The sequence below is a fragment of the Brenneria alni genome (assembly GCF_003666245.1).
Lineage (GTDB): Bacteria > Pseudomonadota > Gammaproteobacteria > Enterobacterales > Enterobacteriaceae > Brenneria > Brenneria alni.
The window spans coordinates 1-48,840 of record NZ_MJLZ01000035.1 but is presented as its reverse complement, the minus strand read 5'-3'; the positions used below and the strand labels follow the sequence as shown (position 1 = coordinate 48,840).

Sequence of the window (48,840 nt, the reverse complement as noted above, 5' to 3'; positions counted from 1 at the left end):
TCAATCCCCAGCGTATTCTTGGTTACAGTAATAAAGCGGGTGTACCAAACCGGTTCGGTCTGACGAACAAGAGCGGCCAAGGCCTGGATATGCTGGTGTGGGTACCGCCGCCGCCGTCGCTGACCGTGCGGTCGCCTACGTCGAAGAGTATGCAGCATTCAATGGATGGGGCAAATGGCACTCCCGCCCCGACCCAGACGCTAAACTTCACGGAAGACACGCTGCTGGTGATTGAAACCAAGGCCACATTGGGTGGGGCTAAGACACCGGGATTTAATAAAACTCAGGGGACAGGAGCAGGTAAAGTTGCTGATATTATGGGGAAAATACGTAGAGGTCGTAATGGATGGACCATGGAGAAAATGAGTGAAGTTGATCCTGACGTTCTAAGAAAGATAGATGCTATCCGTGATGCTTCTAAAGATAACAAGGTCGCTTATATTCATGCGCAAGTTTTTTTTGATTCAAAGGGCGCGCTCAGTCAATTGGCTGGCAATGGCACGGGTATTCAGTTAAATACGTGGTAGTAAGGACAAAATATGGCGAAAATTAAAAGTCGATTAGATAAAATATTGCCCCAAGTGCCAAACTGGGCTAGCGACGCGTGGCCAATAAACGGGAATCGCTTACAGCGGTATGTTTCTGGGGAAGGTAGCGTGGGTCATGCATGTACAGATCTGTTTGATTATGGGATGCAGGCAATTAGATTCAGTTTGCTTGCCGCCCGTGAATACAATTCAAAAGATGCTATTAAGCAAATGACTTTTGGGTTTGCGCGGAATTTGTTTTCAGAAGTCGTCGATCTAAGAATTTTAACATCCCCCGACCAACTGTTTATCGGTACGTTGGATGATTGTACACATACTATGCTGGGAGTATTGGCTCTTGGACAGTCTGAACTGGTTCCCCCTTATTATCAGACCGTGTTTGATTGTATTGATAAAGGTTATGGTTTAGGTGACGGTCATAACCCCCCCCTCGGTACTACACTACGCTACGCCGCCTTCGGTCTGACTATCATCGGCGACTGGCTGGGAAAACCGCTTGATTTGGACAAACATGCGCTGCCACGCGATCCGGCATGGGGGCAACTAGTGGCACACTGGCGCGAACCCGACCCGGACAAGCTTTTACCTGTTCTGCTCGCTGCCTGCGATACTCACGTCGAGCGTATTGCTGTGACCGAGCGCGAAGCCAACCAGCAAGCTAAACAATTCGAGTTCAACTCTGTATTCCTTGCGGTGCATCCCACGGAAATCCTGGCCGTATTGCGGCTGCGTGAAATCGTAGGGCTATCTAATCCAGCCCACATCGACCATCCACTGATGCAAACACCTTATGCCGCTATTACCTGCCAGCCCGGTGAAGTGACCGAACGTGATGAGTTGCTTGACCGTTTCCTTGAAGTGGTACGTCAGCGTGATCCGCAGGTGCTGCCGCCAAGAATATAAAAACAAGGAGAAAGAAGATGTCGGGACGTGGAGCGATTCGTCTGGGAGACGCTCATTCTGGGGGCGGGAAAATGATCGAAGCCAGCGGTTTTCCGGTTAACGGCATTCCGCAATGTCTGCTTGGCGATAACGCGGAATGTCCTGCTCACAAAGGAACGTTTCCGCTGGTTTCCGGCGGCGAGGGTTCAGCAATTCATAATGGGCGCCCCATGGTATTCGAACCAGCGCAGCTTGCCTGTGGTTGCAGTGTTGCGTCCTCGTGTGGAGGGAATTACGACAAGGCGTAACTCCTGTTTCAGATAGGATGAACAAGGCGGTGCAATTGTTGTATAACGCGCTGACTTCCGGCGGAATGTTGCCGACCGTGGCGCTGATGTGGTATCGCATCTCTATCGAAGACAAGCAAGAGCACTTTTTCTTCACCGCGCTGACCGATGCCACCATCGTGGACATCGATTGCCGGAACATAAAACCAAGATGGTTGTTCGTTCTGATTCTCACTGTGGTTAGGGCTATAACGAGCTTTTTTTTGACCAAAGCCAGAGGGCTGCTGTTTTTTATTCCCCACCAATGACCATTGCTTATCCAGTTCACACATCAGGGTGAGATAGTCATAGACAATGGGTTTGCTTGTTACTTGCCTCGGAACGAGCTTTTTAATGTGCTCATCACGGCGTTCATACTGATTTTCAAGACTCGTCTTGTATCTCTGACCCCAGAGTCATTCATCGTCATATCGACAATTTTTTCTTTTGTTCCGGGCTTATGAGCGTTGTAATAGTAGTTAATCTCAAAAGTACGGCGATTCTGCCTGCGGTGGTTTGATTATGATTGCTGTCGGGTTACGAATTGCACAGATTAAATTGTTCGCTGTCGTAAACTTCTTGCCCGCGCTGTTTCTGGTCATTCCCATATCGTTGTATTGGCATCGACTCTTTGGTTAGTGCGTCGTCAAATCTGGTTTTATCTTTTTTTAAGTCGAATAAACAAGCTATCGGTTCTTACGCAAAAATAGCGCGACTTCATGCTTTTTTTTCGCTATTTTGTTTAGGATATAAAACATTATGATCTGAATTGTGTTTTTTCGCTGTTTCAGATCTCTGAGTTGTCATCATGGGAATCCATAATGAGCATCCTTTTTGATAGCAATGACACGATTTATCCTTTTCCTGCCAAGCCTAAGTCGTTATCGGCTGAAGCAAAGCAACATTACCGTAGCAGGATAAAAGCATTATTGCAGCAGCGAAATGCGGTGATAGTGGCGCACTACTATACCGATCCGGAAATTCAATCCCTGGCAGAAGAAACAGGCGGGTGTGTCGCCGACTCACTGGAAATGGCGCGGTTTGGCAGTACGCACCCCGCATCAACGCTGTTGGTTGCGGGTGTTCGTTTTATGGGGGAGACAGCAAAGATCCTCAATCCGGAAAAAACCGTGCTGATGCCAACGTTGGAAGCTGAATGTTCGCTCGATCTTGGTTGCCCAATCGACGCGTTTAACCGTTTTTGTGACAGCCATCCTGACCGCACCGTGGTGGTGTATGCCAACACGTCAGCCGCGGTAAAAGCGCGTGCTGATTGGGTCGTAACCTCCAGCATCGCGGTGGAGTTGATTGAACATCTGGATAGCCTGGGTGAGAAGATTATCTGGGCGCCCGATCGTCACCTGGGAAGTTATGTGCAAAAGCAAACTGGCGCCGATGTGTTGTGCTGGCAGGGGGCCTGCATTGTGCACGATGAATTTAAAACCCAGTCTTTAAAACGCATGAAAGCCCTGTACCCTGATGCGGCTATTCTGGTGCACCCGGAATCGCCGCAGAGCGTGGTTGAGATGGCTGATGCCGTCGGTTCAACCAGTCAGCTTATTCAGGCAGCCAAAAGCTTGCCGCAACGGGAGCTGATTGTGGCGACCGATCGCGGTATTTTCTACAAAATGCAGCAGGCATGTCCGGGTAAAACTTTACTGGAAGCGCCGACTGCGGGTGAGGGTGCGACCTGTCGCAGTTGCGCGCACTGCCCCTGGATGGCGATGAATGGTTTAGAAGCGATCGCCAACGGTCTGGAACAGCATGGCGAGGCGCATGAAATTCATGTCGATGCCGCACTAAGGGAAGGGGCGTTGATTCCTTTGAACCGGATGCTCGATTTCGCTGCTACACTGAAATTACGTGTACGCGGAAATGCCTGATATATCTTCATTTTCATTTATACGTAAAATAAGAATTCACGCAATGATCATTAAGACAGGATAGCGAGATGGACTTTTTCAGTACCGGTAATATTTTGGTTCATATCCCTTTGGGAGCAGGGGGATACGATCTTTCCTGGATAGAGGCGATCGGTACGTTATTTGGGCTACTTTGTATCTGGTTGGCGAGTCTGGAAAAAACCATTAACTACCTGTTTGGTTTGATTAACGTCACGCTGTTTGCGGTGATTTTTTTCCAGATTCAGCTCTATGCCAGCCTGCTGTTGCAGATTTTCTTTTTTGCCGCCAATATTTATGGCTGGTATGCCTGGACGCGCAAAACAGATTCGCACGAAGTGGAACTCAAAATTCGCTGGCTTCCGTTGCCGAAACTGATCGGCTGGTTCGCCGTGTGTGTGGTCGCTATCGGGCTGATGACGCTTTATATTGACGCAGTTTTCGCTGTGTTGACGCGGATTGCGGTTTCCGGTATGCAAGCTCTGGGATTAGGTACGCAGATGCCAGCGTTACAGCCGGATGCCTTCCCGTTCTGGGATTCGACGATGATGGTATTGTCGATCGTTGCAATGGTTCTGATGACGCGTAAGTATGTTGAAAACTGGCTACTGTGGGTGGTCATTGACGTTATCAGCGTAGTGATTTTCGCCTATCAGGGGGTTTACGCTATGGCAGTGGAATACGCCATTCTGACGTTGATTGCATTGAATGGTTCCAGGCTATGGCTTAAAAGCGCTCGGGAAAACCACTCCAGACCTTTGTCTACCGAAGCATAAGAGCCTGAATCGTTGTTACCAACCACAGGCTCCCGGTCAGGAGCCTGTTTTGCCCCGACGCTTAAATTAATGATGGTGATGATGACTCTGCTCATGATGGATATCGCAGTGGTCATCATCACAGTGCTGGTACTCCATTTGAATAGTGGCGTGACCGATCTGATAATTTTCCAGCAGATATTCCTGAATGCGTTTCAGCAACGCATCATGATCGTGAGGGGGAATGACTTGCGCATGTAGCGTCATGAGAGGTTTTTCGCCAACCTGCCATAGATGTACATGATGGATATTCCTGACTTCTGGTATGTTGATGCGCAGATCTTTCTTTAGCGCATCAATGCTTATCTGGTTTGGCGTGCCTTCCAGTAATTCATGAATACTCTCTTTCATCAGCGCCCATGCACTGCGTAACACCAGGCAGGACACCAATACTGATAGAATCGGGTCAATGGGTGTCCAGTTGGTGAACATAATAATCAATGCGGCGATAATGGCGCCAACTGAACCCAGTAAATCGCCAAGTACATGCAGCGCCGCCGCCCGGACATTAATATTTTTTTCTCCACTGCCGTGATGCAGTAGCCAGAACGCAGCAATATTCGCCAGCAAACCCGCAACGGCAATAATCAGCATAGGAACACTGGCCACTGGCTGGGGCGCATAGAAGCGCTGAATGGCTTCCCAGAATATAAACGCGGTAATCGCCACCAGTGTCAGCGCATTAACAAAAGCAGCGAGCGTGGTCAGGCGCAAGTAGCCAAACGTATGATGTACAGTGGGCTTTCGCTGCGCAAAACGAACAGCCAGTAAAGCGACGAATAAGGCCGCAGCATCGGTCAGCATGTGACCGGCATCGGCGATCAGAGCCAGTGAACCCGAAAGTAGCCCCCCAATAACCTCTGCCACCATGAAAGTCGTAGTAATAATAAATGCAGCTAACAAACGTTTACTGTTGCCCGATTCTGCGTGGGTGTGTGCCATAGTCTATCCTGAGTTGTGTATAAGCTGATTGCATCTTCACTGTGCTCCAGTCGACAGAGAGGAAGTGTACTGCTGATTACCACGTTGTGTTATCAATAAGTTCGGTAAAACTTATCCTGCCTGTATGGCAGAAATAAAGTTTTTTTTACATATGAAATCATTTTGTTATATAAACACCGCTCTATTTCAGAGCCATTAAATCGCCAGTTTGATATATAATAGTCTTTGTAAAATATGGACAGTTTTTTCTCAATCTATCAGCTATCTTGGATATAGATGGCGTGCGTTGGATGTGGGTTTTAAATATACCGATCTGGAATAATGGAATTATTATGAATTACCAAAATGATGATTTAAGAATTAAAGAAATTAAGGAACTTTTACCGCCCGTCGCCTTGTTGGAGAAGTTCCCGGCCACCGACCATGCCGCAGAAACTGTATCGTTCGCACGTAATGCCATTCACAAAATCCTTAACAGTAATGATGACCGCCTGCTGGTTGTTATTGGCCCTTGCTCTATTCACGATCCTAAAGCCGCCAGGGAATATGCTGCCCGCTTGCTCAAGTTACGTCATGAACTGAACGACGATCTGGAAGTGGTAATGCGGGTTTATTTTGAAAAACCCCGCACGACGGTGGGGTGGAAAGGACTCATTAACGATCCCTATATGGATCATAGTTTTCAGATCAATAATGGTCTGCGCATGGCTCGTCAACTGTTGCTGGATATTAATGATTCCGGTATGCCTGCCGCCGGGGAGTTTTTGGATATGATCACACCGCAATACCTGGCGGATTTGATGAGTTGGGGGGCGATCGGCGCACGAACCACTGAATCTCAGGTGCATCGTGAATTAGCCTCTGGCCTGTCCTGCCCGGTCGGGTTTAAGAATGGTACAGACGGCACTATCAAGGTTGCCATCGATGCGATTAATGCCGCCAGCCAGCCACACTGTTTCCTGTCTGTAACCAAATGGGGACATTCGGCTATCGTTAATACCAGTGGTAACCGCGACTGTCACATCATTCTGCGCGGTGGTAAGTCGCCGAACTACAGTGCGGAACATGTTAAAGAGGTCAAGGCGGGTCTGGAAAAAGCCGGACTGTCGCCACAGGTGATGATTGACTTCAGCCATGCCAATAGCTGCAAACAGTTCAAAAAGCAGATGGAGGTATGTGAAGACGTCAGCCGCCAGATTGCGCAGGGCGAAAAAGCGATAATGGGCGTGATGGTCGAAAGTGCGCTGGTGGAAGGTAACCAAAATCTGGAGAGCGGTGAGCAGTTGATCTATGGTAAGAGCGTGACGGATGCCTGCATCGGTTGGGAAGATACGGAAGTACTGTTGCGTCAGTTGGCATCGGCAGTGCGTGACCGCCGCCGCCAGTAATTACCGGATAGTGTTTCAATAAAAAAACCGGCTAAACAGCCGGTTTTTATCAGAGCAGCCTGATTACTTGGCTTTACCCTGATTCGCTACCGCAGCGGCTTTGGCGGCGATTTCATCAGCATTACCCAGATAGTAATGTTTGATCGGCTTAAAGTTTTCATCAAACTCATAAACCAATGGCACGCCAGTTGGGATATTCAGTTCAAGAATTTCATCTTCGCCCATGTTGTCCAGGTATTTAACCAGCGCACGCAGGGAGTTGCCGTGAGCCGCGATAATGACGCGCTCACCGCTTTTGATGCGTGGCAGTATGGTTTCATTCCAGTAAGGAACAACACGTTCAATAGTCAGTGCCAGGCTTTCAGTCAGCGGCAGTTCTTTGTCGCTCAGAGAAGCGTAACGCGGATCGTGCCCTGGAAAACGCTCGTCGTCGCGAGTCAGTTCCGGTGGCGTGACAGCAAAGCCGCGACGCCACTGTTTCACTTGATCGTCACCGTATTTCTCTGCGGTTTCCGCTTTGTTCAGACCTTGCAGCGCACCGTAATGACGCTCATTCAGTTTCCAGCATTTTTCCACTGGCAGCCAGGCCTGATCCAGCTCGTCCAGTATATTCCACAGTGTATGAATGGCGCGTTTCAGCACGGAGGTGTAAGCAAAGTCAAAAGCAAAACCTTCGTCTTTAAGCAACTTACCAGCGGCTTTTGCTTCTGTGCGACCTTTGTCGGACAGATCAACATCGTACCAGCCTGTGAAGCGGTTTTCGTTGTTCCACTGACTTTCACCGTGTCTTACCAGTACCAGCTTAGTTACAGCCATAGCCAAACTCCTTCCTATTCTAAGATTTCTGTGATAACTGGTCTCATTATAGGGGCGCGGAGCGGCTATCGGCAATCGATAGTCGCTGGCGGCATCATTTATCAGCACGATATTTGCTCAAAATCACGCTCTGGCTTTATCGTTTCAGCTAATTCGGATCATCCTTATGCAATAACAGATAAACTGCCGGGATCACCAGCATGGAAAGCAGCGGCGCGCTGACCATACCGCCAATCATTGGGGCGGCGATCCGTTGCATAATTTCCGAACCGCTGCCCCCTCCCCACATGATGGGCAGCAGACCGGCCATGATCGTTGCGACGGTCATCATTTTAGGCCGCACACGCAATACCGCCCCTTCATGAATGGCATCCATAAGCTGCCAGCGTGATAATGGCTGCCCCGGCACGCGGTGTTTTTCCACTGCATGATTGAGATACAGCAACATAATGACGCCAAATTCGGCTGAAACACCGGCCAATGCGATGAATCCCACCGCCCCGGCCACAGACAGATTATAGCCAAGTATATAGAGCAGCCAGACCCCGCCAATCAGCGCAAAGGGCAGGGTAGCCATAATCAGTAGCGCATCCCTGACCCGATTAAAAGTGACATACAGCAGCACGAAAATAATCAGCAGCGTGAAGGGGACGACAATTTTCATTTTCTCCGTTGCGCGCTCCAGATACTCAAACTGCCCCGACCAACTGAGTGAAACCCCTTCAGGCAGCGTCACCTGCCGGGCAACGATTTGCTGCATCTCCTCTACGGCAGATTTCAGATCCCGGCCTCGCAGGTCAACATAAATCCAGTCAGACAGTCGGCCATTTTCACTTTTCAACATCGGCGGGCCTTCGCTGACGCGGATATCGGCCAGTTCGGCCAGCGTAACGCGGGCACCGCTCACGGTCACCACCGGTAAATCCCGTAGTTTTTCCAATGAGTCACGCAATTCCCGTGGATAACGGATATTGATGGGATAACGCTGGCGGCCCTCGATGGTTTCACCTATATTCAGCCCACCAATCAACGTGGATACCAGAGACTGTAATTCGTCTACCGAAACGCCGTAACGGGCCGCCCGCTGCCGGTCGATATCAATATCGATATAGCGGCCTCCGGCCAGGCGTTCAGCCAGCGCGGATGTCACCCCCGGTACGTTTTTCACCACCCGTTCGATTTGCGCCGCAATACGTTCGATATCCTGCAAGTTATTGCCATTCACCTTGATTCCTACCGGGCTTTTGATGCCGGTTGCCAGCATATCCAGACGGTTACGGATCGGCGGCACCCAAACGTTGGCAATCCCTGGCAGGTTGACGGTGCTGTCCAGTTCGGCAATCAGCTTATCCATCGTCATTCCCGGTCGCCACTGTGAACGGGGTTTCAGGCGAATGGTGCTTTCCAACATGGTTAACGGCGCGGGGTCGGTGGCGGTTTCAGCCCGGCCCGCTTTGCCAAAAACCGACTCAACCTCAGGAACGGTTTTGATCAACCGGTCGGTCTGCTGCAACAATCGCGCCGCTTCCCGTGCAGAGATACCGGGCAGAGTCGACGGCATATACAGCAGATCGCCTTCATCCAGCGGCGGCATAAATTCACTGCCGAGGCGGTTGAGTGGGAAAAGTGTCAGCAGCAGCAATACGCCGGAAATCAGCAAGGTAATTTTGGGATAACTCAGCACTTTTTGCAGCACCGGATGATATAAAGCAATCAGCCAGCGGTTCAGTGGATTAGCCTGCTCATCGGGAATTTTTCCCCGGACAAAATAGCCCATCAGCACCGGAACCAGGGTGATCCCTAATCCGGCGGCAACCGCCATCGCATAGGTTTTGGTGAAAGCCAGCGGTGAGAACATGCGGCCTTCCTGCGCTTCCAGCGAGAAAACCGGCACAAAGGAGAGCGTGATAATCAACAGGCTGCAAAACAGCGCCGGGCCAACTTCAGTCGCGGCACGTTCAGCCAGTTGCCACCACTCCCTGTCCTGCGGATTTTTCCCCGGATTGTTATGCTTCCACTGTTCAACCACTTTGTGCATGTTTTCTATCATCACGATAGCTGCATCCACCATAGCGCCAATCGCAATCGCAATCCCGCCCAACGACATGATGTTGGCATTAACCCCCTGATAGCGCATGATAATAAACGCGCCGAGGATCCCCAGCGGCAGGCTGATAATCGCCACCAGCGCGGAGCGGAAATGAAACAGGAACAGGGCGCATATCACCGCAACCACCGCAAACTCTTCCAGTAATTTTTGACTCAGTGTTTCGATAGCCTGTTCAATCAAGTGGGAGCGATCATAGGTTGGAACGATTTCTACGCCGGCTGGCAGGCTTTTCTGAATTTCTTTGAGCCGGGCCTTAACCGCATGTATCGTCTCCAGCGCATTTTTGCCATAGCGCAGCACAATGATGCCGCCCGCCACTTCTCCTTCGCCATTCAGTTCGGCAATGCCCCGACGCAATTCCGGGCCTTCCCGCAGGGTGGCGACATCTTGCAGTAAGACGGGAATGCCGTCACGCGTGGTAATGACTACATGATTGAAATCCTGCACATTTTTCAGATAGCCGGATGTGCGAACCATGTATTCCGCCTCACCCAACTCCAGTACCGAGCCGCCGCTTTCCTGATTCGCTGCCTGAATGGCGCTGATAATTTGCTGATGGGTAATATTCTGTGCACGCATCCGCTGTGGATCGACGACTAGCTGATACTGCTTCACCATGCCGCCGACGCTGGCAACCTCCGCGACATCAGTAATGGTTTTCAATTCGAACCTGAGCAGCCAGTCCTGCAATCCGCGCAGGTCAGCCAGGCTATGCTTACCGCTGCGGTCGATGAGGGCATATTCATAGATCCAGCCGACGCCGGAGGCATCAGGCCCCAGGGAGGTTTTCGCATCAGCGGGCAGACTGGACTGCACCTGACTGAGATATTCCAGTACACGGGAGCGTGCCCAGTAAGGATCGGTGTCGTCCTCGAACAGAATATAGACGTAGGCATCACCGAACATGGAGAAACCGCGAACCGTTTTCGCCCCCGGAACGGACAGCATGGTGGTCGTCAGTGGGTAAGTGACCTGGTTTTCCACCACCTGGGGCGCTTTGCCCGGATAGCTCACCCGGATAATCACCTGGACATCTGAAAGGTCCGGTAAGGCATCCAGTGGCGTTTTCTGTAAGGAAATAACCCCCCAGACTGCCATAAGTAACGCAGCCAGCAGTACCAGCAGCCGGTTTTTCAGTGACCAGCGGATAACATAAGCAATCATGAGTGGCCTCCATGCCCGGCATGGGGATCGCTGACCGGGGATTTTTCCGGTTGTTCATTGCCAAATTGAGAGAGTGAGCTGCGCAGGCTGGCTTCGGAATCAATCAGGAACTGGCCTGATGTTACGACGGTATCCCCTTCGCTAAGTCCATCCGCAATTTCAGCCCAATCGTCCTGGGTTATCCCGACGGTGACTTTACGTGGCACAAAGTGGCCGTCGCCTTCACTCAGCAATACCCGGTTTTGGCTGCCGCTAATCAGCAATGCCTGTTGAGGGATCATCAATCGCTGCTGTGGTTTTGGGCTGGCAAGCTGTACTGACAGGTACATGCCCCGTTTTAACAGTTGCTGACTATTCTCCAATACGACACGGGCTTTCAGCGTTCGGGTGCTGCTATCCAGCACGGGGAGCAACTCGCTGACTGTGCCGTGGAATGTTTTTCCCGGCCAGGCATGACTGCTGGCCGTTATCACGCTGCCAACGGTCAACTGTTCCGCCTGTGCTTCCGGGTAATCGACTTCTACCCAGACAAGATCCTGACTTGCCAGCTCGAATAACGGTTGAGCAGGGGTTAACTGCATCCCGGCGCGGACTTCAAGCTTGTTCACGTAGCCAGCTTCTGGTGCGGTAATGGCCATTCTCGGCTGTGGTTTGCCGCTATGCTCCACCTGACGGATTACGGATTCCGGCATAAACAGCAGCGACAGCTTTTGGCGCGCCGCCTGTGTCAGCGAACGGTCATCCAACTGTTGTACCGCCAGATACTCCTGCTGCGCCGCTGCCCAGGCAGGGTTCCACAATATCGCCAGCGTTTCCCCTTTTTTAACCTGCTGTTGCAACGCATTCACATTGAGCTGTTCAACAATGCCGCCGCTGGGCGCGACCAGTGTGCGCAGGCCACGTTCATTAAGCGCTACGGCGCCATAGCCTGGCGTTTGTGTATGGATGGTGCGCATTTCCGCCTGTGCGGTGCGCACCCCCAGATTCTGCTGCTGGCGGGCGCTGATGATCACGCCGCCGTCATCCTGCGCTTCATCGGCATAACGGGGAATTAACTGCATATCCATAAACGGTGATTTACCCGGTTTATCAAAGCGCTTATCGGGCACCATCGGATCGTACCAATACAGCACGCGGTGTTCGTCCGGCAGCGGAGACGCGATCGCGGTCGTCCGGTGTTGCTGACTGCCCCAGAAATAACCGATACCGATAGCGCTGGCGATCGCCAGCGTAAGCAGACTGATTGCGAGTGGTTTATTCATTGCAATGGGGCTCCCTGTGGGGTCAGATAGCGAATGGCTGCCCAAAGTTGAGCCATTTCCCGCGTGGCGTTCAGCGTGGCGATCTGACTTTCGAGCATTGAGCGACGGGCTTCCAGAACAGCGGCAAGGTCGCTGCTGCCGGATTGATACTGGGCTTGAACCAGCCGGATGCGCTGTTGCTGGAGCGGGAGTACGTCATTTTTCTGACGCTGCCAGCGTGACTGGGCCGCCTGATATTGCGCTACTAGCGTGTCAAGCTGTGCCTGATGCTCCCGGCCAGTCAACAGTACTCTGTCACGGGCTTCCTGGCTGCGGGCCACATCGGCGGCATAATCTTTATCCTGCCGTTTGGATTTAAACAGCGGCAGATCGACCGTTACCATCATGCCGGCCATGTCGTCGTAGTTATCCCCGCGCCTGGCATAATAAATCTCGACGCCCACATCGGGGATGGCTGCAACCGCAGATTGGGCCGATCGCGCCTGCGCAAGTTCGGCCTCGCGCTGTGCCAACTGCATTTCCGGGTGCAGATGAATCGTTGTGCTCAGTTCGTCAGGTGAAGCGGGTAAACGTTCAACGCGGGGGAGATCGCCACGAACGTTGATATTCGGCACACCGGTAAGTTGTACCATCCTGGTCTTTGCTACCTGAACATCCCGCTCGGCATCGGCTAATTTATCCTGCATTGTCGCCAGCGTCAGGCGAGCATCCAGCACACTGCTGGCTTCGCTGCCTGCCGCTACGCTGGCTTTTTGCAATGAAATCTGCCGCTGGCTTTCGTTAACCAGTAACTGCACTTGTTTTAACGACTGTTGTGACAGCGCCAGTTCCAGCCAGGCCTGTGCGGTTTCCCGTTGCAGACGGGCACGAATGGCCTCGCTATTGCTGCGCAGGCTATCGGCTTCCACACGGAAGGTCTGCGCCTTGTTTTCGCGTTTGGTGCTGCTGACATAGGTTTGCATGACGCCAATACGTTGCATCGTCATGCCTTCACGCGTCAGTCGGCTACCGTTATTCCCGCCTAATGGCAGGTTCTCAGCGCCAAACCGGAGTTGTGGATCGGGAAGTTGTGTGGCGGAGTCAGCCATGTTTTGCAGCGCGCTAATCTGGTGCTGATTGGCAGACAGGTCAGCAGAATAGCGTTCCGCCGCCTGTAAAGCCTGCTCAAGATCCAGATCTGCCGCAAAGGATACGGCAGGCAACCACAGCAACATCGCCAGCCACGCTCTTACTGAGAGGTGTTTGGGCATATTCATGTTTTTTTTCCGGCTATTTTTGCTGTGGCGTAATAGTGGTCAGGGTATAGCTGCCATCGCTTTGGATAAAACTGAAAGCAACCGGCGTATTCGTCGGTAATGGCTTAAATTCGCCGGAGGCGCCTGGCAGCCTGAACGCCATTGTCATGGCCGGCCACTGCAAATCAGCAATAGGGCGGTGGGAAAGGGTGACGCTATCGGCATTCCATTGTTTAATCGTGCCGGTGGCCTGGTAAATCCTGGCGGTGGTATCCACAGGCGTCATGACGTGGTGCTGGTGTTCATTCGCCCACCGGGGGGAGGAAAAAAGCAGACTGGCGATAATCGCCACGTAAGTGATATGCATAATAATAGCTCCATAAAAACGATAAATAACAATTAATTACGCCAATCGGCGCAGGTTTGTTATCTGTTGTTGAGCTATTCTCTGAAGCGGCAGAAGCGGATTTCAGCCGGGGGACCGGCAACAGGGGGGGAGAACCAGGCATGAGTGGCGCAGTTCACTTCACGCGGTTGATCAACCAGAGCCAGTTCATTACTGACCGGGATTGCCAGTAACGCCAGAGAGGCATTGTCTTGCTTGATGGTATCTGGCACACAGTGTTTTTCACACAGCGGCGTTTGCTGGTCAGCCGGGGGTTTTGGCATCACATCATGGTGAGACGAAGGAGATGTCGTTTGTTGCAGATGCGCCTGATGCTGCATGGATGGGGAAATATGACTGACTGCCAAATCGCATTGGTGCCCGGCGATAGCCAGTTGAGCATTCAGAAATAGCCAGCATAACGCCAATAGCCATCCCCATCTGCCTTTGTTACGCAGATGATGAATGAACGATGGCGATAAACAGGATGCTGACATAACGTATCCTTACAGAAAGTAATAGCAGTGTAATAGCCGGGATTTGCGCGGAGCAAGCAGGGAATTGAAGAGATTTGTAAATTGGCAGAGAGCATCTCCGCCAATGTTATCAATAAGTTAAATGTTAATCATCTAACCGTTACTGAGAAAAAAACTGGTACGTCGTGTCAGAGCGATAAACTTTTCCCGGTTTCAACCAGCAGTCTGGCTGTGGCCAGTCCGGGTGATTGGGGCTGTCCGGCAGAAATTCGCTTTCCAGTGCTATGCCAGCGTAATTTTTATAGGTTCCACCTTCCCGCGATGGCGTACCTGCCAGAAAATTTCCGCTGTAGAGCTGTAATGCGGGTGCGCTGGTGAATACGCTCATTAATACACGCCCATCGGACGACCACAGATTCGCAGCCGGGCTTTCGCTGGAACCACAGGTTCTGTGCAACAGATAGGCATGATCGTAGCCGCTGACGGCAACCTGGTCTTTGTCCCGTAGAAAGTCCTTTTCCAGCGTTTTAGGCTGCCGGAAATCCATCCCGGTGCCTTGTACCTGAACAAGATCGTCGCTTGGAATACCCGCAGGGTTTACCGGCAGGTAATAATCCGCGAACAGCTGTAGCTGGTGTTTACGTATGTCGGTCGGGCTGCCATCAAGGTTAAAATAGGCATGATTGGTCAGGCACACCGGGCAATGTTTTTCAGAGACGGCCTGATATTCGATTTCCAGCGCGTTATGTTCGGTCAGCCGATAACATACCTGCACGTTAAGCTGACCCGGATACCCTTGATCGCCATCCGGTGAATGCAACTGATAAGTGACCTGCGACGCATCCTGGCTGAGAATGCGCCAGCGTCGGGTGTGGAACCCTTCCGGCCCGCCATGCAACTGATGCTCATCCTGATTAGCTGTCAGATGAAAGATTTCATCACCGCAACGAACCGTGGCATTGGCAATCCGGTTGGCATAGCGGCCAATCGATGCGCCGAGATAGGCGCTCTGCTGTGGATATTGTTCAGGTGATGCGCAGCCAAGCAGCACTTCCCGGATACCGTCCTGTATGGGAAGCTGACAGGAAAGCCAGGTGGCGCCCCAGTCCATTAAGCAAACGCGCATACCAGCCAGATTTTGTAATGTGGTCAACTGAAATGGCTGACCGTCCGGCGCCAGCGCAGTGGTTTTTTCATTCAACATGATCGGCTCCTGTGACACGCTAAGTTAGTCTGGATAGCCGTCAGGATGGGCGGATTGCCAGCGCCAGGTATCCTGAGCCATTTCTTCCAGTGAACGTTTTACCCGCCAGTTCAGGTCGTTGGCTGCTTTTTCCGCATCGGCCCAATAGGCGGCCAGATCGCCCTGTCGACGTGGGGCGAAGTGATAGGCAATCGGTTTGCCGCAGGCCTGACTGAAAGCCTCAACCACCTGCAACACACTATAGCCGATGCCTGCTCCCAGATTGTAAATATGCACGCCGGCACGGTTTTGCAGCGCATTCATAGCCGCGACATGCCCATCGGCCAGATCGACAACATGAATGTAATCACGTACCCCCGTGCCGTCTGCCGTCGGGTAATCATTGCCGAAAATGGCTAATGACTCACGGCGGCCAACGGCAACCTGCGCGATATAAGGCGTCAGATTGTTGGGAACCCCCTGTGGATCTTCTCCCATTTCTCCCGAAGGATGCGCGCCAACCGGATTGAAATAGCGCAGCAGTGTGATGCTCCAGTCAGGTTCGGCGTGTTGCAGATCCTGCAAAATTTGTTCGACCATCAGCTTGCTGCGGCCATAAGGGCTGGCAGGATGACCTGTCGGGAAGCTTTCCTGATAGGGAATTTGGGGTTGATCGCCATAAACCGTGGCGGAAGAACTGAAAATCAGGTTTTTTACACCGGCTTTCTTCATCGCTTCCACCAGCACCAGCGTGCCGTAAACATTATTGTCATAATAGCCAATCGGTTGCTGAACGGATTCCCCTACGGCTTTCAAACCTGCGAAGTGAATCACGGATTCAATCGCGTGGCGGGAAAAAATGTCATTCAGCAACGCGCTGTCGCGTATATCGCCCTGATAAAAATCAGGCGTTTTCCCCGTCAATTGCGTAATGGTTTTAACCACGCTGGCTTTGCTATTGCATAAATTGTCGAGAATGATGGGCTGATGCCCGGCGGTCAGCAACTGTACGCAGGTATGGCTTCCTATGTAACCGCTTCCACCCGTAACAAGAACGTTCATAATGACCTCTGTTGTGACGATTCGGCAAAAAATAACATGGCCTGTGGCTGTAAAAGGTGATCTACAGCGAAAACAGCACCTGTTGTCGATGGTTTTTTATGGCGGGCCGGGATAACCCGCTCCTCTCTGGGCCGTTGTTACACAAGGTTGAAAAACGCTCCCGGCGTTTTTTTAACAGATGAGCGCAAATACAAAGTATGAATCAGTTTAAATAAGCGCCGTTTTCTACCTGAAATTTTTTTGACTGGTAGCGTTATCATTCCTATTTCCTTTCATTATGTCCATTACAGCATTCTGATTTGCAATGAGATAATCAATCAGCGTATCGGGGATCTTTATTTATCGCTTTTCTTAACGGGAAGCAGGATGAATTTCTTCCGTTTGATAGTCGTACACGTCATCTCTGGCAACAAACGTTAGCCTGTGCGTAATGCACTGCGGTGCATCCTCTGCATGATGAGAGACAAACAGCAACTGCGTGACGCCTTCCCCAATCAAGATATCCAGCCAGCGGCGAACCAACTGACGATTAAGGGGATCCAACCCCTGTAAAGGTTCATCAAGGATCAATAAGGCAGGGTGCTTAACTAATGCCCTGGCGACCAGCGTTAGCCGCTGTTGTCCCCAAGATAAAGATTGGAACGGAGTATCCGCGATGGCTCCGTTAAGGCCCAGCAGGGCCAGCCATTGATCGGTCAACTGGCGCTGGCGGTCGGAAACCGCCTGATAAATGCCGATAGAGTCAAAAAAGCCGGACAAAATAACGTTACGCACGCTGACACTGACGCGATAATCAAGGTGCAGGCTGCTGCTGACGTACCCGATATGCCGTTTGATATCCCAGATGGTTTCTCCGCTTCCTCGCCGGCGGCCAAACAGCGTGAGATCGTTGCTGTAGCCTTGCGGGTGGTCGCCGGTAATCAGGCTCAACAGGGTGGATTTTCCTGCGCCATTCGGGCCGACAATCTGCCAGTGCTGGCCGGGCAGCACCTCCCATGTCAGCCCATGCAGTATCGGGCGATCGTTGTACTGCACGATGCCATTGCGCAACGTGATAAGGGGTTGGCGGGCGGGAAGCGTCGAATACAGCTTTGGATCTTCCGGTTCGGGAAGGGCACTGCCTTGCAGCTTTTCACTGTAGGCTAACTGGGCAATAAGGGCTTCTGAAAGGATGTCTTCACGTTTGCCGATACGGGTTAACGTACAATCGGCAAGAATACCAACGTGATTGATAAAATCGGGAATATCATCAAAGCGATTGAGGATCAGCACCAGCGTGTAGCCCTCATTGGCAAGTTCAGGCAGCCGTGCGGCAAGTTGCTCGCGAGAGGCGACATCAAGTCCGTCAAAGGGTTCGTCCAGAATAAGCAAGTCCGGCTGTGGAATCAGCGCCTGACACAGCATGGTTTTACGCGTTTCGCCGGTGGAAAGATACTTGAAACGGCGATCCAGCAGATGCCCGATATCAAACTGCTGCGCCAGACGTTGGCAGCGAGCCTGATCGTTTACCGTATCCTGAATCACCTCTGCGGTCGTGCGCCCGGTATCGTCTTCATCAGCACTCAGCATGTCAGTGTTATTGCGTTGCCATTCCGCAGAGACTAACTGCTGCAACTGCTCAAATGACAACCGGGTGATGAGCTGAAAATCGCATCGGCGCTCACCGCTCAGTAGCGGTAACTCGCCAGACAAGGCCCGCGCCAGCGCCGATTTTCCGCTGCCGTTGGCACCGACAAAAGCCCAGCATTGATCTTTCCTGAGCGTCAGTTCATCCAGACGTAACATGCGGGTATCACTTAGCCGGAATAACCCCTGCGATATTTGCAACAACGACATTTTTCTACCTTCCTACGACGGGTGTAAAATTCGGAACTTAATGGTATCTCAGACAGAGGGCCGGTTTAGCAGAGTGTCGCAATAATGACTTTATCGGCATTAAAATAAGCGCTGACATCCCGATCGTGCCTGAGCTGTTGTTGTGCGACAACATCATTAGGGACGGTGGCGCACAGCGTTTCCCCCCCCGACAAGGTAACCAGAACCTCGCTGTTTTCGGCACCGGGCTGGATGCTGCTGATCCGCCCATGAAGGACGTTATCCGCTTCAGCCTCCGGCGGCATTCCCACGCATAAATTTACCCAGGGAGCCTTAACCAGCACCAAGACTTCTTTACCTGGTGTGAGTAGTAAGCGTTCGGCGCTTTGTTGGGTAATCAACGCGTTAATCGACGTTTTACCATCAGCGAGTAAAATTTCCAGATGCTGCTGCACCTTTTGATCGCTGCGTGCGAGCACGGTTCCAAAAAACTGATTTCTGGCGCTGGTTTGTAGTGAAAAACGTGCGATGGCCGCCAGCAAACTGTCCAGCGGCAAATTGTCTTCCTGCAATACATCAAAGGCCTTTTGCTGAATTTGCGCGAGCAAGTCATAAAGCTGAATCAGCCGTTCACCATAGTGCGTAATCTGGGCTCCGCCGCCGCCTTTCCCTCCTGTCATGCGCTCAACTAATGTTTGTTCCGCTAACTGATTCATTTCATTGATCGCATCCCATGCGCTTTTATAACTGATCCCTGCCAGTTTGGCGCCCCGACTGATTGAACCGGTATGACGAATTTGTTTGAGTAATTCGATTCGGCGCGGATCGGCAAATAAACGCTGCTGGAGTTTCAGGGTAAGAAGGATTTCAGCTTGCATGGCTAAGGGTCCGGGTGGGTTATAGCTGATTTTAATAACCTGTATTGTCGTCATTTTTTTCATCAGGGGCAAATCGCACGAATGGCAGCACTATTTTCTGTTGTTGAAGTAGACTACCAATCCGTTATTATGCCTATGATAGATTAGGGTGAAACAGTTCATTGAGTGAGCGACTGGCGTCACTGTTGCGATAAGTGAGGTAAGCATGTTGGATTTATTAATAAGTCTGCTATTTGCAGTAGCTATGGTGCCGGTCATGATGGCAATTATTCTGGGTTCCATTTATGGTCTGGGCGAGGTGTTTAACATTCTTTCCAGAATTGGTCATACAGAAGAGCACACCGCTAAAAAGCAGCATTGATTTTACTTCTCATTCCCCGATTTTGATGTCCGGCGTCCTGCCGGACGTCTTCTTCTCATGATCCCGTAAGTTGCCGATAAACTGAATGACACTGTTTGAATTTTCGTTATATTATCCATTACACAACGATGGTTATCGGGAGACGGGAATGAAACAGCAATGGTTAAAATGGTTTGCTGCGTTGGCGTTCAGTCTGGGAATGGCAGTACCGGCAACGGCAGCGGAAGAAAAGGTGACGGTATTCGCCGCCGCTTCATTGACTAACGCATTACAAGAGATTGCGACACAGTACCAGAAAGAGAAAAACGTTGTGGTTGTCGCCTCTTTTGCCTCATCGTCAACTCTGGCTCGTCAGATTGAACAGGGAGCGCCCGCAAACATATTTATCTCTGCAGATCAGCAGTGGATGGATTACATCCAGGATAAAAAGCTGATAGATACGGATAGCCGTTCTACGCTGTTAGGTAATGAACTGGTGGTGATTGCGCCTAAGAGCAGCCCGCTAAAAGATATTGCTATTAATGATAAGACCGACTGGAAAAGTCTGTTGAAAGGTGGACGCCTGGCGGTTGGCGACCCGGATCATGTGCCAGTCGGTATCTATGCCAAAGAAGCATTGCAAAACTTAAAAGCCTGGGATGAGCTTTCTCCGCTGATGGCGCGCGCAAATAGCGTGCGTGCCGCAATGGCGCTGGTTGAACGTGAAGAAGCGCCGTTGGGTATTGTGTATGGTTCGGATGTCGTTGCCAGTGACAAAGTGAAGGTTATCGGGTTGTTCCCGACGGACAGCCATAAACCGGTGGAATACCCAATGGCGATAGTAAAAGATCACACAAACCGGGAGGTGACGGCTTTTTACGCCCACCTGAAAACGGCGGAAGCCGCTGAGATATTTAAACGCTATGGATTTACCCCCCGTTAATGATGTTAAGTGACTATGAGTGGCAGGCCGTTGAACTGAGTCTCAAGGTTTCTGTGGTGGCTGTGGTTTGCAGCCTGCCGCTAGGGATACTGATGGCGTGGATTCTGGTGCGCTGCCGGTTCCCTGGTAAATCGCTGCTTGATAGCATCATCCATCTACCGCTGGTGTTGCCGCCGGTTGTCATTGGTTATTTGTTGCTGATCGTCATGGGGCGTCGAGGGATTATTGGCACCTGGCTGCACGACTGGTTTGGTTTCAGTTTTAGTTTCAGTTGGCGCGGTGCCGCGCTGGCATCAGCCATTGTCGCGTTTCCCCTGATGGTCAGAGCGATACGTTTGTCGCTGGAAGCGGTGGATACGCGTCTTGAACAGGCTGCACGAACGCTGGGAGCCGCGCCCTGGCGGGTATTTTTCACCATCACCTTACCGTTGTCGTTTCCCGGCATCGTCGTCGGCACGGTTTTGGCATTTGCCCGTTCTTTGGGTGAGTTCGGTGCCACCATCACCTTTGTTTCCAATATTCCTGGGGAAACCAGAACCATCCCTCTGGCGATGTACACGCTGATCGAAACGCCGGGAGCGGAATCCGCCGCCGCGAGGCTGTGTATTATTGCGATCGCCCTCTCGCTGGCATCGCTGCTGATTTCGGAATGGTTGACGCACTGGAGCCGTAAGCGGTTGGGGGGATAATGCTGCAACTCGATTTTAACCAGCAGCTTGGCGATCTGCATCTCAGCGTAAAAGCGGACTTACCCGCCAGCGGCATTACTGCCGTTTTTGGCGTCTCTGGTGCGGGGAAAACGTCATTAATCAATGCCATTGTTGGATTAACCCGGCCAGCATCAGGGCATATCGTGCTTAATGATCATGTGTTGGTGGATACCCGGCGGCATATTTTCCTGCCGCCGGAAAAGCGCCACGTCGGCTACGTTTTTCAGGATGCCCGTCTGTTTCCTCATTATCGTGTACGCGGAAATCTACGTTATGGTATGGCCAGAACCATGAGCGGGCAGTTTGATGATATTGTCGGGCTACTGGGCATTGAACGTATACTGAATCGCTATCCGCTGACCTTGTCGGGTGGTGAAAAACAGCGTGTGGCTATTGGTCGTGCGTTATTGACCGCACCCGAGCTGCTACTGATGGATGAGCCTTTGGCCTCCCTCGATTTGCCGAGAAAACGCGAGCTGCTGCCCTATCTCGAACGGCTGGCAAAAGAAGTGAATATTCCCATTCTGTATGTCAGCCACAGTATGGAGGAAATTCTTCGGCTGGCGGATCGCGTACTGGTGTTGGATCAGGGCAGAGTGAAAGCTCAGGGTATACTGGAGGAGGTGTGGGCCAGCAGTGCGTTACGTCCCTGGCTGCCGCGGGAAGAGCAGAGCAGCATACTGAATGTCCGTGTGCTTGCGCACCATGAACGTTACGCGATGACGGCGCTGTCGCTGGGCGATAGGCACCTGTGGGTGGGAAGAGTGGATGCGCCGATTAATACTCCGCTGCGCATCAGGATCAATGCCGCCGATGTCTCTCTGGTATTGCAGCCGCCAATGGTGAGCAGCATCCGCAACATCCTTCCTGCCAGAGTGATCGAGTGCATTGACGTTGAGGCGCAGATCGAGGTTAAGCTCGCTGTCGGTAATCAAACCTTGTGGGCAAGAATTACGCCGTGGGCACGTGATGATCTGGGGCTACGTCCGGATCAGCAGCTCTACGCGCAGGTAAAAAGCGTGTCGATCACCGCGTGAAAACGTTGCATTTGCTGGGGCAACGTTTCGAGTCAGATTTTACTGCAGCACTCTTGTACGGATCACCTCAGCGATACCGGGTTCTTCATTGTGGCCGATAACCAGATTGGCACAGGCTTTGATTTCGTCGGCGCTGTTGCCCATCGCCACGCCGAGTCCTGCCCCGACCAGCATACTGCGGTCGTTAAAGTTATCGCCAAAGGCGACAACCTCTTTCATACTGATACCTTGCTCTTCAACCCATTGCTGCAACAGTTTCCCTTTGCTGTTGCCGGTTTGCGCAATATCGACCTGATCCAGCCACGACCATTCACAGGCTAATCCAAGTTCTTTTTCCACGGTGCCGGAGAAATCGTTTAAGGTAGGGATATCCGCGTGGGAGGTGGCAAATTTCCAGATAGACAGCGCCGAATCCGTTTGCCGCACTAAATCCGTCACCTGTTTGAACGATGGGCGTTGCAATTCCGGTAATGTCGAGGCCCACGCCTGAGTACGGGTAACATGCCCGGTGGGATATTGATAATACATGGCATCATCGGCATACATCAGGCCGTGGATATCAAACTTTTGCAATAGTTTCAGCACACTTTTAGCCTGATCGGCAGACAGCGGGTTAGTATGTGACGCCTGACCTGACAGATAATCATACACGTAGGTTCCATTACAGCAGATGGCGGGAGTATCGAGTTGCAGTGCCTGATAAAAAGGGTGAATTGCCGAGTGGTGACGCCCGGTAACGATAACCACTTTTATACCTTGCTGGCGTGCCAGCGCCAGGGCGGCAAGCGATTCCGGCAGGATTTTTTTCTGTCTGTCCAAAAGCGTTCCGTCAAGATCGAGTGCAATTACACGATAGGTCATAGTAGTCTCGCAAAGTGTCATAGAATAAAACGATTGACGATGATGGTACACCGTAAGTCAGGTTGCGCAAAATGCTGCTTTTGATGAAAAATTCTGCATAGCCTGAGCAGTAACATTCGCATGAACAAGGAGAATATGATGCAGCAAGTGGTATATGTCGCCAGCCCGGAAAGTCAGCAGATCCATGTGTGGCAACTCGGTGCGCAAGGCGGGCTGACGTTATTACAGATCGTTGATGTACCTGGGCAGGTACAGCCGATGGCGATTGCGCCTGATAAACGCCATTTATATGTGGGTGTTCGTCCGGCGTTTAGTGTTATCAGTTACCGTATTGATAATAAAGGATTGTTGACTGAAGCTGGGTCGGCGCCGTTACCCGGTAGCCCGACGCATCTCTCTACCGATCGTCAGGGGCGTTTCCTGTTCTGCGCTTCCTACAGTGGCGCCTGCGTCAGCGTCAGCCCCATTGACGAGAATGGCGTAGTTGGTGCGCCTATCCAGCAGTTGGACGGTCTGGAGGGGTGTCACTCCACCAATATCGACCCCACCAATACGGTTGTTTGGGCGCCCTGTCTGAAAGAAGATCGTATCCGTTTGTATGATTTGAGTCCGGCGGGGGAACTGAGCGCGCATCACTTGTCGGCATTGACGACCGCCGCAGGAGCGGGGCCGCGCCATATGGCATTCCATCCCAATCAGCATTTTGCCTATTGTGTGAACGAACTGAACAGTTCGGTGGATGTTTACCAGCTTAATGCGCCCGATGGTCAATTGCAGAAAGTTCAGACGCTGGATGCGATGCCTGCCGGTTTTGCCGAGACGCGCTGGGCGGCGGATATTCACATTACGCCGGATGGCCGCTTCCTGTATATCAGCGATCGTACCGCCAGCTTGTTGAGCATTTTCCAGGTATCCGAAGATGGCAGCGCCTTGTCATTGAGTGGGCATCAGCCGACGGAGATACAGCCTCGCGGTTTCAATATTGACCATAGCGGTGAATTCCTGATTTCTGCCGGTCAGAAGTCACAGCATATTGAGGTGTATCGTATTAATGGTGCCGATGGCGCATTACAGCCGCTGGCGCGTTATGCGGTAGGGCAGGGGCCGATGTGGGTGAGCGTTCTGGCCTTGGATTGAGTCTGAGTAGAGGAAGTGGCGTGGCTTTCAGCCCTGCGTGATAAACAGGGCTGAAAAAACATATCAGCCGCGGTACTCAATGATCGATAAGCCAGCGTTGTAATCGGTGCTATAGATAATGCCTTCTGCATCGACAAAAACATCACAGGACTGAATCACTCGCGGTCGGCCAGGGCGCTTGTCTATCATTCTCTGTGGCGCCGCCGGCACCAGCGCCCCGGTCTCCTTTGGCCGGTAAGGGTTGCTGATATCGTAAGCCCTGATGCCTGCGTTCTGATAGGTGGCGAAAATCAACGTTGAGCTGATAAAACTGCCCGGCCGGTTTTCGTGCAGGTTATGCGGGCCAAAGTGTGCGCCTTTTTTGACATAATCCGCTTCAGTAGGTTGTGGGAAGGTGGCAATACTGACCGGATTGCTCGGCTCCCGAATATCAAACACCCAGATAAGTTTCTCACCATCTTCCTGGTTATCCAGCACCGCCTCATCTAGCACGATAAGCAAGTTACGATCGGGCAGCGGAAGCGCGGTATGCGTGCCGCCGCCAAACGGCGGGCTCCAGTTGCGGTGGCTGATAAGCTGTGGATTATGGCGATCGCTGACGTCCAGCAGCGTTAATCCTCCGTCACGCCAACTACCGTAGGCGGTATCGCCGCTGATAATGGCATGATGCAACGCATATCGCTTACCTTTCGGCCAGTTGGCGGCCTCGCCGCCTGCGGTGTGCATACCGGGCAGCCAGTAACGTCCGGCAACTTCCGGGCACTTGGGATCGGCCAGATCGATGGTCAGGAAAATGTAGTCGCTGTATCCGTCCAGCAGTGCGGAAACATAGGCCCAGCGCCCGCCAACGTACCAGATACGGTGAATGCCGATGCCATCCAAAGACAGAAAACTGATTTCGCGTGGTTTATCCGGCGTTGAAATATCAAAAATACGCAGCCCCGCACTCCAGCTTCTGCCCTGTTGTTTGGTGCTTACCGTCTCGGCAACCGAGCGCGTGTAGTAAACTTTTTCTTCGGCAAAACGGGCATCTGCGAACAGATCCCGTGCATTGACAACCAACAGCAAGTCATCGTGCGCCTGGAGGTGTATATTCCAGGTTCCTGGCGGTGCGGCGATAAACCCCGCTGATTTGGGATTTTTGGCGTCACGGACATCAACAATGGATACGCCTTGAGAAACCATGTGTCCGATATAGGCATAACCACGATGTACCATGATCTGTACGCCATCAGGTTTGCCGCCCTGATCGCTGTGTCCGATCAGCCGCATATTGCGGCTGTATTCCGGTGTTGGCAGAGGTGTTAATGCCATCAGTTATCCCCCTTCTTATTTAGCCTGTCTGGCTTCCAATGTAGCAAACCAGGGGGCAATGAAATCATCGGTCTGGCCCCAGCCGGGGATAATTTTAGCCAATCCGGCCACGTTTACCGGGCCCGGTTGGCTGGCTAACAGTGCCTGAGGAATAACCGCAGCTTTGAACTCATAAGTGGCGGGTGTCGGTTCGCCGGCAATTTTATTGGCGACCAGGCGCAGATTTACTTTTCCAATCAGTTTGGGATCGACCGCCACGCTGACTTTCCACGGGCTATTGGCTTCGCGCATTAGTTGCAGATCCTGATTGGAGATATCAATGCTGTAGATTTTGATTTCGGTACGGCCATTTTCCTTCAGTGCCTTATAGGCGCCCTGAGTGAACGCATCCCATGCTCCCCAGATTGCATCAATCTTGCCTTTCGGATACTTGGCCAGCACTGCACCGACTTTGTTGGCTGTATCGCCCTGCACATCAGAAGAGACGGCGCCAATGGATTCAAGTTCTTTGATTCCCGGATTGGCTTTCAGGATTTGCTGATAGGCGAGCTGACGGCGTTCCATTGGCGGGAAGCCGGCTACCCATAGTTTGATGATATTTGCCTTGCCGTTGAAATCTTTAACCAATTGACCGAATGACTCATGGGTTAGAGAGGCGTCATCCTGCTGAGAAACCGTTACGCCGGGGATCTCGCCATTGACGGCGGTATCAAAGACAGAAACGGCAATGCCGCTGTCGACAATGCGTTTGATTAGCTCGGTGGAATAGGGATCGCGTCCTTGTGACAGAATAATGCCGTCGTATTTTTGGCTGATGGCCTGATTAACAAAATCCTGAAAACGGGCATCGTCGCCATTGCTCAGAAAAGTGCTGACTTTAAAGCCGAGCTTTTTGCCTTCTTCGAGTACCCCTGAAATAAACTGTGTGGTGTTGTCATCAGAGCCAAGATTGCGGATAACCGCGATACGTACCGGGCCGTCATGTTGAGCCAGAGCGGCGGGAATTGGCGCGATGGCGGCGGTTTGGCTGGCGAATACCGGTAAAGTCGTCGCCAGGCTCAACGCTATCAATGCAGGGGTAAATTTCTTCATTATCAGCTCCATGGTGTGTCAGCAATTTGTTGTTTTTGAAATTGAAATAGGTTTTGTGGCATTGGATGATGGTTTTATAGCTATCTTTATGTCTGGATGTCTATTTTAAATAGATAGCGCATCATAACCGCTAAGTGATGGATGTAAAATGGGAAGCATTATGAATTTTAAATTTAAGTTATAACCTTTAGTTTGCTTATGGGATGAAGGAAGGGAGCGGCGTGGGGGGAGCGTGGCAGTCCGCTCCCGGCGTTTTTATCAGGCGGCGATTTCTACCGTTGCACTGTTAAACTGTACTTTCTGACCGGCAATAATCTTGCAGCGCTTACGCGTTTCTGCTTGCCCGTCAACGCTGACCGCTCCTGAGGCAATCGCCACCTTAGCTGCGGCGCCGCTTTCACTCCAGCCCAGCAGTTTCAATAAATCACACAGTTCAACGTGCGGGTGATTGCCCAGATGAAAGATTTCCATAATTTCCTGATTTGTATGGGTTAAAAGGGGGTTGGTATATTAACGTGCGGCGTCATCGTGATATTCCTCGCACGCCTGTAAGGTATTCTGAATTAAGGTCGCCACCGTCATCGGCCCGACACCGCCGGGTACTGGGCTAATGTAAGCGGCTCTTTCCTGCGCGGTTTCGAATTCTACATCACCGACGACCTTACCGCTTTCCAGTCGATTGATACCGACATCAAGTACGATCGCCCCCGGTTTGATCCATTCGCCAGGGATAAAACCGGGTTTACCCACGGCGATAACCAACAGATCCGCGTTTTCAACGTGATGGCGCAGATTTCTGGTGAAACGATGGGTAACCGTGGTGGTGCAGCCAGCCAGCAGCAGCTCCAGACTCATTGGCCGACCAACGATATTGGACGCGCCAACGACAACGGCATTCAGACCAGACGTTTCGATATTATAGCGCTCAAGCAGCGTGATGATCCCGCGTGGCGTACAGGCGCGTAACAGCGGCGCACGCTGACAAAGACGTCCGACATTATACGGGTGAAAGCCATCAACATCTTTATCAGGCGCAATACGCTCAATCACGCTGGTATTATCAATGCCTTCAGGCAAGGGAAGCTGAACCAGAATACCATCAATCGTAATATCCGCATTTAGCCGGTCAATTAACCCCAACAATTCGGATTCGGTAGTGGTAGACGGTAAGTCATAAGAACGTGAGATGAAGCCGACTTCTTCGCAGACTTTGCGCTTGCTGGCAACATAAATTTGTGATGCCGGATTGTCTCCAACCAGAATCACCGCCAGACCCGGCGCACGTTTACCCGCTGCCAGGCGTTGTTGTACCTGCGCCGCGACTTCGTTCTTAACCTGCTGCGCAATCGTTTTACCATCAATAATCTTTGCTGACATCTGAGATGAGATCCATCAATTTTATAAGCGAGGGAATGGCGCTATTTTGGCAGAAGCCGCGCGCGCTGTCAGGCATTGTGTAAATATAATCATAAGAATAGTGGCAACCTTGTGTCACCATTGTGCCATCTACCCTGTCAGCACCAATCTCTGTTCAGCCAATGGCATTGGCGTCAGATACTTCGCTCACTATCCATACCGGTAAGTTATATTAATAGTGTTAATTATTAACATATTGTTTTATTAACGTGGAAAACTACCTGAATGGTGGCGAGATATCGCTATTCACGGTGATTCATCGTTTTACCCGCTACTGTATAGAGTAATGTATGTATTCTCATCTATTCTGATCAGCAAAGTTGCACTCATCTCATTCATCCTCATCGTTTTTAAAAACACGGCTATACTTTAAATGATTTAATGTGTTTACGTTTTTTTACAATGTACTGACAGTTAAGAACTGGCAGCATGAAAGGAGTTTGGGTATGAGTATTACAAATGAACTGCATGTGGCGAAAAAAATATCGTGGGGGAGCATCATTGGCGGCGTAATAACAGTGTTAGCCATCTCGCTATTGCTGTCTACGCTTGGCACCAGCCTGGGCTTTTCGATTGTTGATCCCCTGTCTGATGAGCCGGTTAGCGGTGTTGGCACCACGGTTTTGGTTTGGTCTGCTGTTTCCATCATCATCAGTCTGGCCGCAGGGGCATTTATTGCTGGCCGGCTGGCGGCAATGGATGGCTTAATTCATGGCTTCCTGGTTTGGGCAACGGCGCTGATTGTTGCCGCCGTTTTAGGCAGCATGGTGCTTGGGGGGGCGATGAAAGCTACCGGTAATGCGTTAGGGTCGGTGGCGTCGTTAACCGGTAACGTCATCTCTGGCGCCGGTTCCGCTGTAGGAGATGGTTTACAGGGGCTGGGCAGTATGGGCGGAAAGGCGTTTGATAATCTTAATCTGGACACTACGCTGCAACCAGAAGAGATGAGCAACGAGGTGGCTGCGGCTCTACGAAAAAGCAATATTGAATCGTTGCAGCCAGACTATATGAAAACGCAGTTAGAGGGGGCCAAAACTGAAATTGGCGAAGCGGTAAAAGCGATTGCTATCAACCCAAATAACGGCGATGTAATTGTGCAGAACCTGATCGAAAAGCTGAAAAAACGTGGTGAAGCGTTAGCGAAAGACGTTGACCGCGATAGCTTAACCAAAGCGCTGTCTGAAAATACCTCAATGTCGCAGGAAGAAGTGAACAAAACCGTTGATAACCTGATTGAAGCCAAGAATAGAACGACCCAGTTGGTCAACCAGCGCCTGAATGACGTTGAAGCCGCAATTGAACGGGCAAAACAGCAATATGCTGATTTTAAACAGGAAGCGCGTGAAGAGGCTGCCGCCGCCGCTTCTGCCATGGCTCATGCTGCGCTGTGGTCATTCTTTGCTTTGCTGATTGGCGCGATTGTCAGTGCGATGGCAGGGCTGTGGGGGGTTAAAACTTGTAACAAGCACCTCAACGTTGAGCGGTAACCAGGCATCGGTTGGTTACACGCGTTAGCCTGGTGTCACAATGCGGCTTGATTAAGCATGTGATACCTCTTCTACCACGGGGGAGGTGTCGTAAACGGAAGCCTCACCCCGTTTTTCCCTCTGAATATTCAACGTCAGTGTACGGTGCTGAACGTTGTTATTTCCTAAATTAATCTATTATTAACTCAGTAGCCTGAATATTGAGGAATGCGGATGCCTTTCCATAAAGTTATCGCATTTCGTACATCTGGCCCTCTGATTTTTTATCGTATTTTTCGATGACTCTCTCATGTATGTAATCGAATTTTTAGATAATTGTGATGAGGAGTTTGTAATATCATGAATTCATAGTATGTAAACCATGAAAACAGAACAGGAGGAGCAACATCGATTTTACTTCAGGAAACCAATAAATGAACCGGAGGTAAAGGGCAATGGGCATTGAAACCCGGATGATTGAGTTGATTGTTCAGTCTGGAGAAGCGCGTTCTTGTGCAATGGAGGCTTTGCGTTCTTCCCGCAAGGGGGACTGGGATCAGGTAAATCAGCTATTAAGGATGGCTACCATTGCTATTCGCAAAGCGCAGTCTATTCAGACAGAATTCATTGGCGGTAATGAGGGTAAAGAAAAAATTGACCTCGACCTTATCATTGTACATGCTCAGGATCACTTGATGAATGCGATGTTGTGTCGTGAACTGACTGAAGAAATTATCGCTCTTAGAAAAGAGTTATATGAAGTAAAAATCAAATAAATGCTATAGTATTAGCATGTTATGCCTACATTGGTTGAAAGGCCTGTACCGATGCGTTGAGGCCATACCGGAATTTATGCAGAACTTCCGCCTCAGGGCCGCTCCCTTCATTGTCATAAAAATGTGACGTCTATCACTAAAATTATTCCTTGAATTTTTCTTTGCCGCCACCATGTTTTCTGGTAGACAAGCAATGCTTGCCTTATATGTTGAACTTTTGAATGTCTGGCATCACATATTCAGGAGGTTAATTATGGCGCTAACAACCTTGTCATTATTCCCTGACATCTCCAGTACGCTCTTTTCCGATCGCTTTAACCGTATTGATCGGCTATTCAGTCAGCTAACCGGGGATGCGCCTTTAGCAACGACACCGTCGTATGATATCCGCCGTCTGGATGATAACCGGTATGGCATAACGTTGAGTGTTCCAGGTTGGAAAGAGGACGAACTGGATATAAAAACGGCGGGTGGTCGGCTGATTGTTTCGGGTAAGCGTGAAGAGGAAAATAACGCTGAAGATGAAAACTGGTTGCATCGTGGGATTAGCCGCGCGGATTTCAGCATCAGTTATTCCTTGCCTGAGCATATAAAAGTACAGGGAGCCGCGCTGGAAAATGGTCTGCTGACAATCGATCTCTACCAGGAGGTTCCTGAAAGCGAAAAACCGCAAAAGATCGCGATAGACAGTCGCGGCAAGGCCATTGAGCATCAGGCTTGAATTTTTCCATGATGTAACAATATCGACAGGGCGTAATCATTGCGCCCTGTCGTTTTTTTCGTGACTGAGAATTTGAGATCTCAGTACCCGAATAACAATTTTAAGACCGGGTGGTCTGGCGCAGGCATAGCCAGAAGATGAGTAGCGCGGTGTATTCACCAATGAAGGTGTCAGCCTGCAATCAACCATTCATCCGCATCGTTAAACATCTCTTCAACCAGGCGGTTCAGGATAGCTTTATCCGATTTGCTGGCGTCGGTGTTAATTGTATTTGCCTGCATTGCCTTTGCTCTTACATCAGCGTCAGGGAAAACGCGATGCACACGCTTTACAAATTCGGTCTCGATCATTACGTGAGCATTGCTCAATCCGGCAACATTACGTTTATCGTATACGAGTTCCACAAACATAGTTCACCTCATCATTAACTGTTTGGATATACAGTAATAAGATAAAGGGGCTTTGGAAAGAGGATTTATAAAAAATAATGCACCGTGGTGTGCCGATGCCCGTGATTTATTCACTAACGTCAGGAATTTGGATGGCGCTACAGAAAAAATGTGGGTTGACAGGTTAGGGAAAATGCGTCTTACACTGGTTGGTATTGATTATGATGCAAATCAGGCGATGCTTAACTATGGGTATATCACGAAGAAGTCTTTTGAGTTGGCTGCTGCCATCAGCACTTCTAACGAAGTTCTCCTCAGCGAAAGCGATGGGAAGTATTACCGATGAGGCGGCGAACGGCCCAAAACAGTAGCCGCTGGTTCGACGCCTGAGTCGACCGGCGGTGTAGGTGATGCATCCGTTCGCCATGATCTTGCCAAAAAGACTGGCGCATGGATGAGCGGTTTTTCCCGTGACGCGGTTTATTCGGGAAACATCGGTGAGTATTTGAGTAAATCTATCCGCTATGTGACACCGGAAATGTTTGGTGCCTTAGGTGATGGGAATACTGATGACACCGATGCTATTCAGGCTGCGATCGAATATTTAAAAACAGACAGCACGAAATCCGGGCTCATCGGATACGGTGATTATGCAATTTCTTCCTCGCTGGTAATATCCGGGTTTGCCTATGGGTTTAAAATGCATTTGCGTAGCCTGCGGGCATTGGGCATATGGCAGGATTACGATAACTGGAAAACGGCTGCTCCACTGATATTGATTGGTGGCGATGGCGGAATGGTCGGTCTGGATATCCGTTGTGAATATGTGGACGGTGGCGGTAAAGCCGACTGGATGAATATTACCGCTCAGGGGTGCGGCGGTTCTCATTTTCATGCTGAACGACTTACTGACGTTGTAAATGGTGTGGCGGCAAAGGGCGACACAACCTGGCCTGTCGCATCAAACAAGGTAACTGGCGGATATTGGGGGAGGGGAGTTGGTGTTGGCATCTGGCTACAGCGAGGGAATGGCGGAACTTCACCGGTTGTTGAAGGCTGGATTATTGATGTTAATTTCATCCAAAATTTTCAGAACGGCGGCGCGCTACTGAGACATGGCGCTCAATACGCCAATGTTCGAGGCCAGTTTGATTTTAATGGAAGATATTTATCTGAGGTTACTGTATCTGAAAATACAACCAATGGATTAACACGCGGCGATACGGTCACCTATGGAACGCACACCGCGGAAATAATTGCTTTTTATCAGCACCCCATCGGTACATATAAATTGTTATTGGCTGAGGGGCATAACGTATCAACTAAAGGCAGTCATTTTTCTGTCGATGCAACATTAACGCATTCCAATTCGTCATGGTCATCAACGATTATTGCAGTTAAAACACCCGCATCCTCACATTGGTATCCGGATATTATCCATGATTTTACCGGAGGAAGTTTCGGGAAATGTACTATCTTCTCTCCGTACTGTGGGGGTATTGTCGGCGGATTATTACACAGTTCGGTTTACTATTTCGGTAATAGCTCATCAGCTACAACAAACAGTGTAAACGGGGCTCAGTGGGTTCATAGCGGGTCTGTAATGTCTCTTCGGGATGCGTACAGAGATAATTACGTGCTGGACATTGCAGAAAAGTTCATGGCGCCGGGGTGTCATCTTTATATGCGTGCATATCGCATATATGGCTCGGAGGTAGGGCTTACTCTTTTACAGAGTAAGTCGACGCTCATTCGTACGTTCACATACGCTGGAGATGAATCCGTAGCTAATTTGCAAGAAGTGTGGAGGTTGACGCTTAAGTCTACGCTAGGCGGTATTGCGGGCGAATGCCTTGTTTATGTCTCTAAGTCTGGAATTAGTATTGTCAATAATACGATTACAGGAGTGACATTATCAGCAAGTGGATTCTTGCTTTCAGGTAGTCAGGGCTCACAGGCCAGTATGTTCATTTTGATAAACTTCCAGAGGATATAATGATGCCCATTTTGGGCTACAGGATTCGAACTAACCACGAATCGACTTTGATTTTAAAGGATTTTCACCAGTCAGAGAAATGCTGCGGCCTCCAAACCTTTCGGGCTGGTTTTTTGCGGGTTAGCCGCAAAAGACGATGAATTATATCCTGTTTTCCATTGGTGTATAGATAAAGGGGATTTGTCCCTTTATCTATAGCGGGCATCATTTAGAGAAGATATCCATTCTGCAACCCGTAATTAATCCCACCCTCCCAATCAGAAGTAAGGAAATTTTTAACAAGACTAAACAAATGCATTACAGCATCATCATAAATAGGATTCTTTACATATCCCTCTAAATATCTGTATTCTCTGTCAGTGTTCTTTTGCTTACGCAGTACATAGATTTGATCAACTTTATATTTATTCAAATTGATATTTTCAGTCAACTTCAACCATTCTGCCACTACAATATACATTGCATTAGGATTTTTTAACTTGATTTCCTCTGCTGCTGTGGAAACATCTTGTAGCATCGTCTTATCCAGATAAGTTTTACATTCTATTGCTATTGCAGGTATATCCCAAATATGATCCTCATCTACATCAGAGCCATTACAGCTCATCTTAGCATTAACACTTATTCCTATTGAAAAATCATGATCCTTCTTCTCAATAATAGCATATGGTCTTTCAACCATATTTTCATATGAACTTGACCGGAAAAATATATCTTTAAATGAATGAGATTTTCCGATTAATGCATGAGGACTTATCTCTTCAACTATATCTTTGAATAAATAATACATGAACTCTTCAAGAACAGATGAGTGTAAGTTCGATCTTGAATCGAAATGTTCCGCATACTCCTGAATGTCAAGAAAGTCTTTATAGTCATTCAAAAGTCTAACTCTTTCATTAATTATCTTCTGACTCTCTTCAAGAAATGTGTCTTTAAATGGCCCTTTTATTTCTAAATTATTTTTCTTCCAAGTCTCATATCTCTCATTTATTTCTTTTAAATATAAAACTGACTTTCCGTCTGTATATTTTATTTTACTGTTAAGTTTTTGGAAAATATTATTTCCATGTACAAATACATTATTTCTTATCATTAAAAAATACCTCTTTAAGGATATTTAAAGCAATGGCTTTAGCCATTAATGGAGGAACAGCATTTCCTATTTGGTTATATTGACATAAATATTTTTCATCCTCACGTCCCTCGCGTTGTAAAAGTTTATGACTTACTACAGTCGGTTTACCTTTAAACACATACCAGTCAGGGAATGATTGAATTCTAGCGCCTTCTCTAGCAGTGAAATTTCTATTTAAATATGGATGAACAAAATTAGCATAAAATGATGCTGCAATTGTATGACACGGTTTGTCTGGATGCATACGTCGATTATTTTGATCGTATACTTTTTCGGATATTTCCTTGCTATTTCTTTTATATGGTTTCAAGTGCTCAGGAACATCAGAGGTAGACTGCCCCCAAATCATAGTTGAAAAGCGTTCAACTAATCGTTTTGAATGGTTCATAGCCTTATGATTAGAAATTTTATTGCTATTTTGTCTAAGGATTTTTTGATAATCGGTAAGTGGAGGTTGATTATATTCCATCTCCTCACTTCCTTCACGAGCATTGATTTGAGGAAGATCGGAGATAGCCTCCCACAGTGTAGTTGTCCTTAATAATCCATCATCCCCATTAACACTGTGTGTTGGCTTAGGGAATGGATTTTTCAGTTCATTTTTCGATGCCACAATAAATAAACGTTTTCTTATTTGTGGCACACCATAATCCGTTGATTCTAAAATATTGTGATATACATGATATCCTAAGGAGTACAATTCCTCTTTTATAATATCTACTACATATATACCATCCTTTGTTTTTGCCTTAATAATATGAGGCACATTTTCCATGATCATTACTGTAGGTGATAATATCTTGCCAATTCTTAAAAACTCCTCAAACAGAGAGTTTCTTGGATCTTTATGATCCCCGTTTTTCTTATTGGCTATAGAAAATCCCTGACATGGTGGCCCACCTAAAATAATATCGGGTTTATTATCTCTAAATTTTCCCAATATTTCTTCATCACTGAGTAGTGATATGTCTTTTTTAATTACCAATGATTTTGGATGATTATATTTAAACGTTTCCGTGGCCCAACTGTCTATTTCTATGGCACCGATAATCTCAGCGCCAGCCATATGAAACCCTAAACTGAATCCTCCAGCCCCGGCGAAGGTATCTAATACTTTTACTTTACTCATATACTTTATATCAGCCTTAATGCGGAAATAACTCTCAGAAAACAATCATTAAATGATAGCAATACAATCAGTGCAATATCATCTTTTTGAAATAAAGTGGTTGCATATACCTTGATTTATTTTCTTGTAAATAATCTGCCCACTATTGAATCATCAATCTACGCTCTGCAAGATGTTCAGCTTTATGGATAGAAAGCACGAACAGTATTATGTTTTTGATGACTCATTTGTTGTGCTGCTGTATCCTTTGACTATAAACCGGACTCAAACATAGCACTGTAGGTCATAGCACGAAAACCGCGGCCACAGACTTCCGTTTTTGTGTCATATCCCCATAACATTTTCAAAGTCGATTTCTGACCATCTTGCAAAACGTAATTCGCTAGAACGGATAAAGACCAAAATCATCATTTTCAGGGCTAATTTGGTCAAATTTCGACCTTTGAAACATTCGATAGGTTCCAATAAACCAAGAATACGCTCAAAATCTAAGGCTGATGATGGGCCAGTTTACCCACGGCTACCGCACCAGCCATATCTTGATCTGGGTTGCAATCGATTAAACCACTTTGTACTGCAAAACGCATGATAATGACTATTGAAGATAAATCACAGGGTTTGATTTCTGAGAGTTGGATTAGAATCCATTGGCAACCGATATCAGGCAGGGCATACCGATGAGATTATGATCCTGGCTTTTAACCATATGATGAGTAATGCATGGTCATGCAGTCCATAACCCGATCACCTTGATCTGTCCCTGAAATCATTCCCACCTAATTATGCTGCCATTTCATAATCCACTGGCGTTTGATAACCCAGCGTCGAATGTTTGCGACGACGATTGTAAAATACCTCAATATAATCGAATATCGCGTTCATCGCCTGTTCTCTACTAACAAACGCTTTTCCCCGCATCAGCTCCGTTTTCAGCGTGTGATAGAAGTTTTCCATGACCGCATTGTCGCAACAGCAACCTTTTCCGCTCATTGAGCAGACTAACTCATTGTTTTTCAATATCTCACGATACCGATGGCTGGCATACTGGCTCCCTCTGTCCGAATGCACGATGACCTTCCCCGTCGGTCTGCGCTGTTTTATTGCCATCTCTAACGCGTCAATCACCAACTGCTTTTTCAGGCGATTACTCAGACTCAAGCCGATAATGCGTCTGGAATACAGGTCAATCACCGTCGCCAGATAGAGCCAGCCTTCTCCCGTGCGGACATACGTGATATCCGAAGCCCACGCGATATTCGCCGCTGACGGATTAAACGCCCGGTTCAGCAGGTTGGGCGCTATCGGATAATCATGCTGACTGTTCACCGTCACTTTATAGCGCGTCTGATTCGCGGCTTTCAGACCGGACTGTTTCATCAGACGGCTGATACGTGCCTTGCCGTGAAATCGTTGCTCATCGCGTAAATCACTTTGCAGGCGCCGGATACCGTAAATCCCCCGGCTGTCGTGATGCAACTGAATCAGCCTCTGGCTCAGGGTGTCGTTAGACAACTGTCGTTGGCTGGGTGTTCGGTTGCGCCATGACTGCTAACCCCGCATGCTGACATTGAGCAACAGGCAAATTCGTTTCACCGCATGGAAAGCCGATAACTGAGTGACCATGGCGTATCTTAGCGGCATTCCCGCGCAAAGAACGCCGCCGCTTTTTTCAGGATGAGTTTATCCTCTTCCAGTTCAGCGATTTTGGCTTTAAGGCGTCGAATTTCCAGTTCCTGTTCGGAGAGCTGCGGCGTGTTGGAGAAAGCAGCCCCCGCCTTATCCTGATAGAGTTTTTTCCAGTTGTAGAGCGTGTTCTCTTTGATATCAAGCTCCTGTGCCATACGGGCAACAGACTTACCGCTTTCGAGCAGCAATGCAACGGCTCTGCGCTTGAACTCTGGGGTATATTGTTGTCTTGGCATAGTGACCTCGCTTTCGTTGATTGATTTGAAAACAAGGTGGGCGCTAAATCAAGGACAGATCAGATCGTCCAGTTCCTGCCTGGCGATTAAATTATCGGGCCGTAAAAGGCAAACAAGTAGCACCACAACGCTGCTCAACAATATAAAAATGCCTATCAAAATCAGTCTGACTATAGCAATCATAAACCTGCCCAATATTTATCTATGTTGAGTTTCACGTTGCTGAAAGCCCAGCCATACCTGCTGGTAACTAACGACAGTTTCCTCGCTAACCTTGCTTTCACCGCTGACAATAATAAAGCTGTCCTTTTGGACATCAAGAAAAACATGATGCTGGATAATTTCTCCGGCAACAATCGCCCGCTGAAACTGAACATTTTTACAGGAAATAACATAGGGAGAGAGATCCCGCTCGGCGCAGTTCAAAAACAATCCAGCCGACTGGAAAAACGACTCAACAACCAGCCATTCTGGATAGACAAACTCGTGCAGGTTTGTAAAATTAGCATGTCTGAATTCATAGTCATTCAGCGAAACAAATTTTTCCGTAATGACTTTGCTGTCGTTTTGAATAATTCTGTCCACCAATACCATCGGAAAACGGTGCGGATTACCGCCAATCATCCCGATATTTTTTTGAGTATCAATCTGCATATTCTCACCTGCAGAAAAAATAAAATGAATCTTCGCCACGGTTTCCTGCGATAAATCCTCTACCCGCGTCACAACATCAATGTTGCCCGCCGTAGTTGGGAAATATTCAATAAGGTAATTCAGTTCAGTGTTCGCCGTGACCATTTTAACAAATTTCGCCTGTCTGATGACGTAAGGAAGACTGGCTACTTCCGGCGGAAGCAGCCTTAAAATCTCCCTGAAATGAAACACGCCAGGCAGCAGCGGTCTGTCCGGAAAATGCCCCTGGAAAGCCCGGTGCTCAGGAGTAAAATTCTGGCTATGCGTTATCCGACTTGCGTGACGATCCTCCGCAGATTTCACAGTGATGCCTTCTCAATAAGAGCCATGCCATAAAAACCGTCGGCATCTATCGCCAACTGTACGCCAAACCTCTTGTCATCGTTGCGGGACAAAATATCTTCCAGTTGCCAGGCTCCCAGCCCAGCCATCAGCACCCGCGCAGCAGCAGGTAAAATAGTCAATGTCGCTTTGGTGAATTGCTGTGCCAACGTCTCTGAATGGCCGACGGCATCCCACAGATTGATATGACCAATGTCGATTTCCGCCATGCCCTGGCTGAAAAGAAAACTCGCCAGCCGATCCGCCAGCAGCAAACGTTGCGACAGCCTTCCAGTGGAGACCGCAAGAATGCGAGCAGCGGCCTGTGGCTGCTCTGAAAACAGATATAGAGCGGCATAGCACTGCTGTGGAAAGCGCTCCTGTTGGATGTTTTTCCGGTGATGATTAAGCGCCTGACCATACAGTCCTTGCCAGCTCTCCAGCGCGCTGACAAAAATATCCTCAGCCTGCCCCCGTTGTTTCAGGGCAAAAGCTTTGGTCAGCGCCTCATAGAACGACAGTTCACTGGCGCATAAACTGATATTCGGGCCATCAAAACCATAGTGAATAGCGGACATCCCGGCCGTGGAATTAATCACTGTATTAGGAATGTTGCCTGGTGAAATCTGATGAGGCAGTGCGTTTTGCCGCGACTCAATCAGCAGTTTACAGACACTGTCAAACGCCCCCATTGAGGTGGCACTGACCATTGCCGCATGTGCTTCCCACCTCGTAGTTTGGCTCAACGCGGCAAAGCAACACAGCATACTGACCGTTTGCGGGTCGATATTACGTAACTTTTTGCCCACCAGCACAGATGACTCATCAATTTGCTGTCGCTCATTGCTGGCCAGCGGCTGGCAATTTCCGAATTGTATCCCATCCTGCAAACTGCACCAGTGGCTGAGGGAAAGAGATAATTTAGCCATGCGTATTCATACTCCTGAAAGCCACGATGGCGTTGTTCCCGCCAAAAGCAAAGGCGTTGTTCAGCACAACGTTAACTGGCTGAGGCAGGTATTTCACGGTCAGCGGCAGCGGAATTTCTGGATCCTGCTCAGTGAGATTAATCGTCGGCGGGATCCCGTGATTAAGGGCAAACATACAGGCAATAGCACCAAACCCTGCGGCGGCCCCCATCGCATGTCCGGTCATAGATTTAATCGAACCGCACATCGGAATGTCATCGCCAAATACTTTCTGTAGCGACTGGTATTCGTTGAGGTCGTTGGCGGGCGTACCGGTGCCATGCATACAGATATAATCCACCTCTTTAGGCACCAGACCGGCGGTGTCAAGACAGCGACTCAGGCAGGTTTTAATTTTTTCCGGATTGAGATTGGTCATATGGGTGGCATCGCAATTCATTCCGTACCCGACAACTTCACCATAAATTTTCGCTTTTCTGGCCAGCGCGGACGACAACTTTTCAAGCAGCAGAATGCTTGCACCTTCCGCAGGAATAATCCCTTTGCGGTGAAGATCAAAAGGGGTGCAGTGTTTTTCGCTGATAGCAGACAGGCGGTGAAAGATTGAAAACGTTTTGCGGCAGACCACATCACTGCCACCGCAGATAGCGAAGTCAGCCTCGGTGTTTTGCAGGTATTCTACCGCGGACACAATCGCCGCATTGCTGGCAGAACAGGCATTGCCAATGGTGTATGCCGGTCCGGTTGAATCAAGATAAAGATTAATGTTACGGCTGATACGGGCATGGGCAACCGCATCAAAGCTATCCTGCGGGACGCTCGCCGCATTGTGCAGTTGTGATACCAGCGCATCAATGCGCTGGGATTCACCATCAGTAGTGCCAAGAAAACAACCAACTGGCTGATTTTTGAGTTCTTCTCTCGTCAGGCCGGCATCATCAATCGCCAACTGAGTTCCCAGAATGGCATACAGGCTAGCTTTTTCGCAGCCCTCGGGTAGCACGCCTAGTGAATACTGGTTAAGGTCTAATATACCTACTTCACAGGCGTACTGGTGCTTATAATTGCTCACCTCTATGGAGCGCACTGGCTTTGCTCCGTCGACCCCTGCGGCGAGTGATCGGAAGAAGGCATCTCTGCCGATCCCCAAGGCATGGACAGGCCCAAGACCCGTCACCACTATCCGTTCGCTGACGAAGGCATTGAATTGGCTCACTGACCCGTTTCCTCCAACTGCGTCGCAGAAATTTCCTGCATCATCGTGTAGATCGAATTCATATCCGTCATTTTTTCTATATGGCTTTCGGGCAGGTGAATACCGAATTCTGCCTCAATGGCCGCCAGAATTTCGATGCCGGTAATGGAATCTGCACCGAACTCCGTTTTAAACAACGCATCCTCAGCGATTTCTGCACTATCAACTTCAAGAATTTCAGCAACCAGCTCTTTCAGTCTGGCATGAATATTTTCGTGACTCATGGCGCTCTCCAAGTTCAGATAACAAAGGGGAATAACTTCCAGGAATATTTCCTGTAGAGTGAATACTGATGCCCGAAGCTTTCCTTCATCATCTCTTCTTCATTTTCAATTCGACGCATGGCCAGAATGAAAAAAACAAAAAAGCAGAGTAATGCAGCATCCAGATGAAGAAAGCAGCCAAAACCAGTCATCAGCAAAATAGTCCGCTGTAAGCCGGATGGCGAATAAACCTAAACAAGCCATAATTAATCAGTTTATGTCCGTCCAGAACGCGTAAGGCATGGGAAAAGTGCATTCCCAGCGTCACCTTAGCCCATGTCCGAAGTATGCAACCCAGTAGTACCAGCAGGCCTCCTGTTAATATCATTGTCTGGGTGTTTTCAACGGTACTGGAAAAATACATCAGTACAGAAAACGTAGACGAGATAACCACGGTGCTCAGGATCCCCTTATCACGGGAACGGTTATCTGAAATTTCCTTAAGGAAAAAAATCTCATTCAACACTGCCATAAAAGCTACCGGATAAAGCAGCGTGTTTTTACCAGCGTATAACGCTAATCCTAAAGAAAATGTCAGTGGAAGGATAAAAGCAAACAGCAGCGATAATCGAAATTTTTTCATTTTATTTTCCAAATATCGGCGGGTTCAAAATTAACAGAATGAAGCGCTATATTTTCCGACACTTCTACTATCCAGTCTCGCTGAAATAAATCTTGAAAACGTTCGACAGGAAACTGATTCCAACGAAAACCGGATGAAATCAAACTTTTTGCAGCTAATATTTTGTAGATAAGCTTGATGAAAACCAGTTTCTTTCTTGTTGGCTGATATTTTTTACCGTGCACATGCTGATTCACCGCACGGATCAAATCGTTAACGCTGTAGCGATGCTGACTCAGTAAATAACTGACCTTCAGCGAAGGTTCATCTTTTTTATCCAGCCAGCAGGAAATATAGTGAGAGATGTCCTGATTACTGACGCAATACCAGCGACAAATTTCCCCATGTATTTCAGGTAGTTTTCCTTTTTTCGCCATTTGCAGCAGCGGGGAAAGATTGGCGTCATCCTTACCGAATACCGCAGGAATTCGTAGCAGTTCACCGCACAGCTTATCACTGTGCTCAACAAAAACCTGTTCTGCGCGCTGTTTATCGGCAGCGTATGCATCAGCATAGTTATTGGCGTTAAAGGCTTTGATGGTACTTAAATGCAGCAGTCGGTATTTTTTCCCTTCAGCTTCCGGCAGTGAGTTAACCAGTTGCTGGGCAATCGCTTCGTTGGCATCGCTTTGCTTTTTGATTTTCGCCAGACCCACTCCAGAGCAATTGATAATAGCCGCGCAGTCATCAATCAGCGCCCGCCATGCCATGTCGCCTGGTTCACAGCAGAAATATCCCTGCTGGGGTCGCCGCGCATAGCGTACCACGTCAATATCACTACGCTGGCTAAGATAATCGGCGACATTCTTGCCGATAAAGCCAGTCGCACCGACGATCAGGATTTTTTTCATTTATCCCAAACTTCCACGGTAAAGCAGCCGTGTTTAAAGGCTGCACGCGACTGGAACTGATGTTTCACCAGCCGCTTTTTCAGGTAATGCATCAGATAGCCATGCGAAACAATGGCCACATTTCCTCCCTGTTCAAGTTGAGGAAGCAGCCGCTGCGAGCGGAGTCTGACATGCTTAACTTTCTCCGGCTCACCACTTAATCGCAATAGCCAGGCAATGCGGGAAAGTAAAAACCACGTTCTGACTTTCAGTTTCACTAACGGCAAGGGGAAAATCTTTAATCCAACCTCGGAAAGATCAGAATTAATAATATAATCGTCAATATGGCTAAAAAGCAGTTGGCAGGTACGATCAGCCCGCGCCACAGGCGAGCAATACACGACAGGATTGCTTTCTTTAATTTGTTGAAAGAGTTCGGTGAGAAGGAATTTAGTTATTTCACTCTCTTCGATATCTTTCGTCTGATTATAATCCTGCAAGCGCAATTGCGCTGTCTTATAATCGCAGGAGGTATAATCAATTTTCGGCGTTGCATGTCTAATTAAAAAAATCATATTAAATAAGCACAGGTGATAATGAGGTTGCCGACAAAAAAATAAAAATGGCGTATCCCAAGCATGAGGGGATTTAGCCTCCGTCAGAGTCATAGCAAAAGGAAATAACATAACAATCATCGCCAGCCCCCCCATGAAAACTTTGCATAAACAGCAGAGCCAAAATTAGCGCGGTGATAAAAACAACCAGACTAATAAAAAAAAGCACACTGAAAAAGGATGCAATAATAATTTTATCTGTCGGGTGACTGATATTAAATAGCATATAAATGACACCGGGGAAAATGAACATTGAAAAATGCCCTATTTTTCTGGTGTAGTTTATTTTAATGTCGTAACTGTGCGCCAGTAGGCCAAGACCGGAACAAAGTAACCAGTAGCTACAAACCAGTACGAAAACAGGTAGAACAATGCTTATAGACATCAAATCAGTCTCTACTTCAGCTAATACGAGAAATTGCCTGTTCTAAGGCTTCAGTCAAGAGATCGATATCTTCTTTCGTATGATTACGCGTTAATGTAATGCGCAGTCGTGATTTACTTTTTTCTACATAAGGCGGAACAAATAGCGAGGTCATAATATTTTTTTGCAGTAAGTTATCATTTACTGCTGCCGCCTGCGTCGCCTTCTCAAAAATGACCGGTATAACCGCAGAGACAGAATACTGCTTGTTGACCGGAGTATGTTCCAAACGGCGATGCGCATAATCAATCAGTTCGGCCAGTTCTGCTCGTCGGACTTGCCCTTCACGCTTATTAATTTCTAACGCCATGCAGGAGGCTGCAGCAACTCCTGGAGAAACAGCCCGTGAAGCATTATAGGTTGCACTTTTATATCTCACTTTTTGCGCCAGCGCGTCTTCTTTGATGATGCAGAAACCGCCTGTTGAGCCAAAAGACTTGCTCATTGTGCCAATGATCACATCCACTTTACCGAGGCAGCCGCTGGCTTCAACCAGCCCACAACCATTCTCGCCCAAAGCACCAACACCATGTGCATCATCAATATAGAGAATAATGCCTGGGTGACGTTCTTTTAGTTCACATAGCGCGGCAACATCACAAAAATCACCATCGGCTGAAAAAACGCCGTCGGAGACTACAAGTATTTTTTTTCCTGGATTATTGTTTACGATATCCGTCAGTTTTGAAATGTTGTTATGCTGATAAACGCGGAATGGTTTGCCGCTCAGTTTGACCGCATCGTACAGGGATACATGGCAAAGTTTATCCATAACAATCAGGTCAACATCTTCTGCAATTACGGGCAGCGCTCCGATGTTAGCCTGATAGGATGTGGTATACATCAAAGAAGAATTGACACGATACATTTCGGAATAACGGTTTTCTAATTCTTCATGATATTCCGTATAACCACAAAAAATCATCGGCCCGCTGATATTAGTACCGTACTTCTGGATGGCTTTTATCGCCGCATCCTTCATTAACTGATTATCTGCCATACCCAGATAATCGCAGGATGAGAAATTCAGATTTTTGTCGCCATTCGCCAAATTTAAATACCGACCGCAGGCGGAACGCACTCGTGGGAAGTAATGCAATTTGACGTCGTCATTCTCTGCACTGACCATTTCGTATAAACTCATTGCCTTTTCCTTAAGTTTTTTTCTGCGCAATCGCAAAAATTCTGTAACGCCTGAGCTGGCTTTTACCGTGCTGGGTAAGTTTTTGCATCGTCCTGACAATCATTTTGTTATCTTCCAACATCCAAGAAATGCTGAATTTCTTAATGCCCTGCTTAATAGCAATCGCAGAGAGTTTTGATGTCAGCACAACCGACAGTCCGCGCTGACGATATTCAGGGAGTACACCAGAAAGAAAAGCACGCCCCCTCTTTCCTGATGCATCAGCAATAAATTGCATCATTGTAAAACCAATAACATCGCCATTTTTGCAGGCAATCATGCCCATGATGTTGGGCACATTATTTGCTGCAATTGCAATTTCATCGGCCGTTGTCGCACTGGAACCCCAGTTATCGTGCCAAGCGGTATTATAAACAGCTGCCAGTTCCTGACAGCGAGCGGCTATTTGCTCTTTTTGCACAAAAAGAAAATCTACTCCCTGTAGGCGCTCCAACAAGCGTTCATCGGTATGCGCTAATAACGTATCTCTGACGTTATAATCATAAATAATTTCCAGCAGATCCTTCTCTTTACGCCCTCCCGCCGCCGTTATCCAATCACAAAGTGTGGGAATATTATCCGGCATTTGGTAGGTGAAGGGTTCCCCTGAAAAGGTGCGGCAGCCCCGATTGATCAGAATTGAATTATGGACAGGGCCATAAACCACAGCGTCTTTATGCTTGATAAATGATCTTTTTTCCGCTTCAGAAAAAATCGCTGAAAAAAGAAAACTCAGCGCAGAAACATCACCATCAGTGATCAATATTGAAAAACTAAGTGGGCCCAACGATCTTATTTTTTCTTGATGTGAAAAATGAACCAGGCAGCAGGCTTTTACTTCTTCGTGCAGAGAAACCACCAATGGAAAACTCACATCTGCACTTGATATATTAATAGCACTATCAATTCGCTGATTTAATGCAGAATAGTCTAACAGGCTGTTGTGTTGAGAGTTATAAATTTTAAGCAACGAGTTTCGCTGCACAGCATCGAGCATACAACTGTAACGATACATTCCTTTGTAACGATCCATTCCTTTTTCGCCTCATTCATTTTTCGCCTAGTAGACTAATAAGACGAATTAATGCTCACATAGCACGCAGGCTTGTGTCAACCGTTTAAATTCACGTAAATATAAAAAAATTTCATACTTCGCTGCGTAAATAAAGGTTAATGCGATGATATTTAAATATATATTAGCAAAAGTCGTTTCGGAGAACGCTAAAATTGCATACTAATTCCTTACTAAGCATTAATCAGTCACACTTAGAACCTATCCTAATAGGATTTTATTCCAGGTAATGAGACCGCAGGAAAAAGATAGAGAGGCTGGGTTATCTTGAAATTACCATGCGGGTGAAGCAGTACGCCATCGCCATCATGCGTTATGCCGTTCAGCAAAAGATGATCCGTTTCAATCCCGCCTACGATTTGGAAGGTGCGGTTCAGAAGCCACAAACTGAACACCGTCCTGCTATTGAGCTTGAAGAGATATCTTTCCGCACGCTGGCGTGTAGTACGCTAATCGAATCGGGTATCTGGCCGGAAGACATAGTTGAACTTCAGATGAGCCACATGGAAAAGAACAACGTTCGCGCGGCCTATACCCACAAGGCCAAACACCTTGAGCAACGCCGCCTGATGCTACAATGATGGGATGATTTTCTTGATGCTAACAACAACGAGATGGCTATGCCGTTTGAGTTTGTGCAGAAAGGATAACACATCAAATTGCCGGAAGCATAAATAGAGAAATTTGCTCTATTAGCCGCCACGTGCTCTCAGCCAGTTTGACTTTCCCCATAAAACGGAGTAATACAAGGTAATACCTTTTATTACCTAATATAACTTCAGGAGGTTAACATGCCTGTCTCCGTAAAACTCGATACCCTACTTGAGGAAAGACTTGCTCGCTTGGCGGCTAAACGCAAGAGAACAAAGCACTATCTGATGAAGCAGGCTATCATTTCCTATATTGACACAGAAGAACAGAAAGAACGTTTACGCCAGCAGGCACAGTCCTCATATGCAAATTACCTCAACACGGGCAATCATTTAACAGGTAAAGAAGTCGTTGATTTTCTGCTGAGTGGCAAAAACGGAGATCTTCCTGAATGCCACAAGTGATCGTGACGGAAAAGGCTCGGCAAGGTATTAATCGCTGTCTGGCCTTCCTCGAAAATAATTCCGCAGGCTACGTCATTAACGACGTTAAGAGCACCATCGCAGACAGTTTGGACAACCTTGAAAAAGGGCTATGCACTGGTTTGTTCTCTGATGAAGAAGGCGAAGATGAATTTTTATATGAAATGATTATCCCTTATGGTGATTCGGGTTACGAATACTGTTATTTCATTGACGCTCAGGGACGTTATATTGTCTCTGGCTTTAAGCACCAAAAGGAAAATGATTATTACTGAACTCCAACAGTGAAAGCATTACAGACCGTTTGAGGTTGTACAGGTTAGTTCAAAACTTCGCATGAAATAAAAGGCATTACGTTATATATCCCATGATGCTCTTTAATCACTGAAGCATCAAAATAAGCATACATATTGCTACCTGCCGACCTGTTCCTTGCAAAAGTCGGTCTGGGACAAAGAGGCTGACCTGGATACAATCGGCCTGGTGGAAATCCGGGCCACGTTCCCGTTGTCCCACTCGGCTTTGCACATCGCATATCCGAATAGATGTAAGCCTATAATTCAAATTGTGTGTGGTTTATTTTTCATTTAACCACGGCGAATCAACGCTCCAAAATATAATATCTGCTCCCAGATAATTTTCAGCGAAATCAACGAAATCCTCCCTGGAGAACTTTTTATGAGTAACCGGATTGGTATAGGTCAATGTTGGCTCCTGCACAGCCATAGCAATTAAAGGCAGCTTATTTTTGTAACCATTAAAATAAGGATATGAATTTTTCATCTGAGACTTTTTATAAGGAACGACATCCGGCCCACCCAATCCTATATTATTATCTGCCGCAAATTGAAAAATTCCAGACATATACTTATGATCGTTGTCCCATTCACATGGCCAAAAGTTAACATATTGCACAACATTGGATTTTTTAAACACTGAGCGCGCTAACTTTACGTTATCAAGCGTAGCTGTATAATATTTATCACAGCTAAATCCCGTTTTATCATGCTTGATATCTATATCAATAGCCGTTTCAGGTAAATTTATACCTTCGATTCTGCCATCAAATGATTGTGCTAAGGCGGCGATCAATTTTTGGTAACGTTTTCTCAGCGCCTCATTCCACTGAATGGCTACCCATCCCACCGCCTGTGACTTACCTTCACCGGGGTTGTCCTTTTGTTCCACAAGGCCGCCAGCGTATTGAGGGTCATCTAATAAATATTGTGGTATATAGCGAGATTTAGGTTCAAAAAAACGATCCTGAATCTGCAAAAAAAATTTTTTATCCATTTTTTTCAGTTGAGTAAGATCATTTTCTATTGCAGAGAAATCATACTGCCCTGGCGCCACTTCGAGTTGCCTCCAGTTATAAACAATCTGCACTCCTGCAATATCCTGACGAATTAATAAAGGATATAACTTCTCTAAATCATCAGAAGAAGTATACAAATAGTTTTGAGGTTGTTTAGCAAAGACATTAACCGAAAACATACTCATCAGGACATAGAAAGTATATAGCCACCACTTATATTTCATTTAAAACCTCTTCATCCGTCACGATTGTAATAACCAAGTTTGAGTAAGCGAGAGAGTATAATACATGGGTAATATATCTGATACTATCAGATACCCGTCATTCTTAACGCTAAATATGTGTTGGCTTCCTTCACTACTCGACCCAAAGGAGCCGCTGCAAACAACGTTCAAATCCGCTCGTGGCAGATTTATCACCCCAGTCACTTGCTCCCATAAACTCATCGGGATTAATGAGTGACATCCTGTCTCTCACCGGAGACCAGTTACTGGCTGAACAAATTCGTTCCCGCCAAATTTTCCCTTAATCTTATGAATAAAATGCTTTTTTTAAAAAACAAAAAATTTTTCTTTTTTTTTATTCGGTGGGGTGGGGTTTAAAACAATAGTGTTTTTTTTTGTTTTTGTGTGTGTTTTTTTTTTTATATATCTCCTTTGCCATATGGGGTA

Annotated in this window: 50 protein-coding genes and 5 pseudogenes; 21 read left to right on the top strand and 34 right to left on the bottom strand. The window is 48.3% G+C overall.

From position 1 onward, the window contains the following. The 4 genes and pseudogenes from BIY29_RS20265 to BIY29_RS20675 form a co-directional block, all read left to right on the top strand. The coding region (locus BIY29_RS20265; protein ID WP_205680350.1) for a hypothetical protein at window positions 1-527 on the top strand (527 nt) is incomplete at its 5' end. Between the two features lie 231 nt (window positions 528-758). Further along, window positions 759-1,451, top strand: a complete 693-nt coding sequence (locus BIY29_RS14745) for a hypothetical protein (protein ID WP_205680349.1) — start codon at window positions 759-761, stop codon at window positions 1,449-1,451. A 17-nt stretch (window positions 1,452-1,468) separates the two neighbouring features. Continuing rightward, a complete protein-coding gene (locus BIY29_RS14740; protein WP_121575851.1) occupies window positions 1,469-1,738 on the top strand; it encodes a PAAR domain-containing protein in 270 nt (89 codons plus the stop codon). Between the two features lie 17 nt (window positions 1,739-1,755). Next, window positions 1,756-1,911: pseudogene (locus BIY29_RS20675) on the top strand (type VI secretion system tube protein Hcp); the annotation flags it as partial. A 173-nt stretch (window positions 1,912-2,084) separates the two neighbouring features. On the opposite strand, the gene BIY29_RS21130 reads toward BIY29_RS20675, so the two are convergent. Further along, window positions 2,085-2,180: an IS1-like element transposase gene (locus BIY29_RS21130; protein WP_476695670.1), complete on the bottom strand. Its 96-nt coding sequence runs from the start codon at window positions 2,178-2,180 to the stop codon at window positions 2,085-2,087. A 77-nt stretch (window positions 2,181-2,257) separates the two neighbouring features. Between BIY29_RS21130 and BIY29_RS14725 the strand changes: the two are divergent. From BIY29_RS14725 to pnuC, 3 genes and pseudogenes are all read left to right on the top strand, one after another. Next, window positions 2,258-2,395, top strand: a pseudogene (locus BIY29_RS14725) (DUF554 family protein); the annotation flags it as partial. 182 nt (window positions 2,396-2,577) lie between these two features. Then, on the top strand, window positions 2,578-3,639 hold the full coding sequence (gene nadA, locus BIY29_RS14720; protein ID WP_121575848.1) for a quinolinate synthase NadA: 1,062 nt from the start codon (window positions 2,578-2,580) through the stop codon (window positions 3,637-3,639). A 68-nt stretch (window positions 3,640-3,707) separates the two neighbouring features. Then, entirely contained in the window at window positions 3,708-4,433 is a 726-nt protein-coding gene (gene pnuC, locus BIY29_RS14715) for a nicotinamide riboside transporter PnuC (protein ID WP_121575847.1), read from the top strand. Between the two features lie 66 nt (window positions 4,434-4,499). Here the strand turns inward: pnuC and zitB are convergent, their stop codons facing one another. Beyond that, the gene (gene zitB, locus BIY29_RS14710; protein WP_121575846.1) at window positions 4,500-5,414 is read right to left on the bottom strand and encodes a CDF family zinc transporter ZitB; all 915 of its coding nucleotides are present in this window, start codon (window positions 5,412-5,414) and stop codon (window positions 4,500-4,502) included. 332 nt (window positions 5,415-5,746) lie between these two features. Between zitB and aroG the strand changes: the two genes are divergently transcribed. Further along, window positions 5,747-6,802 carry a 3-deoxy-7-phosphoheptulonate synthase AroG gene (aroG, locus tag BIY29_RS14705; RefSeq protein WP_121575855.1) on the top strand — a complete coding sequence of 352 codons (1,056 nt, stop codon included), beginning with the start codon at window positions 5,747-5,749 and terminating at the stop codon, window positions 6,800-6,802. A 63-nt stretch (window positions 6,803-6,865) separates the two neighbouring features. On the opposite strand, the gene gpmA is transcribed toward aroG, so the two are convergent. The 10 genes from gpmA to modE form a co-directional block, all read right to left on the bottom strand. Beyond that, the gene (gpmA, locus tag BIY29_RS14700) at window positions 6,866-7,618 is read right to left on the bottom strand and encodes a 2,3-diphosphoglycerate-dependent phosphoglycerate mutase (protein WP_121575845.1); all 753 of its coding nucleotides are present in this window, start codon (window positions 7,616-7,618) and stop codon (window positions 6,866-6,868) included. A gap of 148 nt (window positions 7,619-7,766) precedes the next feature. Beyond that, window positions 7,767-10,892: an efflux RND transporter permease subunit gene (locus tag BIY29_RS14695; RefSeq protein ID WP_121575844.1), complete on the bottom strand. Its 3,126-nt coding sequence runs from the start codon at window positions 10,890-10,892 to the stop codon at window positions 7,767-7,769. Then, complete coding sequence (locus BIY29_RS14690) at window positions 10,889-12,154, bottom strand: efflux RND transporter periplasmic adaptor subunit (protein WP_121575843.1); 1,266 nt, start codon at window positions 12,152-12,154, stop codon at window positions 10,889-10,891. Before BIY29_RS14690 ends, BIY29_RS14695 begins: the two co-directional genes overlap by 4 nt. Next, entirely contained in the window at window positions 12,151-13,410 is a 1,260-nt protein-coding gene (locus BIY29_RS14685; RefSeq protein ID WP_121575842.1) for a TolC family protein, read from the bottom strand. The genes BIY29_RS14690 and BIY29_RS14685 overlap by 4 nt, the downstream gene beginning before the upstream one ends. A gap of 13 nt (window positions 13,411-13,423) precedes the next feature. After that, window positions 13,424-13,756, bottom strand: coding sequence for a copper-binding protein (locus BIY29_RS14680; RefSeq protein ID WP_121575841.1), 333 nt, complete (start codon window positions 13,754-13,756; stop codon window positions 13,424-13,426). Between the two features lie 74 nt (window positions 13,757-13,830). Then, the gene (locus tag BIY29_RS14675; protein ID WP_121575840.1) at window positions 13,831-14,271 is read right to left on the bottom strand and encodes a hypothetical protein; all 441 of its coding nucleotides are present in this window, start codon (window positions 14,269-14,271) and stop codon (window positions 13,831-13,833) included. Between the two features lie 139 nt (window positions 14,272-14,410). Then, window positions 14,411-15,454: a galactose-1-epimerase gene (gene galM / locus BIY29_RS14670; protein WP_121575839.1), complete on the bottom strand. Its 1,044-nt coding sequence runs from the start codon at window positions 15,452-15,454 to the stop codon at window positions 14,411-14,413. Between the two features lie 24 nt (window positions 15,455-15,478). Continuing rightward, the gene (galE, locus tag BIY29_RS14665; protein WP_121575838.1) at window positions 15,479-16,495 is read right to left on the bottom strand and encodes a UDP-glucose 4-epimerase GalE; all 1,017 of its coding nucleotides are present in this window, start codon (window positions 16,493-16,495) and stop codon (window positions 15,479-15,481) included. 351 nt (window positions 16,496-16,846) lie between these two features. Beyond that, complete coding sequence (gene modF, locus BIY29_RS14660; protein ID WP_121575837.1) at window positions 16,847-18,331, bottom strand: molybdate ABC transporter ATP-binding protein ModF; 1,485 nt, start codon at window positions 18,329-18,331, stop codon at window positions 16,847-16,849. A 65-nt stretch (window positions 18,332-18,396) separates the two neighbouring features. After that, a complete protein-coding gene (gene modE / locus BIY29_RS14655; protein WP_121575854.1) occupies window positions 18,397-19,188 on the bottom strand; it encodes a molybdenum-dependent transcriptional regulator in 792 nt (263 codons plus the stop codon). Between the two features lie 205 nt (window positions 19,189-19,393). Between modE and BIY29_RS14650 the strand changes: the two genes are divergently transcribed. The 4 genes from BIY29_RS14650 to modC all read left to right on the top strand — a co-directional run bounded on the left by BIY29_RS14650 (window position 19,394) and on the right by modC (window position 22,218). After that, the gene (locus BIY29_RS14650; protein WP_121575836.1) at window positions 19,394-19,549 is read left to right on the top strand and encodes an AcrZ family multidrug efflux pump-associated protein; all 156 of its coding nucleotides are present in this window, start codon (window positions 19,394-19,396) and stop codon (window positions 19,547-19,549) included. 148 nt (window positions 19,550-19,697) lie between these two features. After that, window positions 19,698-20,471 carry a molybdate ABC transporter substrate-binding protein gene (gene modA / locus BIY29_RS14645; RefSeq protein ID WP_121575853.1) on the top strand — a complete coding sequence of 258 codons (774 nt, stop codon included), beginning with the start codon at window positions 19,698-19,700 and terminating at the stop codon, window positions 20,469-20,471. Further along, window positions 20,471-21,160: a molybdate ABC transporter permease subunit gene (gene modB / locus BIY29_RS14640; RefSeq protein WP_121575835.1), complete on the top strand. Its 690-nt coding sequence runs from the start codon at window positions 20,471-20,473 to the stop codon at window positions 21,158-21,160. The genes modA and modB overlap by 1 nt, the downstream gene beginning before the upstream one ends. Further along, a complete protein-coding gene (modC, locus tag BIY29_RS14635; RefSeq protein ID WP_121575834.1) occupies window positions 21,160-22,218 on the top strand; it encodes a molybdenum ABC transporter ATP-binding protein ModC in 1,059 nt (352 codons plus the stop codon). The genes modB and modC overlap by 1 nt, the downstream gene beginning before the upstream one ends. 39 nt (window positions 22,219-22,257) lie before the next feature. On the opposite strand, the gene BIY29_RS14630 is transcribed toward modC, so the two are convergent. Beyond that, on the bottom strand, window positions 22,258-23,079 hold the full coding sequence (locus BIY29_RS14630; protein ID WP_121575833.1) for a pyridoxal phosphatase: 822 nt from the start codon (window positions 23,077-23,079) through the stop codon (window positions 22,258-22,260). A gap of 138 nt (window positions 23,080-23,217) precedes the next feature. Here BIY29_RS14630 and pgl point away from each other — a divergent pair, with 138 nt between their 5' ends. Continuing rightward, window positions 23,218-24,216 (top strand): 6-phosphogluconolactonase, encoded by a 999-nt coding sequence (pgl, locus tag BIY29_RS14625; RefSeq protein ID WP_121575832.1) that lies wholly within the window; start codon window positions 23,218-23,220, stop codon window positions 24,214-24,216. Window positions 24,217-24,279: 63 nt separating this feature from the next. Here the strand turns inward: pgl and BIY29_RS14620 are convergent, their stop codons facing one another. The 4 genes from BIY29_RS14620 to folD form a co-directional block, all read right to left on the bottom strand. Further along, window positions 24,280-25,530 (bottom strand): LVIVD repeat-containing protein, encoded by a 1,251-nt coding sequence (locus BIY29_RS14620; protein WP_121575831.1) that lies wholly within the window; start codon window positions 25,528-25,530, stop codon window positions 24,280-24,282. A gap of 15 nt (window positions 25,531-25,545) precedes the next feature. Then, entirely contained in the window at window positions 25,546-26,622 is a 1,077-nt protein-coding gene (locus BIY29_RS14615) for a sugar ABC transporter substrate-binding protein (protein ID WP_121575830.1), read from the bottom strand. Between the two features lie 258 nt (window positions 26,623-26,880). Continuing rightward, window positions 26,881-27,093, bottom strand: coding sequence for a ribosome-associated protein YbcJ (gene ybcJ, locus BIY29_RS14610; RefSeq protein ID WP_121575829.1), 213 nt, complete (start codon window positions 27,091-27,093; stop codon window positions 26,881-26,883). 39 nt (window positions 27,094-27,132) lie between these two features. Next, complete coding sequence (gene folD / locus BIY29_RS14605; protein WP_121575828.1) at window positions 27,133-27,999, bottom strand: bifunctional methylenetetrahydrofolate dehydrogenase/methenyltetrahydrofolate cyclohydrolase FolD; 867 nt, start codon at window positions 27,997-27,999, stop codon at window positions 27,133-27,135. Between the two features lie 485 nt (window positions 28,000-28,484). Between folD and BIY29_RS14600 the strand changes: the two genes are divergently transcribed. The 3 genes from BIY29_RS14600 to BIY29_RS14590 all read left to right on the top strand — a co-directional run bounded on the left by BIY29_RS14600 (window position 28,485) and on the right by BIY29_RS14590 (window position 31,001). Then, complete coding sequence (locus tag BIY29_RS14600) at window positions 28,485-29,525, top strand: CAP-Gly protein (protein WP_121575827.1); 1,041 nt, start codon at window positions 28,485-28,487, stop codon at window positions 29,523-29,525. A gap of 434 nt (window positions 29,526-29,959) precedes the next feature. Then, window positions 29,960-30,280: a PTS lactose/cellobiose transporter subunit IIA gene (locus tag BIY29_RS14595; protein ID WP_121575826.1), complete on the top strand. Its 321-nt coding sequence runs from the start codon at window positions 29,960-29,962 to the stop codon at window positions 30,278-30,280. A gap of 253 nt (window positions 30,281-30,533) precedes the next feature. Continuing rightward, on the top strand, window positions 30,534-31,001 hold the full coding sequence (locus BIY29_RS14590; RefSeq protein WP_121575825.1) for an Hsp20 family protein: 468 nt from the start codon (window positions 30,534-30,536) through the stop codon (window positions 30,999-31,001). Between the two features lie 170 nt (window positions 31,002-31,171). On the opposite strand, the gene BIY29_RS14585 is transcribed toward BIY29_RS14590, so the two are convergent. Beyond that, window positions 31,172-31,411, bottom strand: a complete 240-nt coding sequence (locus BIY29_RS14585; RefSeq protein WP_121575824.1) for a DinI-like family protein — start codon at window positions 31,409-31,411, stop codon at window positions 31,172-31,174. Window positions 31,412-31,463: 52 nt separating this feature from the next. Here BIY29_RS14585 and BIY29_RS20060 point away from each other — a divergent pair, with 52 nt between their 5' ends. Then, complete coding sequence (locus tag BIY29_RS20060; RefSeq protein ID WP_147437161.1) at window positions 31,464-31,736, top strand: hypothetical protein; 273 nt, start codon at window positions 31,464-31,466, stop codon at window positions 31,734-31,736. A gap of 108 nt (window positions 31,737-31,844) precedes the next feature. Next, a complete protein-coding gene (locus BIY29_RS14580) occupies window positions 31,845-33,386 on the top strand; it encodes a hypothetical protein (RefSeq protein ID WP_121575823.1) in 1,542 nt (513 codons plus the stop codon). A 208-nt stretch (window positions 33,387-33,594) separates the two neighbouring features. Here BIY29_RS14580 and BIY29_RS14575 read toward each other — a convergent pair whose 3' ends face one another. The 15 genes and pseudogenes from BIY29_RS14575 to BIY29_RS14510 form a co-directional block, all read right to left on the bottom strand. Further along, window positions 33,595-34,482, bottom strand: coding sequence for a Bpu10I family restriction endonuclease (locus BIY29_RS14575; RefSeq protein ID WP_121575822.1), 888 nt, complete (start codon window positions 34,480-34,482; stop codon window positions 33,595-33,597). Then, entirely contained in the window at window positions 34,469-35,653 is a 1,185-nt protein-coding gene (locus BIY29_RS14570; RefSeq protein WP_121575821.1) for a DNA cytosine methyltransferase, read from the bottom strand. The genes BIY29_RS14575 and BIY29_RS14570 overlap by 14 nt, the downstream gene beginning before the upstream one ends. Window positions 35,654-35,720: 67 nt before the next feature. Further along, window positions 35,721-36,243, bottom strand: a pseudogene (locus tag BIY29_RS20670) (tyrosine-type recombinase/integrase); the annotation flags it as partial. Window positions 36,244-36,433: 190 nt separating this feature from the next. Beyond that, a pseudogene (locus BIY29_RS14560) lies at window positions 36,434-37,186 on the bottom strand (IS3 family transposase); the annotation flags it as partial. 98 nt (window positions 37,187-37,284) lie between these two features. Further along, a complete protein-coding gene (locus BIY29_RS14555) occupies window positions 37,285-37,575 on the bottom strand; it encodes a transposase (protein WP_121575819.1) in 291 nt (96 codons plus the stop codon). A 198-nt stretch (window positions 37,576-37,773) separates the two neighbouring features. Further along, a complete protein-coding gene (locus BIY29_RS14550; RefSeq protein ID WP_121575818.1) occupies window positions 37,774-38,571 on the bottom strand; it encodes an ApeI family dehydratase in 798 nt (265 codons plus the stop codon). Continuing rightward, on the bottom strand, window positions 38,568-39,518 hold the full coding sequence (locus tag BIY29_RS14545; RefSeq protein ID WP_121575817.1) for a hypothetical protein: 951 nt from the start codon (window positions 39,516-39,518) through the stop codon (window positions 38,568-38,570). Before BIY29_RS14545 ends, BIY29_RS14550 begins: the two co-directional genes overlap by 4 nt. Then, window positions 39,511-40,734 (bottom strand): beta-ketoacyl-[acyl-carrier-protein] synthase family protein, encoded by a 1,224-nt coding sequence (locus BIY29_RS14540; protein ID WP_121575816.1) that lies wholly within the window; start codon window positions 40,732-40,734, stop codon window positions 39,511-39,513. Before BIY29_RS14540 ends, BIY29_RS14545 begins: the two co-directional genes overlap by 8 nt. Then, window positions 40,731-40,997 (bottom strand): acyl carrier protein, encoded by a 267-nt coding sequence (locus BIY29_RS14535; RefSeq protein ID WP_121575815.1) that lies wholly within the window; start codon window positions 40,995-40,997, stop codon window positions 40,731-40,733. The genes BIY29_RS14540 and BIY29_RS14535 overlap by 4 nt, the downstream gene beginning before the upstream one ends. A 190-nt stretch (window positions 40,998-41,187) precedes the next feature. After that, a complete protein-coding gene (locus BIY29_RS14530; RefSeq protein WP_121575814.1) occupies window positions 41,188-41,619 on the bottom strand; it encodes an isoprenylcysteine carboxylmethyltransferase family protein in 432 nt (143 codons plus the stop codon). Next, complete coding sequence (locus BIY29_RS14525; RefSeq protein ID WP_121575813.1) at window positions 41,616-42,509, bottom strand: NAD-dependent epimerase/dehydratase family protein; 894 nt, start codon at window positions 42,507-42,509, stop codon at window positions 41,616-41,618. The genes BIY29_RS14530 and BIY29_RS14525 overlap by 4 nt, the downstream gene beginning before the upstream one ends. Beyond that, on the bottom strand, window positions 42,506-43,183 hold the full coding sequence (locus BIY29_RS14520; protein WP_170158950.1) for a histidine phosphatase family protein: 678 nt from the start codon (window positions 43,181-43,183) through the stop codon (window positions 42,506-42,508). Before BIY29_RS14520 ends, BIY29_RS14525 begins: the two co-directional genes overlap by 4 nt. After that, a complete protein-coding gene (locus BIY29_RS20260) occupies window positions 43,137-43,487 on the bottom strand; it encodes a hypothetical protein (RefSeq protein WP_170158949.1) in 351 nt (116 codons plus the stop codon). Before BIY29_RS20260 ends, BIY29_RS14520 begins: the two co-directional genes overlap by 47 nt. Window positions 43,488-43,503: 16 nt before the next feature. Continuing rightward, complete coding sequence (locus BIY29_RS14515; protein ID WP_121575811.1) at window positions 43,504-44,670, bottom strand: aminotransferase class I/II-fold pyridoxal phosphate-dependent enzyme; 1,167 nt, start codon at window positions 44,668-44,670, stop codon at window positions 43,504-43,506. A gap of 10 nt (window positions 44,671-44,680) precedes the next feature. Then, window positions 44,681-45,742 (bottom strand): GNAT family N-acetyltransferase, encoded by a 1,062-nt coding sequence (locus BIY29_RS14510; protein ID WP_121575810.1) that lies wholly within the window; start codon window positions 45,740-45,742, stop codon window positions 44,681-44,683. A 281-nt stretch (window positions 45,743-46,023) separates the two neighbouring features. On the opposite strand from BIY29_RS14510, the pseudogene BIY29_RS14505 reads away from it, so the two are divergent. The 3 genes and pseudogenes from BIY29_RS14505 to BIY29_RS14495 all read left to right on the top strand — a co-directional run. Further along, window positions 46,024-46,431 (top strand): annotated as a pseudogene (locus BIY29_RS14505) (phage integrase central domain-containing protein); the annotation flags it as partial. A gap of 141 nt (window positions 46,432-46,572) precedes the next feature. After that, the gene (locus BIY29_RS14500; protein WP_121575809.1) at window positions 46,573-46,836 is read left to right on the top strand and encodes a CopG family ribbon-helix-helix protein; all 264 of its coding nucleotides are present in this window, start codon (window positions 46,573-46,575) and stop codon (window positions 46,834-46,836) included. Beyond that, the gene (locus BIY29_RS14495) at window positions 46,824-47,129 is read left to right on the top strand and encodes a type II toxin-antitoxin system RelE/ParE family toxin (protein ID WP_121575808.1); all 306 of its coding nucleotides are present in this window, start codon (window positions 46,824-46,826) and stop codon (window positions 47,127-47,129) included. The genes BIY29_RS14500 and BIY29_RS14495 overlap by 13 nt, the downstream gene beginning before the upstream one ends. Before the next feature lie 301 nt (window positions 47,130-47,430). On the opposite strand, the gene BIY29_RS14490 is transcribed toward BIY29_RS14495, so the two are convergent. Further along, window positions 47,431-48,393, bottom strand: a complete 963-nt coding sequence (locus BIY29_RS14490) for a hypothetical protein (RefSeq protein ID WP_240630155.1) — start codon at window positions 48,391-48,393, stop codon at window positions 47,431-47,433. Window positions 48,394-48,840: the final 447 nt, after the last annotated feature.

Excerpts from the sequence above, each read along its gene's own strand:
- BIY29_RS14745 (WP_205680349.1), top strand. The coding sequence starts at position 759 with ATGACTTTTGGGTTTGCGCGGAATTTGTTTTCAGAAGTCGTCGATCTA.
- BIY29_RS14740 (WP_121575851.1), top strand. The coding sequence starts at position 1,469 with ATGTCGGGACGTGGAGCGATTCGTCTGGGAGACGCTCATTCTGGGGGC.
- BIY29_RS21130 (WP_476695670.1), bottom strand. The coding sequence starts at position 2,180 with ATGAATGACTCTGGGGTCAGAGATACAAGACGAGTCTTGAAAATCAGT.
- nadA (WP_121575848.1), top strand. The coding sequence starts at position 2,578 with ATGAGCATCCTTTTTGATAGCAATGACACGATTTATCCTTTTCCTGCC.
- pnuC (WP_121575847.1), top strand. The coding sequence starts at position 3,708 with ATGGACTTTTTCAGTACCGGTAATATTTTGGTTCATATCCCTTTGGGA.
- zitB (WP_121575846.1), bottom strand. The coding sequence starts at position 5,414 with ATGGCACACACCCACGCAGAATCGGGCAACAGTAAACGTTTGTTAGCT.
- aroG (WP_121575855.1), top strand. The coding sequence starts at position 5,747 with ATGAATTACCAAAATGATGATTTAAGAATTAAAGAAATTAAGGAACTT.
- gpmA (WP_121575845.1), bottom strand. The coding sequence starts at position 7,618 with ATGGCTGTAACTAAGCTGGTACTGGTAAGACACGGTGAAAGTCAGTGG.
- BIY29_RS14695 (WP_121575844.1), bottom strand. The coding sequence starts at position 10,892 with ATGATTGCTTATGTTATCCGCTGGTCACTGAAAAACCGGCTGCTGGTA.
- BIY29_RS14690 (WP_121575843.1), bottom strand. The coding sequence starts at position 12,154 with ATGAATAAACCACTCGCAATCAGTCTGCTTACGCTGGCGATCGCCAGC.
- BIY29_RS14685 (WP_121575842.1), bottom strand. The coding sequence starts at position 13,410 with ATGAATATGCCCAAACACCTCTCAGTAAGAGCGTGGCTGGCGATGTTG.
- BIY29_RS14680 (WP_121575841.1), bottom strand. The coding sequence starts at position 13,756 with ATGCATATCACTTACGTGGCGATTATCGCCAGTCTGCTTTTTTCCTCC.
- BIY29_RS14675 (WP_121575840.1), bottom strand. The coding sequence starts at position 14,271 with ATGTCAGCATCCTGTTTATCGCCATCGTTCATTCATCATCTGCGTAAC.
- galM (WP_121575839.1), bottom strand. The coding sequence starts at position 15,454 with ATGTTGAATGAAAAAACCACTGCGCTGGCGCCGGACGGTCAGCCATTT.
- galE (WP_121575838.1), bottom strand. The coding sequence starts at position 16,495 with ATGAACGTTCTTGTTACGGGTGGAAGCGGTTACATAGGAAGCCATACC.
- modF (WP_121575837.1), bottom strand. The coding sequence starts at position 18,331 with ATGTCGTTGTTGCAAATATCGCAGGGGTTATTCCGGCTAAGTGATACC.
- modE (WP_121575854.1), bottom strand. The coding sequence starts at position 19,188 with ATGCAAGCTGAAATCCTTCTTACCCTGAAACTCCAGCAGCGTTTATTT.
- BIY29_RS14650 (WP_121575836.1), top strand. The coding sequence starts at position 19,394 with ATGTTGGATTTATTAATAAGTCTGCTATTTGCAGTAGCTATGGTGCCG.
- modA (WP_121575853.1), top strand. The coding sequence starts at position 19,698 with ATGAAACAGCAATGGTTAAAATGGTTTGCTGCGTTGGCGTTCAGTCTG.
- modB (WP_121575835.1), top strand. The coding sequence starts at position 20,471 with ATGATGTTAAGTGACTATGAGTGGCAGGCCGTTGAACTGAGTCTCAAG.
- modC (WP_121575834.1), top strand. The coding sequence starts at position 21,160 with ATGCTGCAACTCGATTTTAACCAGCAGCTTGGCGATCTGCATCTCAGC.
- BIY29_RS14630 (WP_121575833.1), bottom strand. The coding sequence starts at position 23,079 with ATGACCTATCGTGTAATTGCACTCGATCTTGACGGAACGCTTTTGGAC.
- pgl (WP_121575832.1), top strand. The coding sequence starts at position 23,218 with ATGCAGCAAGTGGTATATGTCGCCAGCCCGGAAAGTCAGCAGATCCAT.
- BIY29_RS14620 (WP_121575831.1), bottom strand. The coding sequence starts at position 25,530 with ATGGCATTAACACCTCTGCCAACACCGGAATACAGCCGCAATATGCGG.
- BIY29_RS14615 (WP_121575830.1), bottom strand. The coding sequence starts at position 26,622 with ATGAAGAAATTTACCCCTGCATTGATAGCGTTGAGCCTGGCGACGACT.
- ybcJ (WP_121575829.1), bottom strand. The coding sequence starts at position 27,093 with ATGGAAATCTTTCATCTGGGCAATCACCCGCACGTTGAACTGTGTGAT.
- folD (WP_121575828.1), bottom strand. The coding sequence starts at position 27,999 with ATGTCAGCAAAGATTATTGATGGTAAAACGATTGCGCAGCAGGTTAAG.
- BIY29_RS14600 (WP_121575827.1), top strand. The coding sequence starts at position 28,485 with ATGAGTATTACAAATGAACTGCATGTGGCGAAAAAAATATCGTGGGGG.
- BIY29_RS14595 (WP_121575826.1), top strand. The coding sequence starts at position 29,960 with ATGGGCATTGAAACCCGGATGATTGAGTTGATTGTTCAGTCTGGAGAA.
- BIY29_RS14590 (WP_121575825.1), top strand. The coding sequence starts at position 30,534 with ATGGCGCTAACAACCTTGTCATTATTCCCTGACATCTCCAGTACGCTC.
- BIY29_RS14585 (WP_121575824.1), bottom strand. The coding sequence starts at position 31,411 with ATGTTTGTGGAACTCGTATACGATAAACGTAATGTTGCCGGATTGAGC.
- BIY29_RS14580 (WP_121575823.1), top strand. The coding sequence starts at position 31,845 with ATGAGCGGTTTTTCCCGTGACGCGGTTTATTCGGGAAACATCGGTGAG.
- BIY29_RS14575 (WP_121575822.1), bottom strand. The coding sequence starts at position 34,482 with ATGATAAGAAATAATGTATTTGTACATGGAAATAATATTTTCCAAAAA.
- BIY29_RS14570 (WP_121575821.1), bottom strand. The coding sequence starts at position 35,653 with ATGAGTAAAGTAAAAGTATTAGATACCTTCGCCGGGGCTGGAGGATTC.
- BIY29_RS14555 (WP_121575819.1), bottom strand. The coding sequence starts at position 37,575 with ATGCCAAGACAACAATATACCCCAGAGTTCAAGCGCAGAGCCGTTGCA.
- BIY29_RS14545 (WP_121575817.1), bottom strand. The coding sequence starts at position 39,518 with ATGGCTAAATTATCTCTTTCCCTCAGCCACTGGTGCAGTTTGCAGGAT.
- BIY29_RS14535 (WP_121575815.1), bottom strand. The coding sequence starts at position 40,997 with ATGAGTCACGAAAATATTCATGCCAGACTGAAAGAGCTGGTTGCTGAA.
- BIY29_RS14530 (WP_121575814.1), bottom strand. The coding sequence starts at position 41,619 with ATGAAAAAATTTCGATTATCGCTGCTGTTTGCTTTTATCCTTCCACTG.
- BIY29_RS14525 (WP_121575813.1), bottom strand. The coding sequence starts at position 42,509 with ATGAAAAAAATCCTGATCGTCGGTGCGACTGGCTTTATCGGCAAGAAT.
- BIY29_RS14520 (WP_170158950.1), bottom strand. The coding sequence starts at position 43,183 with ATGATTGTTATGTTATTTCCTTTTGCTATGACTCTGACGGAGGCTAAA.
- BIY29_RS20260 (WP_170158949.1), bottom strand. The coding sequence starts at position 43,487 with ATGTCTATAAGCATTGTTCTACCTGTTTTCGTACTGGTTTGTAGCTAC.
- BIY29_RS14515 (WP_121575811.1), bottom strand. The coding sequence starts at position 44,670 with ATGAGTTTATACGAAATGGTCAGTGCAGAGAATGACGACGTCAAATTG.
- BIY29_RS14510 (WP_121575810.1), bottom strand. The coding sequence starts at position 45,742 with ATGGATCGTTACAAAGGAATGTATCGTTACAGTTGTATGCTCGATGCT.
- BIY29_RS14500 (WP_121575809.1), top strand. The coding sequence starts at position 46,573 with ATGCCTGTCTCCGTAAAACTCGATACCCTACTTGAGGAAAGACTTGCT.
- BIY29_RS14495 (WP_121575808.1), top strand. The coding sequence starts at position 46,824 with ATGCCACAAGTGATCGTGACGGAAAAGGCTCGGCAAGGTATTAATCGC.
- BIY29_RS14490 (WP_240630155.1), bottom strand. The coding sequence starts at position 48,393 with ATGAAATATAAGTGGTGGCTATATACTTTCTATGTCCTGATGAGTATG.